Source organism: Bradyrhizobium sp. CCBAU 45394 (assembly GCF_028128655.1).
Lineage (GTDB): Bacteria > Pseudomonadota > Alphaproteobacteria > Rhizobiales > Xanthobacteraceae > Bradyrhizobium > Bradyrhizobium diazoefficiens.
Window position 1 is genome coordinate 1 of record NZ_LBIX01000154.1, and the last position, 57,671, is coordinate 57,671.

General features: G+C 61.3%; 47 protein-coding genes and 2 pseudogenes. 27 read left to right on the forward strand and 22 right to left on the reverse strand.

The window, feature by feature from the left end:
- Nucleotides 1-136: 136 nt before the first annotated feature.
- Together WN73_RS16640 and WN73_RS16645 are read left to right on the forward strand one after the other, a co-directional pair.
- A complete protein-coding gene (locus tag WN73_RS16640) occupies nt 137-1,342 on the forward strand; it encodes a sensor histidine kinase (protein WP_011089726.1) in 1,206 nt (401 codons plus the stop codon).
- 314 nt (nt 1,343-1,656) lie between these two features.
- Nucleotides 1,657-2,115, forward strand: coding sequence for a cupin domain-containing protein (locus WN73_RS16645; protein ID WP_011089725.1), 459 nt, complete (start codon nt 1,657-1,659; stop codon nt 2,113-2,115).
- A 285-nt stretch (nt 2,116-2,400) separates the two neighbouring features.
- Here the strand turns inward: WN73_RS16645 and WN73_RS16650 are convergent, their stop codons facing one another.
- Nucleotides 2,401-4,353, reverse strand: a complete 1,953-nt coding sequence (locus WN73_RS16650) for an adenylate/guanylate cyclase domain-containing protein (protein WP_271553833.1) — start codon at nt 4,351-4,353, stop codon at nt 2,401-2,403.
- 479 nt (nt 4,354-4,832) lie between these two features.
- Between WN73_RS16650 and WN73_RS16655 the strand changes: the two genes are divergently transcribed.
- Entirely contained in the window at nt 4,833-5,234 is a 402-nt protein-coding gene (locus WN73_RS16655; protein WP_028174156.1) for a hypothetical protein, read from the forward strand.
- A 120-nt stretch (nt 5,235-5,354) separates the two neighbouring features.
- On the opposite strand, the gene WN73_RS16660 is transcribed toward WN73_RS16655, so the two are convergent.
- From WN73_RS16660 to WN73_RS16670, 3 genes are all read right to left on the reverse strand, one after another.
- Entirely contained in the window at nt 5,355-5,813 is a 459-nt protein-coding gene (locus WN73_RS16660) for a hypothetical protein (protein ID WP_271553836.1), read from the reverse strand.
- Nucleotides 5,814-6,539: 726 nt separating this feature from the next.
- Entirely contained in the window at nt 6,540-8,222 is a 1,683-nt protein-coding gene (locus WN73_RS16665) for a flavin-containing monooxygenase (RefSeq protein WP_271553890.1), read from the reverse strand.
- 142 nt (nt 8,223-8,364) lie between these two features.
- Complete coding sequence (locus tag WN73_RS16670; protein WP_011089721.1) at nt 8,365-9,564, reverse strand: serine hydrolase domain-containing protein; 1,200 nt, start codon at nt 9,562-9,564, stop codon at nt 8,365-8,367.
- A gap of 862 nt (nt 9,565-10,426) precedes the next feature.
- Here WN73_RS16670 and WN73_RS16675 point away from each other — a divergent pair.
- The 4 genes from WN73_RS16675 (at nt 10,427) to WN73_RS16690 (ending at nt 14,119) form a co-directional block, all read left to right on the forward strand.
- Nucleotides 10,427-10,774 (forward strand): hypothetical protein, encoded by a 348-nt coding sequence (locus tag WN73_RS16675; protein WP_271553838.1) that lies wholly within the window; start codon nt 10,427-10,429, stop codon nt 10,772-10,774.
- Nucleotides 10,775-10,967: 193 nt separating this feature from the next.
- The gene (locus WN73_RS16680; RefSeq protein ID WP_049832513.1) at nt 10,968-12,140 is read left to right on the forward strand and encodes an efflux RND transporter periplasmic adaptor subunit; all 1,173 of its coding nucleotides are present in this window, start codon (nt 10,968-10,970) and stop codon (nt 12,138-12,140) included.
- Between the two features lie 26 nt (nt 12,141-12,166).
- Nucleotides 12,167-12,862: an ABC transporter ATP-binding protein gene (locus WN73_RS16685; RefSeq protein WP_011089719.1), complete on the forward strand. Its 696-nt coding sequence runs from the start codon at nt 12,167-12,169 to the stop codon at nt 12,860-12,862.
- Nucleotides 12,863-12,886: 24 nt separating this feature from the next.
- A complete protein-coding gene (locus WN73_RS16690; RefSeq protein WP_161533497.1) occupies nt 12,887-14,119 on the forward strand; it encodes an ABC transporter permease in 1,233 nt (410 codons plus the stop codon).
- Nucleotides 14,120-14,382: 263 nt separating this feature from the next.
- Here the strand turns inward: WN73_RS16690 and WN73_RS16695 are convergent, their stop codons facing one another.
- From WN73_RS16695 to pdxR, 4 genes and pseudogenes are all read right to left on the reverse strand, one after another.
- Entirely contained in the window at nt 14,383-14,688 is a 306-nt protein-coding gene (locus tag WN73_RS16695) for a hypothetical protein (protein ID WP_133415035.1), read from the reverse strand.
- Between the two features lie 597 nt (nt 14,689-15,285).
- Nucleotides 15,286-16,938 carry a chaperonin GroEL gene (gene groL / locus WN73_RS16700; RefSeq protein WP_271553841.1) on the reverse strand — a complete coding sequence of 551 codons (1,653 nt, stop codon included), beginning with the start codon at nt 16,936-16,938 and terminating at the stop codon, nt 15,286-15,288.
- Nucleotides 16,939-17,009: 71 nt separating this feature from the next.
- Nucleotides 17,010-17,324, reverse strand: a complete 315-nt coding sequence (locus WN73_RS16705; protein WP_271553843.1) for a co-chaperone GroES — start codon at nt 17,322-17,324, stop codon at nt 17,010-17,012.
- Between the two features lie 552 nt (nt 17,325-17,876).
- A pseudogene (pdxR, locus tag WN73_RS16710) lies at nt 17,877-19,283 on the reverse strand (MocR-like pyridoxine biosynthesis transcription factor PdxR).
- A 90-nt stretch (nt 19,284-19,373) separates the two neighbouring features.
- Between pdxR and WN73_RS16715 the strand changes: the two are divergent.
- The 5 genes from WN73_RS16715 to WN73_RS16735 all read left to right on the forward strand — a co-directional run bounded on the left by WN73_RS16715 (nt 19,374) and on the right by WN73_RS16735 (nt 23,448).
- A complete protein-coding gene (locus WN73_RS16715; RefSeq protein WP_271553891.1) occupies nt 19,374-19,790 on the forward strand; it encodes a cupin domain-containing protein in 417 nt (138 codons plus the stop codon).
- Between the two features lie 23 nt (nt 19,791-19,813).
- Complete coding sequence (locus tag WN73_RS16720; protein WP_011089713.1) at nt 19,814-20,269, forward strand: carboxymuconolactone decarboxylase family protein; 456 nt, start codon at nt 19,814-19,816, stop codon at nt 20,267-20,269.
- A 101-nt stretch (nt 20,270-20,370) separates the two neighbouring features.
- Entirely contained in the window at nt 20,371-21,246 is an 876-nt protein-coding gene (locus tag WN73_RS16725; RefSeq protein WP_011089712.1) for an alpha/beta fold hydrolase, read from the forward strand.
- A gap of 699 nt (nt 21,247-21,945) precedes the next feature.
- Nucleotides 21,946-22,530: a hypothetical protein gene (locus WN73_RS16730; RefSeq protein WP_271553846.1), complete on the forward strand. Its 585-nt coding sequence runs from the start codon at nt 21,946-21,948 to the stop codon at nt 22,528-22,530.
- 132 nt (nt 22,531-22,662) lie between these two features.
- The gene (locus tag WN73_RS16735) at nt 22,663-23,448 is read left to right on the forward strand and encodes a response regulator transcription factor (RefSeq protein WP_039183898.1); all 786 of its coding nucleotides are present in this window, start codon (nt 22,663-22,665) and stop codon (nt 23,446-23,448) included.
- A gap of 145 nt (nt 23,449-23,593) precedes the next feature.
- On the opposite strand, the gene WN73_RS16740 is transcribed toward WN73_RS16735, so the two are convergent.
- The 7 genes from WN73_RS16740 to WN73_RS16770 all read right to left on the reverse strand — a co-directional run bounded on the left by WN73_RS16740 (nt 23,594) and on the right by WN73_RS16770 (nt 33,711).
- Nucleotides 23,594-25,012: an HlyD family type I secretion periplasmic adaptor subunit gene (locus WN73_RS16740; RefSeq protein WP_271553849.1), complete on the reverse strand. Its 1,419-nt coding sequence runs from the start codon at nt 25,010-25,012 to the stop codon at nt 23,594-23,596.
- Nucleotides 25,013-25,062: 50 nt separating this feature from the next.
- Complete coding sequence (locus tag WN73_RS16745) at nt 25,063-26,799, reverse strand: type I secretion system permease/ATPase (protein ID WP_271553851.1); 1,737 nt, start codon at nt 26,797-26,799, stop codon at nt 25,063-25,065.
- Between the two features lie 146 nt (nt 26,800-26,945).
- Nucleotides 26,946-27,407 carry a hypothetical protein gene (locus WN73_RS16750; protein WP_011089707.1) on the reverse strand — a complete coding sequence of 154 codons (462 nt, stop codon included), beginning with the start codon at nt 27,405-27,407 and terminating at the stop codon, nt 26,946-26,948.
- Between the two features lie 265 nt (nt 27,408-27,672).
- Entirely contained in the window at nt 27,673-29,100 is a 1,428-nt protein-coding gene (locus WN73_RS16755) for a hypothetical protein (RefSeq protein ID WP_271553853.1), read from the reverse strand.
- A gap of 619 nt (nt 29,101-29,719) precedes the next feature.
- Nucleotides 29,720-31,378, reverse strand: coding sequence for an MFS transporter (locus WN73_RS16760; protein WP_271553854.1), 1,659 nt, complete (start codon nt 31,376-31,378; stop codon nt 29,720-29,722).
- Between the two features lie 75 nt (nt 31,379-31,453).
- Nucleotides 31,454-32,470, reverse strand: a complete 1,017-nt coding sequence (locus tag WN73_RS16765; protein ID WP_271553856.1) for an MBL fold metallo-hydrolase — start codon at nt 32,468-32,470, stop codon at nt 31,454-31,456.
- Nucleotides 32,471-32,535: 65 nt separating this feature from the next.
- On the reverse strand, nt 32,536-33,711 hold the full coding sequence (locus WN73_RS16770; protein ID WP_271553858.1) for an alpha/beta fold hydrolase: 1,176 nt from the start codon (nt 33,709-33,711) through the stop codon (nt 32,536-32,538).
- Between WN73_RS16770 and WN73_RS16775 the strand changes: the two genes are divergently transcribed.
- Nucleotides 33,702-34,625: a ring-cleaving dioxygenase gene (locus WN73_RS16775; protein WP_271553859.1), complete on the forward strand. Its 924-nt coding sequence runs from the start codon at nt 33,702-33,704 to the stop codon at nt 34,623-34,625. The two genes, WN73_RS16770 and WN73_RS16775, sit on opposite strands and share 10 nt — an antisense overlap.
- Here the strand turns inward: WN73_RS16775 and WN73_RS16780 are convergent.
- Nucleotides 34,559-35,548: a LysR substrate-binding domain-containing protein gene (locus tag WN73_RS16780; protein ID WP_271553860.1), complete on the reverse strand. Its 990-nt coding sequence runs from the start codon at nt 35,546-35,548 to the stop codon at nt 34,559-34,561. The two genes, WN73_RS16775 and WN73_RS16780, sit on opposite strands and share 67 nt — an antisense overlap.
- Before the next feature lie 248 nt (nt 35,549-35,796).
- Between WN73_RS16780 and WN73_RS16785 the strand changes: the two genes are divergently transcribed.
- Nucleotides 35,797-36,735: a helix-turn-helix domain-containing protein gene (locus tag WN73_RS16785; RefSeq protein ID WP_271553861.1), complete on the forward strand. Its 939-nt coding sequence runs from the start codon at nt 35,797-35,799 to the stop codon at nt 36,733-36,735.
- A gap of 18 nt (nt 36,736-36,753) precedes the next feature.
- Here WN73_RS16785 and WN73_RS16790 read toward each other — a convergent pair whose 3' ends face one another.
- Both WN73_RS16790 and WN73_RS16795 read right to left on the reverse strand, forming a co-directional pair.
- The gene (locus WN73_RS16790) at nt 36,754-37,386 is read right to left on the reverse strand and encodes a hydrolase (protein WP_028174177.1); all 633 of its coding nucleotides are present in this window, start codon (nt 37,384-37,386) and stop codon (nt 36,754-36,756) included.
- A gap of 13 nt (nt 37,387-37,399) precedes the next feature.
- Complete coding sequence (locus tag WN73_RS16795; protein ID WP_038965612.1) at nt 37,400-38,215, reverse strand: alpha/beta fold hydrolase; 816 nt, start codon at nt 38,213-38,215, stop codon at nt 37,400-37,402.
- Nucleotides 38,216-38,529: 314 nt separating this feature from the next.
- On the opposite strand from WN73_RS16795, the gene WN73_RS16800 reads away from it, so the two are divergent.
- The 8 genes from WN73_RS16800 to WN73_RS16835 all read left to right on the forward strand — a co-directional run bounded on the left by WN73_RS16800 (nt 38,530) and on the right by WN73_RS16835 (nt 46,362).
- The gene (locus WN73_RS16800; protein WP_011089697.1) at nt 38,530-39,180 is read left to right on the forward strand and encodes a hydrolase; all 651 of its coding nucleotides are present in this window, start codon (nt 38,530-38,532) and stop codon (nt 39,178-39,180) included.
- Between the two features lie 26 nt (nt 39,181-39,206).
- On the forward strand, nt 39,207-39,497 hold the full coding sequence (locus WN73_RS16805) for a XapX domain-containing protein (RefSeq protein WP_038965613.1): 291 nt from the start codon (nt 39,207-39,209) through the stop codon (nt 39,495-39,497).
- Nucleotides 39,494-41,380 carry an amidohydrolase gene (locus tag WN73_RS16810; protein WP_028174180.1) on the forward strand — a complete coding sequence of 629 codons (1,887 nt, stop codon included), beginning with the start codon at nt 39,494-39,496 and terminating at the stop codon, nt 41,378-41,380. Before WN73_RS16805 ends, WN73_RS16810 begins: the two co-directional genes overlap by 4 nt.
- 1 nt (nt 41,381) lies before the next feature.
- Nucleotides 41,382-41,846, forward strand: coding sequence for a DoxX family protein (locus WN73_RS16815; RefSeq protein ID WP_161533510.1), 465 nt, complete (start codon nt 41,382-41,384; stop codon nt 41,844-41,846).
- Nucleotides 41,846-42,778 carry a hypothetical protein gene (locus WN73_RS16820; protein WP_028174182.1) on the forward strand — a complete coding sequence of 311 codons (933 nt, stop codon included), beginning with the start codon at nt 41,846-41,848 and terminating at the stop codon, nt 42,776-42,778. Before WN73_RS16815 ends, WN73_RS16820 begins: the two co-directional genes overlap by 1 nt.
- 14 nt (nt 42,779-42,792) lie before the next feature.
- A complete protein-coding gene (locus WN73_RS16825; protein WP_161533512.1) occupies nt 42,793-44,208 on the forward strand; it encodes an alginate export family protein in 1,416 nt (471 codons plus the stop codon).
- Between the two features lies 1 nt (nt 44,209).
- Nucleotides 44,210-44,890 (forward strand): YoaK family protein, encoded by a 681-nt coding sequence (locus WN73_RS16830; protein ID WP_271553892.1) that lies wholly within the window; start codon nt 44,210-44,212, stop codon nt 44,888-44,890.
- Nucleotides 44,891-45,093: 203 nt separating this feature from the next.
- Complete coding sequence (locus WN73_RS16835) at nt 45,094-46,362, forward strand: adenylate/guanylate cyclase domain-containing protein (protein WP_271553863.1); 1,269 nt, start codon at nt 45,094-45,096, stop codon at nt 46,360-46,362.
- Between the two features lie 885 nt (nt 46,363-47,247).
- Here WN73_RS16835 and WN73_RS16840 read toward each other — a convergent pair.
- Nucleotides 47,248-48,084, reverse strand: coding sequence for a xanthine dehydrogenase (locus WN73_RS16840; RefSeq protein ID WP_271553864.1), 837 nt, complete (start codon nt 48,082-48,084; stop codon nt 47,248-47,250).
- 316 nt (nt 48,085-48,400) lie between these two features.
- On the opposite strand from WN73_RS16840, the gene WN73_RS16845 reads away from it, so the two are divergent.
- A complete protein-coding gene (locus WN73_RS16845) occupies nt 48,401-49,240 on the forward strand; it encodes an SDR family NAD(P)-dependent oxidoreductase (RefSeq protein ID WP_271553866.1) in 840 nt (279 codons plus the stop codon).
- Here WN73_RS16845 and WN73_RS16850 read toward each other — a convergent pair whose 3' ends face one another.
- Both WN73_RS16850 and WN73_RS16855 read right to left on the reverse strand, forming a co-directional pair.
- Nucleotides 49,241-49,402: a hypothetical protein gene (locus WN73_RS16850; protein WP_271553893.1), complete on the reverse strand. Its 162-nt coding sequence runs from the start codon at nt 49,400-49,402 to the stop codon at nt 49,241-49,243.
- A gap of 11 nt (nt 49,403-49,413) precedes the next feature.
- Nucleotides 49,414-49,566 (reverse strand): annotated as a pseudogene (locus WN73_RS16855) (molybdate ABC transporter substrate-binding protein); the annotation flags it as partial.
- Between the two features lie 235 nt (nt 49,567-49,801).
- On the opposite strand from WN73_RS16855, the gene modD reads away from it, so the two are divergent.
- From modD to WN73_RS16870, 3 genes are all read left to right on the forward strand, one after another.
- The gene (gene modD, locus WN73_RS16860; protein WP_271553867.1) at nt 49,802-50,731 is read left to right on the forward strand and encodes a ModD protein; all 930 of its coding nucleotides are present in this window, start codon (nt 49,802-49,804) and stop codon (nt 50,729-50,731) included.
- Nucleotides 50,732-51,017: 286 nt separating this feature from the next.
- Nucleotides 51,018-52,163: a HoxN/HupN/NixA family nickel/cobalt transporter gene (locus tag WN73_RS16865; protein WP_271553868.1), complete on the forward strand. Its 1,146-nt coding sequence runs from the start codon at nt 51,018-51,020 to the stop codon at nt 52,161-52,163.
- A complete protein-coding gene (locus tag WN73_RS16870; protein ID WP_271553870.1) occupies nt 52,144-54,459 on the forward strand; it encodes a TonB-dependent receptor in 2,316 nt (771 codons plus the stop codon). The genes WN73_RS16865 and WN73_RS16870 overlap by 20 nt, the downstream gene beginning before the upstream one ends.
- Here WN73_RS16870 and cybH read toward each other — a convergent pair whose 3' ends face one another.
- Nucleotides 54,460-55,185 carry a Ni/Fe-hydrogenase, b-type cytochrome subunit gene (gene cybH / locus WN73_RS16875; RefSeq protein WP_271553872.1) on the reverse strand — a complete coding sequence of 242 codons (726 nt, stop codon included), beginning with the start codon at nt 55,183-55,185 and terminating at the stop codon, nt 54,460-54,462.
- Nucleotides 55,186-55,613: 428 nt separating this feature from the next.
- Between cybH and WN73_RS16880 the strand changes: the two genes are divergently transcribed.
- Nucleotides 55,614-57,662: a methyl-accepting chemotaxis protein gene (locus tag WN73_RS16880; protein WP_271553873.1), complete on the forward strand. Its 2,049-nt coding sequence runs from the start codon at nt 55,614-55,616 to the stop codon at nt 57,660-57,662.
- The last annotated feature ends 9 nt before the right edge of the window (nt 57,663-57,671 follow it).

Here is a 57,671-nt window from a genome sequence, read left to right on the forward strand (position 1 = left end):
GCCCCTGGCCAGCTTATCGCTGGCGGGGCAGGAGCACGGCCGGACCATCCCATTAGCGGACATTGGTCGCATTCAAACGCCAGTAACGTGCTAGTCTTCCCATGGCGGGGTTAACGGGCTCGAAGGGTAGATTTCGATGACTTCCGACGTCGGGCGGGAACAATTGCTTTCCGCAACACCGCCAAGTCGAGACGAACTTTCATATCGATTGGAGCAACAATCCTTACTTGGGGATTTCGGCCGCATAGCGATGCTGACCCGCGACTTCACGCTAATACTGCAACGCGCAACGGAATTATGCGCACAGGGTCTGAGAGTTCGCTTCGCTAAGGTCTTAGAATTTCTTCCAGATGAAAAACGCCTTATGGTTCGCGCCGGCGTCGGTTGGGCGCCCGGGACCATCAATATCGTTTCGCTTAGCACGGATACCGGGTCGCCAGCAGGGTATGCATACCAGACTGGAAAGAGCGTCATATCAAACCATCTAGAAGCGGAGACGCGTTTCCGTACGCCTCAGCTCCTAGCGGATCATGGTATCAGGCGGGCAATCAACGTGCTGATAGAACGGGGGGCAGAGGGCAATCAGTCCTTCGGCGTGCTGGAAGTCGATAGTACCGACCCTGGCGAGTTCGACGAGGCGGACGCACACTTCCTTGCGGGCTTCGCCAGCCTGCTTGGCATCGCCATCGAACGCCAGCAGGCCGACGCCAAGCTTCAGAAGGCCCTCGAGCATCAGGAATTGCTGACACGAGAAATGAGCCATCGTGTCAAGAACAGCCTGACTTCGGTTGTCGGCCTCCTTCGCGTGCAAGCACGGAGTGCACAATCCGAAGAAGTCAGGAATGCGTTAGACGATGCGAGTGCGCGCGTGGAAACCATCGCCCAAGTGCATGATCACCTATGGCGTGGTTCGCAAATCGGCTTTGTCGACCTGGAAGATTTTATGACCGAGCTTTGCAAAAAATTGAAGGGGGCAACCGAGGGGCTCTCCTTGCACTGCCATGCAGACTCAATGTTGCTTTCTGCGGATCACGCAATTCCGCTAGGATTGTTGGTCAACGAGCTCGTTACCAACGCGGTGAAGTATGCTTACCCGGAAGGCAAAGGCGCGATCGAAATCTCTGCCCGCGAGATAGAGGGACAACTTCGCCTCGAAGTTTCCGACCAAGGCATCGGCCTGCCGGATGGCTTTGACATCGATCAACCGCGCACCAGTTTGGGGTTTAAGGTCGTCAAAGGCCTGGTTGGCCAGCTTCAGGGACATATAGCCGTTGTTACTGGCGCGACGAAAGGAGCGCGGTTTTTGGTAAACTTACCTATTCTTCGCAAGAAGGTGATCTGAAGGGGGCCATAACGATTCCGCCGACCTTGCTCGCTCGTGCCGACGAGGTGATCGAATAACGCCAGTCATTGCTGCCGTGCGTGAGTCTCCTGTTGGCCCGAATGCGAAGTCTAAGCAGCGTCCCCGGCCGTCGGCTCATGGGGGTAAACCGGAAGCAACAGGCCGCCCCTCCGAAGGGCGCTCATGACCCGAAGGCGACATCCGATGATAGTGGCCGGCCGTCCGCAACAACAGGTCAGAAAATCTGTTCCTGCAGAGTAGCCTGATTTGATATGCTCTCATTCCCCCATTGTCCATTTGCAGGGAGTAGCAGCATGAAAAAGCAGCTCTTTGCCGCCGCCGCTTTGATCGCGTTTGCAAGCTCTGGGATAGCGCAAGACAAGCACATCCAGGTTACGCCTGACGCACTGATCTGGAAGGATAACCCAGCATTTCCGAAGGGCGTTCAACTCGCCGCTCTGGTAGGCGACCAGACAAAGGCCGGAGACACCGTCGTCTTACGCATCAAGTTTCCCGCCAACTTCCAAATGCCCCCGCACACTCATCCTTATTCCGAGGTCGTAACGATAATCAGTGGTACTATCGGAACGAGCCAAGGTGAAAAGTTCGAGAAGAAAGGCGAACTGTTGAAACCGGGCGCATTGTGGGTGTATCCGGCAAAACACGCGCATTACGCATGGACCGGCAACGAAGAGGCGGTTCTCCAAGTTCAGTTCACCGGCCCGGGAGGTATTGACTACGTCAACCCGGCTGACGATCCGCGCAAGAAATAGCTGTCGGCGCCCAGCCTAAAGCTGGCAGATTTGTTATAGCCCGACGAGGTGATCGCTACGAGTTGGTGCCGCGCACGAGGCCGTTGCTGGCCCATGAGCGAAGTGGCGACACGTTTCATTGAGGTCCGCTTGGTGGGGTAGAGCGGACTGACTTTGCTCACTCTGAGTTCTTCGCATTTTGACCCATCTCGGACTCGTGCTGTGACGAGAGCGGTCGGAGCTGATATCCGACACACGGCGAGCGCGAGAATCAACGCGGCTCTTTGCTAGGCTCTCTCCAACCTCTCACTCCGGCAGACCCGCTTTGCGCAAACCATCGGCAATGCGCTGAAACTCGGCAAGGAAGACGGCGTTGTCGGACCATCCCTTGCCATCCTGCAACCACTCGGTGACGGTGTAGCTCGGCCTGAGCCGACGAAGCTCGGCAACTGCAGCGTAAGCTTCACGCTCATGTCCCGTTAGTGCGTGGGCGGCGGCGAGATCTGCGTAGGCAATCCAAAGAGGCTGCACCGCGATGGAGCGGCCGCACCAATCAATCGCCCCCTCATACTGCCCGAGATGGGAGTGTGCATGGCCGATGTAGAAGTACCACGTGCTTAGCAGCGGATCACGGGGGCTGAGCTGGATGGCCATTTGGAGCGGCGCAAATGCCTCCGCGGAACGGCCGACGCGGATCTTGGCGGCGCCGAGCGCGCCATGGGCCGGGGCCAGGCTGGGGTTGATCGCGATTGCCGCTTCGTACTCGCCGACCGCGGCCTCAACATTCCTACCGCTGGCCCGCTGGATCTCTCCCCTCACAAAATGTGCCATCGCATCACTGGGAAACTTTGACAAGACCTGGCCTACGGCGCTCTCAGCACGCCGTAGCTGATCTGCCGGCGCATCTGTCCAACGATAGTTGACCTCCATTGCCAGAGTCTCAGCCAGGCCCACCAACGCCTTCGGGAAGCCTGGATCGATTTGGAGCGCACGTTCGAAAAGGGCTCGCGACTGCGACAACTGCTCGCGCGAATAGGGTTGGTTGAGCACAGCCCACCCCCGCATCGTGAGATCGACCGCGTCAGGGTTGTTTGGCCGCATAACCTCCGCGTCGCGGCTTTCCTGGTTTGTCAGTTCAAGATCAAGCCGCCGCGCCAGTCGACCGGTGATGATATCCTGAAGCTGCATCGATTTGGACCAGTCACCGTCGACGCGCTCCGACCAGATCTCGGCGCCAGTCCGGGCATCAATCAGCCTGGCATTGATCCGGACCAGTGAGTCCGTTCTGCGCAGGCTGCCGTCAAGGATGTAGCGTACGCCGAGTTCGCGGCCAACGCGCTTCGGGTCAACATTCTTGTAGGCGCGGGCTGTGCTGGGCGCGATCACAAAGCTATCCTCGATCCGTGAAAGATCGGCACTCAGGTCGTCAGTAATACCTTCAGCAAAGTATTCCTGCTCGGATGCATTGCTTAGATTCGTGAATGGCAGCACGACAATCGACAGGCGATGGTTCAACGGCTGCGGCTCGCCTTGATGCAAATACCAATAAGCTACGCCGCCGCTCAGAAGAAACAGCAAGGCAATCACTAGAGCCATCCGAGCGCGCCGCGCACGAAGCGCCGGCCACAGGCGGATCGGAAAGCCACCAAACATGTTTGGAAACCAACCAATCTGCGGCGTGTCACGGTGCAGCAACGAGGCCTGTGGGCGCGTTGCTGCATTGCATGGCCGCATTCGATAGACCCGGACCGGACGGGCAATGTTTTTGAGGTTCTGCTCGCCCAGATCGCCGAACTCAACCCCGACCTTGCCTTGGACTTGATCGTAGGCAGAAGACGAGATGCAGATGCCGCCGGGCTCTGCGACGCCCTCAAGCCGCGCCGCAATATTGACGCCGTCCCCAAAAATGTCATGAGGTTCAACAATTACGTCGCCGATATTGATGCCCACACGGAAAGCAATGCGCCTGTCTTCCACATCACCGATTGTAAGTTCATGAATGCTGGTCTGGAACTGCATCGCGGCTCGAACCGCCTCGACCGCGCTCGGAAACTCGGCCAAGAACCCGTCCCCGGTGTTCTTCACGATGTGGCCACCGTGTTCAGCGATTGCCGGCTGGACAGCTTCCGTTAGCAGCGCGCTTAGCTTGGCGTGGGTAGCCTCTTCGTCATTGTGCATGAGCCGCGAATAGCCAGCCACGTCGGCGGCCAAAATCGCCGATAACCTGCGCTCGACCCGGACTGGTCGCTCTTGCACCATGGCCCGCAATCCAACCCGGCACATTTGTACGACGGATCACACGGCTGTGCCAAACGCGGGATCCTACCTAGAAGTGGATATCGGTCATCGCCATCTAGTCGACACGTCAGCCGCGTTGACCGATGTCCGCTCCGGCTTATCCGAACATTCTCGAAGACGCGACGCTATGTCGTCGAATGGCCCGAACGCGAAGCCCGGGCTGGCTTTGAAATCGTCCGGTTGTCGCGCCAGACCGGACGTGACCGGCGGCGGTCAGGACGGCGCCTGTTGACCCTGAATTGGACTTCCTCTGTTCATGGAAAATTGAGTATTTGCTGCGGCATGGGTTGACGCAATAATACGGCACTACCAAAACGTGTGATGTTGACGTCGCCGGTCAGAAACCGAATTTAGCATGATCCCTCGCTGCAAAGCCTTCTTAGCTCTACTTGCTGCTACCAGCTTATCTGTCGTGGCTTGTTCTCCCAAGGAGACCGAGTGTGGCCGCCGTTGATAAAGTCCATCGCGTCGTTCTTTTCTTCGCGGGTGCTGGGATCTTTTTTTTCGTGAACAGGCAGTCGTTGTTCCTGCTATTGTCGTGGGGCCTGAACTTAGCTTCGGCGGCATACCTGTCATCGATTTTTATCTACGGCTGCCTATTTTTCCTTTGTGATTGGATGAGTTCGCGAGAGAGGCTTAGGAAGCCGGTCTATTTCTTCCTTCGCGGTGCAAGCCTCGCTGCTCTGTACTTGGCTCCCTACCTGGTTCCTGCCGTGGCTCCAATTGGCTCTTCCACGTATATTTCGCTGCTCATTGTCGTGAGCGCGATCATCATTTTCGCCGGTCAGTTGCTAATGCGCATCATGTTCTCCGTGACCGAAGAGCGAAGCTTCTACGGCTAGCTGTCCTAGCATCCCCCACGTTGTCTGCTTAAGGGGGCAAACATGAAACGGCCGGCCCAACTGCCAAACGATGCTCGTGACCCTATTCGGAAGTCATGTGGTCGATGCGCGCAACTCCCATTATTTTTCTGGCGCAAAATTCTGGTTGGTCAGTGGAGACGCGATTGGACGCTGAATGCGTATAAACGGCTTGCTGGCTCCCGCGTGGCAGCTATTGCAGCCGCTGGTAAGCTCGTCGAAGGCGGCCGTAAATTTGGTGCTGCTCTTTGCTCTAATGGCCTTTTCAAGCTCCTCTATCCGTGGATCGATGATGGTCTTGATCATCTCAGCGACAGGGATGCCTTCATATGTTGGAAAAAGCCTTGCGGCGTCCTCTAAGCCTTCCTTGATCTCGTCGATCTCATAAGCAGCGAGGTCCCAGTTATTTTGTTCGCCAGCAAACCATAGCTTGGCGTGGCGAAGCTGCGTAGCTGTCATGAATTCGCCAAGGCCCGGTTGGTAGGGCTCTTTTGCTGGCTGCGCGGCTGCGAACACTACCGAAGCAGCAAGCGCAATGGTGGCAGTGACTATCCACTTCATTCGTGGTCTCCCGAGAGATGGCAATTGGCCAATTTCCCAGGCATAGCTCAGGCTATCCAATTCGGGAAGAAAGCACATTCATCTTTGGCTGCCTGACACTGCGAGCCCTCACTTTGATTGATGTGCGATGATGACCGCTTCTGGCCCGAATGCGAAGTTTAGGCAGCGTCCCGGGTGGTCGGCTCATGGAGGTAGACCGGAAACAACCGGCCGCCCCTTCGAACGGCGGTCATGACCCAAACGCGACATTCCGGGCTTCAAAGGCATTTGATCGGCAATAATCCGTAATTCCTGTCTCGACAGGAACGTCGGAACGTCACCAGGATGGCCGAAATTTTCCTGCCCGCCGATCTATCAGTCGCGCGAGTTTCCTGCCTCAGGCGGCTTAGCGAGCTGCGGCTCCAACCTCGCGGACATATATCGAAAGTCGGGAGTCTATGTTGGCCGCTCCGAATGGCGCGAGGCCGGCGGATATACCGGTGCTGCGACATACGGCGTTCGAACTCGTATTCAACCTGAACACAGCAAGGGTGCTTGGTCTTACGGTGCCATACCTTTGCGGCCGCCGATGAAGTGATCGAACGGCATAGTCGACGGTAACGGCGCGCGAAGCCGTAAGCTTCTTCGCACGGTACCTGAGATGCGTCCCAGAAATCGGGCGCTTCAACGACCGCAATGCCGGGAGTGACGACACTGGACGCCACTCCCGATCAAGAGCTGTCAGGCTTATTCGGCCGCGATCGGGTGCGCGGTCCAACCCTGACCGTGGCTCGAGAACGCGAAGCCCTCGTAGTCCTTTTCGGCGACCTCGGCGCACTTCCTGCGATAGCCGCCGACGCCTTCCGGGCCGAGATACGGCAAGAAGCGGTGCGCCTTGCCGTCAATGTTGGCCCCCATGTACCAGGAATTGGCGCTAGTCATCAGAGTTGCGTTCACGACCTCTGCGACGTGAGCACCCCACGCGTCCTGCGCCTCCGGCGTCGCTTCGATCGTCGTAAGCTTGTTCCTACGCATGTGGGCGATGCATTCCGCAATCCACTCGACGTGCTGCTCAATTGACACCGGCATATTCGACAGCACCGAGGGGCTTTGCGGGCCGGTGATCGTGAACAGGTTCGGATAGCCCGCTATGGCCACGCCAAGATAAGTCTGCGGGCCAGCCTCCCATTCCTGCGCCAGCATCCTGCCGCCGCGGCCCTTGATGCCAAGTGCCTTCAGCGGGCCGGTCAACGCGTCGAAGCCGGTGGCGATGACGATGATATCGAGCGGATACTCCTTGCCGCCCGCGCGAACGCCATTCGGCGTGATTTCCTCGATCGAGCCATCGGTGGCCGCATCCACCAGCAGCACGTTCTTCTTGTTAAAGGTTTCGAAGTAATTGGTGTCCAGGGGCTGCCGTTTGGTGCCGTAGGGATAGGTCTTGGGCGTCAGCTTTTCAGCAGCCACCGGATCATTGACGATCGAGCGGATCTTGCGCTTGAGGTAGTCGGCGATGATATCGTTCGCTTCCTTGGAGAAGAACATATCCTGGTAGTTGGCCAGCCAGAATGCGAAGCCGCCGGCGTCCCACATCCTGTCGAACTCCTGCTCACGCTCCTCGGGAGTGGTATCGAGGACCCCCTTTGGCAGGAAGTTGAGTTCGAACCCAAAGAACGAACCTTTGATGCGCTGGCGGATCCCATCGTAATCGGCCTTGCGCGCCCTGGTGACCTCGGGGTCGACGCGGCCGTTGCGCGCTGGCACGCAGAAGGCGGGCGTACGTTGGAACACCGTGAGGTGCTTGGCCTGCTGCGCAATCTCCGGGATTGCCTGCACCGCGGTCGCGCCGGTGCCAATGACTCCGACCCGCTTGGCGGTGAAGTCGACGCCGTCATGCGGCCATTGGCTGGTGTGGTAGCATTTGCCCTTGAACGACCCCAAACCTTTGAACGGCGGCATATTGGCGGTCGACAAAGCGCCGACTGCGGTGATGACAAAGCGGGTTGTGACTGAGTCGCCCTTGTCGGTGCGCACTGTCCAAAGCTCGCTGTTGTCGTCAAAGATGACCTCGACAACGCGTTTGCCGAATTGGATGTCAGGCTTCAAGTCAAAGCGCTCGGCGCAATGCTCGAGATAGCGCAGAATCTCATCCTGCTCCGGATAGCGCTCGGACCAGTTCCACTCCTGCAGCAGGTTCTTGTCGAACGTGTAGCAATAGATGTAGCTGTCGGAATCGCAGCGCGCGCCGGGATAGCGATTCCAGTACCAGGTGCCGCCAACCCCGTCGCCGGCCTCAAACACGGTGACGTTGAGGTCGAGCTTGTCGCGCAGCGAATGCAGCATGTACATGCCGGAGAAGCCTGCACCAATGATGACGGCATCGAAGTGGGTCTTCGCGCTTGCTCCTGGCGAACTACCTTGCGCAGTCATGATGTTCCTCCCGTTGTGAGCGCTCGTTGTCGGCACAGAGCAGCCTCTCTGTGCGCCGTCGTTTCGGTTGGGTCGTTGCGACGCCGGTCCGGCAAAAGGTCAGACCGGCATCGTCCGTGATCGAAGGCTAGGTCGGCCGCCCTTACGCGGCCACGCGCACCTCGCCGCTCTGATAGGCCGCCGTCTCGAAGTTCATGTAGCCGACAAACGAAGTCGGATCTCCGAAGGGAAGGATCTGCGTCGCCCAATAGCCACCGAACCCGTTCTTGCGGTCGATCCAGTAGAAGGTGTTAGCGAGGCCGGCCCAACCGAGCGACCCGGCCGGCCTTCCTGTCGGCGCGTCCTCGTCGTTGAGCATGAAGGTGTAGCACCAGGACTTCTTCAGACCCGGGAAGAACTCGGCATTGTTCGACAGTGTCGCAATCACGCCAGGCAGCATGACCACGGTCTGGCCCTCCCTGAGGCCGTTGCGGACGGCGGCGGCGACCGTCTCCTGCTTGAGCACGCGGCCATTTGGCCCCGCCCCATCGTTCAGCCACATGCGGATGAACTTCATGTACTCGCCGATCGAGGCGTAGAGCCCGTGGCCACCCATGTGGACTTCCGGGTCAGGCGGCAGCTGCATATCGGGAAGCGGGGTCAGCGACCCGTCGGCTCCGCGCTGGTGGATGACGGCAAGGCGCGACCGCATCGAAGGGGTCAGCGAGAAGACGATGTCCTCCATCCCAAGCGGCGCAAAAATTCGCTCCTTCATGACTTCGCCGAGGCGCTTGCCGCGGATGCTCTCGACGATCTGGCCACACCAGTCAAGGTTGCTGCCGTATTCCCATTTGTCACCGGGATCGAACAGCAGTGGTGTCATCAGCGACGCCTTCGAGCAGGTGACGACGCTCGGCTGGCCCTGCTCCTGGGCCAGGCGGAAATAGCTGGCGTTAAAGAAGTCGTAGCCGAGGCCAGCCGTATGCAGCATCAGCATTCGGGTGGTGATGTCGCGTTTCGGCGTCCGCAGCTTCGGCTTTCCGCCGGCATCGAATCCTTCGAGCACTTCGAGCTTACCGATCTCGGGAACATAGCTCTTCGCCGGGGCATCCAGGTCGAGCTTGCCTTCCTCGACGCATTGCAAGATGGCTGTGCCTGTGATGGCTTTCGTGGTCGAGAAGATGGCAAAGACGGTATCGGCCGTCATTGGCTGACCGCTGCCAAGCATACGCTCGCCGGCGACGCCCTCGTAGATGTTGGCCGACCGATCAGTGATCATCGCGACCACGCCGGGAACACGGTCTTTGCCCGTGACGACGCTTTGCAAAACTCCGTCACATGCGCTTTTCAAGTTGCTACCCATCGCGGCTCCTCCGTTGAAGTTTGCCAAATTGATCCTGTTTCTCCTCGACAGGCTGCGGGTGGTCCCAGCGGACAATCTCGACTGTTATACGTGTGGAAGTCGCGCTCCAGTCTGATTGCCCCAACACCGCCTGCGCGGACCAAAGTCGCGCCGTAGCCGTAGCAGCAATAGTGATGAGCGTGTCGGTCATGATCTGGCTCGAGGTCAGGGATTTCGACCGAGCGTTGGCAAGATTAGAGCGAATTCTTGCACGCGGCTACGCATTTCCGTTTGGCATAGAAAGCGCAGACCTTTTTTACCGAGCATGTCAACGATGCTGACTCTTGACACTTTCATCCCGGCACATCAGGCCGACATGAGATTTTAATCGAGCTGTGCGGCGACGTTACGCTCGTGGCCCATCAGCGAAGTAGCGGCGCACCTCGTTAAGGTCCGCTCAGTGAGGCACGGTGGACTAGATTTTCTTAGGTTGAGTTCTTCGCATTCTGACCCATCTCAGACAACTCTCAAAAGGATCAGTCGCGTTGGTGCGGTGCCGCCTGAGCCTCGCTGATTCAACGTCAGGTGAGAACGGTATGCCGCGCTCTATGGTAGGCGACTTGAAGGCAAGACTGCAAAGACCGGCATGGCGAGCAACCGCACTGTCACTGCAATTGCCGTGTCTTACTTAAGGGGGTGCAGTCCGGCACTGTCACCGCAATTTCGAAGGATCGTCCACTCATCTCGACGATTCTGACGTCCTTGTCAGAAATTAACTCATTCGTCATCGGACATTGAGCGCTATTCCGCGAGATATAGGAACCGCAGGAGATCCACTGCATTCAAACTTGGCTAACAGCGCAGGTGACGAGCTCGCCGCGCGTTGGCGCAGCTCATCTCAGAAGAGGAGTTGATGATGAGGAAACTCACGATCCTAGCAGCAGGCGTATCCCTGCTTGCAGGCGCCTGCCCAAGCTATGCAGCAGACCACCTGTTCACCGCCGTGGCTGCGGGCGGACTGTCGACTACGACGAGCCAACCATTCCTGAACGGAATCAACAATCCAGGTCGGCCGGGTGACGAAGTCCCGGGTCAAGGCAGCGTATTTCAGGGCGAGGACCATACCGTCCCGGCAACGGATACGACGACCGGGGTGAAGATTCTTAAGACACCTCCGCCCGCACTGACCGGGACGAAGACTGTGCCCACCGGCAGCCCTTCGGTGCCCTAATCCAGCCGACTGCGATCGTTTCGGATCGCGCCAAAAGCGGCGCGTTCACCATCAGGTCTTCTGGTCTGAACGCGCCGCGCCTGCGGCGTTGCCAAGAAGGGGGGCCACGTTCAGCATGGAGCACCGCAAGAGCTAATGCGGCGAGGCTATCATTCGCACGGATAATCAACTGAGTTTACATCGAAAACTTCTGATGCGCGCAACACTGGGAGGCGTTGCGATTGCTGTTGCGTATCCGTTGTGGGCACCGGATAGCCCGGTCTCCGCAATTGGGGATAATCATGACAATCTGCGCTACGTCAGCATCACGCGCGATAACGTTGTTCAGAACGTCACTGCTGCCGGAACGCTCGAAGCCGTCGACACCGTCGAGGTCAGCTCACAGCTGTCGGGTCAGGTCGCCAAACTCATGGCTGACCACAATTCCCGCGTACGCGCCGGCGAGCCGCTTGCGGCGCTTGACAGCGCGACCTTTGAAGTCTTGCTCAAGGAAACGGAGGCTGCGCTCGCGGTCGCGTTGGCACAACAGGAAGAGGCCAAGGCAGCCATCGAGGGCGCACAGGCACGCCACGATGACGCTTTGCGGGAGCTTCAGATCAAGGCTGCGCTCAGCAAGAACGGCAGTGTTTCCCAGCGCGACGCCGAGCGAGCACAGATGACGGCTCGGGCGTTCGCCGCGGAATTGTCCGCGGCCAAGGCGCGCGAGCAGATACGCGCGGCCGGGGTAATGGCTGCGCGCGCTTCTCTGGAACGGGCTCGACTTGACCTCGAAAGAAGCACCATCAAGTCACCGATCGACGGGGTCGTGATTCGGCGCAGCGTCGAGCTTGGCCAGACGCTGGCTGCGAGCCTGCAGGCGCCGACGATCTTCACCATCGCGCGTGATCTTTCGGACATGCGCGTAAATGCATTCGTCAGCGAGGCTGATATCGGCGCGGTGCGAACCGGGCAGCGCGTTTTCTTCGGCGTGGATTCGTATCCGGGCCGCGTATTCGAGGGGCGCGTGCGCGAGATTCGGAAGGCTGCGCGGATGGTGCAAAACGTCGTGACCTACACCGTGATGATTTCGGCGCCCAATCCAGACGCTTTTCTGCTTCCGGGAATGACGGCCGACGTCCGCATCCTGGTTCAGGAGCATCAAGACGCGATGGTGGTTCCCAACGCCGCGCTGAGTTTTCGTCCGACCCGAGACGGCGGAAACAACCCTGCACCCGGTCAGGGCGTGATCTGGGTCCGCACGAAATCGGGTCATTTGGCTGCCGCCACCGTGTCACTGGGCGCTACCGGAGATTCGCTCACTGAGATCCGGTCGCCAGATCTCAAAATGGGCGAACAGGTTGCCGTCGGTTATCGGAGCAAACGTTAGATTGGAGCCGCTTGGCCGGTTAGCGCATGCGATCGCTCGTCACCCTCGACCATATCCACAAGCAACACCGGTTCGGTGACCAAAAGGTTCGCGCATTGTCCGACGTAAGCCTGAAAATTGATCGCGGAGAGTTCGTTGCGGTCATGGGCCCATCGGGATCTGGAAAATCGACGTTGCTTTCGATCCTCGGCTGCCTTGATCATCCCTCACGCGGCCGCTATTTTTTCGATGGCGAAGATATATTCGTGCAGTCGAAGGGACGCTTGAGCGAACTGCGAAACCGGCGCATCGGGTTCATCTTTCAAAACTTCAACTTGCTACCCCGGCTGACCGCGCTCGAGAATGTCGGCTTGCCGCTATTCTATCGGCGCGAGCCGCTGCGGAATCCGATCGCGAGGGCACGCGCTGCGCTCGAGCAGGTGGGGCTGGGCGGGCGAATGCACCATGTGCCTGCCCAGCTTTCCGGAGGTGAGCAGCAACGTGTTGCCGTCGCGCGGGCGATCGTCAACGGTCCCGACCTTCTCCTGGCCGACGAACCGACTGGCGCACTGGACACCAGCACGCGCTCGTCCATTCTAGCGCTTCTTGGCGAATTGCAGCGCGCCGGCCTCACGGTCGTGCTTGTAACCCATGATCCTGAGGTCGCGGCGTATGCGTGGCGAAGGATCAAGCTACGGGACGGCGCAATTGTCGGCGACCAGGGATGTGATGCTACCTCATGAGCGTTTGACCGGCGTGAGAGTTCAATGCGATCATTCAGTTATATCTATCTCGCGTTTCGGTCTGTGCGTGTGCACATACTGCGCTCCATTCTCGCAGTGACCGGCATTGTCATCGGCATTGCGGCCGTCCTGATCGTGGTCGCGGTGGCGGAGGGAGCCCGTGCCGAGGTTTCGAGACAGATCACCTCGCTTGGATCGAATCTGCTGCTCGTGCAACCTGGCGCGCAAGTCGCGCAGGGCGTACGACAGCAGGCGGGCACCATCCTTTCGCTCACGACGGGCGATGCAATCGCTGTCGCCCGCGAAGTGCCCGATGTTGTTATCGCGGCACCGTTCGTCGGCGAGCAGAAGACGACGATATCAGGAGACCTGAACTGGTCGACACTTGTTGCCGGTGTGACGCCCGTTTTTTTTGAAGCGCGCGGGTGGAGGCTTGCGGAAGGTCAGCTTTTCAACGATGACCAAGTCGCATCGGCCGCAAAAATAGCCGTCATTGGTCGTACCGTGGCGCGTGAGCTGTTCCGGGACAGTGATCCACTTGGCCGTTTTGTCCGTATTGAACGCTCGTCCTATCTCGTGATCGGAACGCTTGCCGAGAAGGGGCAGGATTTCACGGGGCGAGATCAGGATGACGTCATGTTCATTCCGCTGTCGTCGGCGAGAATCTTCGCCATTGGACGCAGTCAGGCCAATCCCGATGCCGTGCATTCGATTTTGGTGAAAACCGAATCCGCTCAGTCAATGCCCGCGGCAGAGACCGCGATTGCGCGCGTCCTGCGGCAACGTCACAAGATCGTCGGGCGCAAGGCCGACGATTTTCGAATTCAGAACCTCATTCAGGTCGCCCAGATGCGTGACCGAGCCTATCGCCAGTTTACGTTGCTGGTGTCCACGCTTGCAGGAATCTCATTGCTAGTCGGCGGCATTGGGGTGATGAACATCATGCTCGTGTCGGTGACCGAACGGATTAATGAAATAGGCATTCGACTGGCATTCGGCGCCCGACCGCAGGACATCCGTCGACAGTTTCTGTTCGAAGCGGTGCTCCTATGCACGATCGGCGGCCTGTTGGGACTGGCCGTTGGCTACGCATGCGCGCGCGTTGTTCCCGCCGCGCTAGGTTGGCCAACTGAATTCAACGAACGGATGGCGCTGATCGCGATCGCCTGCTCCAGTCTCATCGGCATTATCTTCGGTCTGCTACCCGCTCAGCGGGCGGCGCGTTTGGACCCGGCGGCGCTACTAAGGTCCGTGTAAGCGGTAACGCTCGACGCAGCTAAACGTCCGTGGCGCACCACTCTCGGCTCGCGCACAATACATGGCGATGATCAGGTCTGCGCCATGCCAATGACGTCTGGAGTGGCTCTTCGCGTCCGTACTGGGCCGTCTGTACCTGGTCTGCTTCTAGGGGCTAAGCAGACTGATCATCTCGGATGCGGCCGAACGCGGCTGCCGTCGTCGTGAACGGTGTAGTCGTTCGGAGCGATAAGGCGCAGGGTCAGCAAGTGGTCGACGAAGGCTCAGTGCTGTGTTTGATCGAGCGCTTTGAGCAACGCGTGCAGAAATGCGCTGGCATGGTCGTAGCTCGAACTGCCGTCAGCCACCGCGTGAGCGCGCAGGCAGAGTTGTTCGCCTATAGTTTCAGGACCAGTTGCCTCGGCGCACTCTGACCATAGATCGAGAAGGTCATCAGGAATATATCGGCTGGACATGAACAGGTGGAGCAGCCGAGACGCACCGTGGTGGTTTTCGTTGTGTTGCGCCGCGAATGCAAAGAGCGCGAACAAGCCTTTAAAATCATCACGGGATACTGCTCGCCTAGCCATGGAAATACTCCGACTGGAAACAGCATTCAGCAAATCAATTGAAGAATACTAGCTGGCTTTGTGTGTCCCAACAACGCAAGGAATCCTGTCGCATCGGACCGGGAAAATATCGCAACCTAAATGCGAAAATACCCCGTGGCCTTCAACCCTAAAGGGCTGCCGGGGCGCGCCGCTTGGCAATCGCCAGATATGAAACATCGTTAGTTTGAGACGGACCCGTTGAGGCAGTCTGTCCAAGAGCGAACTTACGGCGACGTGGTTGGGAAAAGATGGCGGATCGGGGCCGGTCGCACCGGTTCACAGAGCTGAGAAGCTGCCCGTGCACGATCGCCGCGATTGGACTCTTCGCGAGGCGCGTCGTCCTGGTATGATTGGCAATCTCTTTATTTTGGGCGGCGAGCGTCGGTCGCTGTTTTCGGGATTGGAGGCTCCTCAGGATGATTCCGGGCGGTTTCCCCCTCGAACTCGTCGGCGGCGCAGGCTTCGACGCGCTCGCGCAATACGGTGCGCAAGTGTTGGACCGCGGCTGACCGCTAGGAAATCAGCAAAGGCTCGGCGTCGCTGCCGAGCCTTATTGTTGAGCTCTGAATGTCGGATTTAGAAGTCCATACCCCCCATGCCACCCATGCCGCCGCCGCCCGGAGGCATGCCGCCCGCACCGGTGTTCTTCTTCGGCACTTCCGCCACCATAGCTTCGGTGGTGATCAGGAGCGCTGCGACGGACGCCGCGTTCTGGATCGCCACTCGAACCACCTTAGTCGGATCGATGATACCCTTGGAGACCAGGTTGCCGTATTCGCCGGTCTGCGAGTCGTAGCCGTACGAGTACTGATCCTTTTCGAGGATCTTGCCGACGATGACCGAGCCGTCCTCGCCCGCGTTGATTGCGATCTGGCGGGCCGGGTAGGACAACGCCTTGCGCACGATCTCGACCCCGGTCTTCTGGTCGTCATTTTTGGTGCGAATGCCCTTGAGGTGCTCGGAGGCACGCAGTAGCGCAACGCCGCCGCCTGGCAGGATGCCTTCTTCAACCGCCGCGCGGGTCGCATGCATCGCATCGTCGACGCGATCCTTGCGCTCCTTCACCTCGACCTCAGTCGCGCCGCCGACGCGGATCACCGCGACGCCGCCCGCGAGCTTGGCAAGACGCTCCTGCAGCTTCTCACGGTCGTAGTCCGAGGTGGTCTCCTCGATCTGCGCCTTGATTTGCGCCACGCGCGCTTCGATGTCGGCCTTCTTGCCGGCGCCGTTGACGATCGTGGTGTTCTCCTTGTCGATCATCACCTTCTTGGCGCGACCGAGCATATTGAGCGTGACGTTCTCGAGCTTGATGCCGAGGTCTTCCGAGATCGCCTGGCCGCCGGTTAGGATCGCGATGTCCTGGAGCATGGCCTTGCGGCGATCGCCGAAGCCCGGAGCCTTGACGGCCGCGACCTTCAGGCCGCCGCGGAGACGGTTGACGACGAGGGTGGCGAGCGCTTCGCCTTCGACGTCTTCGGCGATAATCACAAGCGGCTTGCCGCTCTGCACCACGGCTTCCAACAAGGGAAGTAGTTCATTCAACTGAGATAGCTTTTTCTCATTAATCAGGACGTAGGCATCATCCATTTCAACGCGCATCTTATCGGCGTTGGTGACGAAGTAGGGCGAGATATAGCCGCGGTCGAACTGCATGCCCTCGACAACTTCGAGTTCGGTCTCGAGCGACTTGGCTTCCTCAACGGTGATGACACCCTCGTTGCCGACCTTCTTCATGGCGTCGGAGATGAACTTGCCGATCTCCGCATCGCCATTGGCTGAAATCGTGCCGACCTGGGCGATTTCCTCGTTCGAGGTGACCTTCTTGGAGTTTTTGACGAGGTCGGCGACCACGGCTTCCACAGCCATGTCGATACCGCGCTTCAGATCCATCGGGTTCATGCCGGCGGCAACCGACTTGGCGCCTTCACGGACGATCGCAGCGGCGAGCACGGTCGCGGTGGTGGTGCCGTCGCCAGCCGCGTCTGCGGACTTGGAGGCGACTTCGCGCACCATCTGGGCGCCCATGTTCTCGAACTTGTCCTCGAGCTCGATCTCCTTGGCGACGGTGACGCCATCCTTGGTAATACGGGGAGCGCCGAACGACTTGTCGAGGACGACGTTGCGGCCCTTCGGTCCGAGCGTCACTTTTACCGCATTGTGGAGGATGTCGACACCGCGCAGCATGCGGTCGCGGGCATCGACTCCGAATTTGACTTCTTTTGCTGACATAGTGGGTTTCCCTGAGTTTTTGACTTGGTTTCACCCTTGATGAGGCGCTCGACAGGCGCTTGAGCGGTGGACTAGGCGGCCTTCTTCTTGGAAGACACGTCGGTGAGAACGCCCATGATGTCGCTCTGCTTCATGATCAACAGCTCCTGGGTGTCGATCTTGACTTCGGTGCCGGACCACTTGCCGAACAATACGCGGTCACCGACCCGGACGTCGATCGGGATCAGCTTGCCGGCTTCGTCACGACCGCCGGGGCCAACGGCGATGACTTCACCTTGGGAGGGTTTCTCCTTGACCGTGTCGGGAATGATGATGCCGCCAGCGGTCTTCTCTTCCGCGTCGATGCGCTTGACCACGACCCGGTCGTGAAGCGGACGGAATTTCATGCTCTCCTCCTATCTTCTAGTCGCTTTTTGAAATAGCAGTCGAAGCTAGCGAGTGCTGACCGCTCCGAAAATAAGCCGGCTTGGTCGGCAAACAAGACAAAGCCGCGAAGGATTTCGAAAATCCGTCGTCCTCACCGGTCCGCGGAGGGCCCATTCAGAGCCACCTAAAGGAGCCCCTGGAATCAAGTCTGGGCTGGTCGGAGGAAGCCGCTGAGGAAACTTTAGGCGGGCTTGTACCGTCTGCCCAGGTTGTTGTTTGGCTTTGCCATCCAAATGGCTAGCCGGGCAGGGTTGCGCGCGTCTGGATTAGCCTGTTCGGGTACAATGATGCCGCGTCCAACGGCAGTCTAGACCCGCGGCGGTACGCGGAGAGGCCGGCAAATCTTGTCCCTCTCGCCTACCCAGAGCACCTGGGATGCAGCGGAAAAGGAACTTTCTTTCTAGATTCTCTCCCTTCGCCAGTCCTGCTGCCAAACCCTGCTTGACTCTTCCAGCAAGGCCACGACGTACCTTATGAGCGTTGTCCTCGCGAGCGCCCTGCCTCTGCGTTCGTCACATAAGACGATCGATGATCCCAAGGAAGCGGTCGCAAGACGCCGCGAGACGCTTGTCAGGAGCTGTCGCGATGCCTAGCAGCAAACCGGATCGTGCGGAAGCTGCCTCCGCATACCAGGGCTATAGTGGAGCAGGCGCCAATCCGAACGACAGCATTTCCCTGGCGATGGAGAGGTCTGGTGTCCCGTCCGGCAATTGCATTAGCACCGCCAATCCAGCGATCGTTATGTCCTTGGCGCGTGGGCGAAGGGTCTTTAGCAACGCGTCGCCTCGCGCTGCATAGACACGCTTCGTACGTCGAAGATGCCGCATATAGTGGCCGTCACGCATGAATTTCGCAGTCGCGAGTTGCACAGACGGCCCAGGCGCCGGCGCGAGACACGCCGCGACCTCGGCGAACTGAGACGTCAGCGACGGAGAAGCGACCAGAAAGCCCAGCCGCAGGGTGGGGGTCAGAGTCTTGCTGAAAGATCCGATGTGAATGACGCGCCCGGCGCGATCGAGCGAGGCAAGTGCCGGTGTGGCCCGACCCTTCAGTTGAAGCTCGCTCAGATAGTCATCCTCGATCACCCACGCCCCTTTCTGAGCGGCCCAGTCGAGAAGGCGCAAGCGCCTCTCCAGCGACAACGTGCACCCGAGCGGCGCCTGCTGCCCTGGAGTTACAACAACCAGCGCCGCATCGGGCTCATGGTTCAGGCCATAACTGACATCAATGCCGTCCGCATCAACCGGGATTGGGGCGAGCGACAATCCTGCGAGCTCCAGGCCATGCCGGGTGATTGGGAAGCCTGGATCCTCCATCCAGACTCTTCTCCGTTCGAGGCCGAGCACACGGAGCGCCAGTCCCAAGCCGCTGCAGTAGCCGCCGGTGATGATGATCTGAGAAGCTGTACACTCGATACCGCGCGCGATAGCAAGATACGCCGCGATCTCCCGCCGTAGTTCCAGCTCACCACGAGCGTCCGGATATATCGCCGGCCCACTCATTTCCACGCGAATAGCGGACGAACGAATCCGGGCGACGAGCTTGGCGGGGAAAGTTTCATGCGCGGGCACGCCCATCTGGAAAATCGCCGGCCCCGCAGTGAGCTCCCGATACATCTCCATGAACGAGCCGGGATCGGCTGTTTCTTCCTGTCGAGCAGCAATGGAAGGACGATCCGCGACATGCGTTCCGGCCGCGCGGGAAGCGACGATGAGTTGAGCAGCGGACAGCTTTTCGTACGCCGATCGCACCGTGCCTCGAGCGACACCGAGTTGGGCTGCCAGGTCCTGCCAGGAGGGCAGACGCGCTCCCGGAGCGAGCACGCCGTTCTCGATGGCGGCCCTGATGCCTTTGCGGATCTGTTCGGCCAGGGGCGTCTTAGCAGATCGATCAAGCTCCAACCGCAGCGGCTTGGTCATGCCCCCTTGGTACACGATTTTTGTGCGTTCTTGGTGCTTTTTTCCGGACCAGAGCAGCCGCACCTATGCGGGATAAAGGAGAACACCACCATGAAAATACGATTCATCTTTGGCGCGGCTTTCGCTGCCGTTGCCATCGCCACTGCAACGCCTGCCGTCGCCCATGGCGGCGGCGAAACGGTCACGCCGCGCTTTCAACAGATGATCCCCAACATTCCCGGCAAGTCACTGAAGGCCATGATCGTCGACTATACGCCGGGCGGGGCGTCAGCTCCGCACATCCACGCCAAGTCGGCTTTCATCTTCGGCTACGTTCTGTCGGGAGAAATCGAGTCCCAGGTGAATGACGGACCCAGGCGGGTCTACCGCGCCGGCGAAAGTTTTTACGAGACGCCAGGCTCGCGCCATTCCATCAGCCGCAATGCCAGCAAGACCAGGCCAGCAAGGCTGCTCGCCGTGTTCGTCGTTGATACCGACGACAAGGAACTGACTACCCCGATCAAATAACACTTGTCATCAAGGAGCAAAAAATGAGCAAGCGTCTCGACTACAATCAGATTGCACCGACAGGCGTGAAAGCGCTCGGCGGCGTCTACGGTTACATAATGCAGAGCAACCTTCCACCCGCGCTGGTCGACCTGGTCTACCTGCGAATTTCACAGATCAACAACTGCGCGTATTGTCTCGACTCGCACACGCGCGACCTGCTCAAGAAGGGAGTGAAGATCGAAAAGCTGGCGCTGGTACAGGCGTGGAGGGAAGCCGGTAACCTCTTCGACGAGCGCGAGCGCGCCGCCCTTGCGTGGGCCGAAACGGTGACGCGCGTCGCAGAGACCAATGTGCCGGATGAAGCCTATCAGGCTGCCCGCGCTGTGTTCGGCGAGCGAGAACTTGTGGATCTGACGATCGCAGTTGGCTTGATGAACGCCTACAATCGTATTGCAATCAGCTTTCGGAACACGCCGCAGGCCGTACTCGGACAGTAAGCCTTGGAGGTGCCGGAACTCTTCTCCGCCGAGCTTCGTTCAGCCTCCAGATCACTTCTGCCTGCACGCTGATCAGGTAACAGGACGAAAGGACACACATCATGTCACACCGGATCAACGACAGCGCGATCGACTTTTTCCAGATCAACGAAGATATCGCGCTCAGAAGGATGGTTTTGCGTAACCCGGGGCGGAAGGGGACTGTTCTCTTCCTGCACGGGTTTCCGGAGACCCTGTACGCCTGGAAGGATATTGCCGCGGCTCTCGCCGATGACTACGACGTCCACGCTTTCGACTGGCCGGGCTACGGTCTTTCATCGAGGCCAGCGGTCGACAGGTTCTCCTATTCGCCGAAGGACTACGCGCATATTCTGGATCAGTACATCGTGAAAACAGGCATCGACACCTCGAGGCTCACGATCTACGCGACCGACATCGGAGCGCTACCGGCACTCCTGCTGGCGGTGGAAAAACCTGATATCGCAAGGACAATTATCGTTGGCGACTTCGCCCCGTTTGACAGGCCCCAGTTCATGTATGAGAGCCTGCAAGGCCTGAAGGCGGGGCCTGCAATGGATCAGATCCGCGCCAACATGAACAGGAATCGCGACGAGATCCTCGCAAACACCTTCACAAGAGGCTTGCCCAAGGAAGCGCAATTCGAAGTTACGGAGGAATTCAGGGACGACATGTCCCGCGGATGGAGCCAGGGCGCCATGACGACGGTAGACGCTTTCTCCCACTATTACTCGTACTTTACGCGGGACCAGGACCGTTTCGAATCGCAACTCGCCCGGCTTAAAACGCCGGTGAAGGTAGTTTGGGGCGAGAAAGACCTCTACATCAAGAAGGAGATGGGCGCAGAATTCGCCGAAAGAGTCCACGCCGAACTCGCGATTCTTCCCGGTATTGGGCACTTTCCTCACCTCCAGGATCCGAAGCAAACCGTCGATGAGGTTCGTGCCTCATTTCGATGACTGCGCAGGGGTCTATCTCCGCGCCCTGCGCCGATGAGCTTCGATCACCAAATGTAGAGACCGCTTCCGTCGGCCGTAAAGGCAGGGTTCGTGAATGCATGTCGCATCACTCATCAGCAATCGAGCTTGCCTGACATGCTCACGAGCTGCGCGCGAACGAAAAGTGGATGTATCTGGTGCGGTTTTTGGTACGGCGGTGTCACTGCAGGCACCGAGAACGAGGTAAGCTATTGATCACGGTGGTGGGCTCGGCAGGACTCGAACCTGCAACCAGATCGTTATGAGCGGCCGAAGATTGGTCAGATCCGTTGATCTCCTGCGGTTTTGTTCGGGTCCAAGTGCTTTCGTTGCGTTTCGTTGACGCCGGTTCTGGTACGAAGCTGGTGCGTGCTCCGAAACTTGCCTGAAGGCCCTAAGTCGGCGATTGGCAGCGTTTGGTGGTGCAAACCTTCGGACGAACTCGCAAGTTGCAGAATGGTCCGAGAGCGGACCAAATCGGCCATGATTGCTTTCACGATTGGCCTTTTGCGATCATTGCGGCACGGGTCTGGAGTCCGATCTAATCCGTCCATCCAGGCATGGGCCGGACGACGGCGCGCGCTTAATGGGCGCTTAATGCTTTTGCGCAACAGATAGATCACCAGCGCGGAATTAGTCCTAGTTACGAGTGCGAGCCGAGCTCCCGAGGAGGGGAATCGGATGGGACTGCTATTTGTCGGAGTGCTGGCAGGAGTCCTGATCGGCTTTGGCTGGTTCGCGCCGTCCCGGGGGTATTTCCTCGGGTGCGCGTCACGACCCTGTTTCGACAGGGGCGCTGTCGCCCAACCCGCGCAGCCAATGCCGACTGCGTTGGCGCCAGAGCTTGCGGTTGTCAGATCGAATTCCGCAACGCAGGCAAGGCCCGGCAAGACATCAACTCCGAAGAAACGCGGATCGACCGATCTTGCCAAAGCGGCGTCCCCGCGGACGAGGATCAGCGTCCCGGCACCCGAACGGACCGCGGAAATGTCGGATCGTGCTCTGGACAAGGCGAAGGTTGCGATCGCGACGCAGATGGGGGATCTGGAGACGGTCGAACTCAGCGACGTGAAGCGCGCAATGCGAAAGAACATGCTTGGACGCCGCGTGGATACGATTTGCGGGCGCGTGAAAGGAAGAAGCGCGTCAGGCGGCGAGACTGGAGAGCGGCCGTTTCTGTATCTCGTGAAGGAGGATGAAGCATACGTCGTCGACGGTAGGTCAGGGTCGGCGGCCTCAACGGCGTATCGAAATATCTGCAATTAGGGATGCGTCGACCGCGCCACCGCGCGGTACACGCCAAAATGATTTGAGCGGAAAGAATTTCCACCCAGGTGTCAAGTGATCCCGCAGTGGATGCGGCACTAAAGCGGAAATTCGTTTCATCTCGAGGGCATCATGCACGACATAATCAACACGTCAAAGCGGCTCAATGAATCGCTTCACTTGCCGGTTCTGGTGATCATCGAGCCGCTCGTGTTGCCTCGTACATGCATTCTGCACGTCCTCAGGAGGGAGTTGGACGAACTTGAGATCCTTGACATGGCAACGGTCCAAGGCCTGGACTGCACGTCAGCCCGCGATGTTCGTCTGGTGATGCTGAGTATCGCGGACAAGCCCATCGGCGATCCCTCGGTTGAGGACGATCTCGCCTTCGTTGCGGAGTGTTGTCCCAACGCCGCCACTGTTGTCCTCTCAAACCATGACGACGAACCGACCGTGCAGGCCGCGATGCAGCGGGGCGTGCGCGGCTTTCTTTCCACCTCGCTACCGATCGAGATCGCCATAGCAGGCCTGCGCCTTGTTCTTGTCGGCGGCGCCTACAGGCCGTTGCCCGTGGCCGGGATGAACAGGATAACGGATTTCGAGCCACCGGATGCGCGCGGGCTTGTGCCCGCATATCTGATTAACGAGGGAGCCAGAGTGGCTATCGACAGGAGGAGCGTGACCGATCTCACGCCTCGTGAGCAACAGGTTCTGGCGGAACTGGAGCTCGGCCTGCCCAACAAGCTGATCGCCGCCAAATTGGGCCTCTCGGAAAGCACAGTCAAAATGCACATTCAGCATATCATGAGGAAATGTGCTGCGCACAATCGCACGGAAGCCGTCCTCCGCTGGCGCGGCCGATTGCCCGCGCAGAGTCGCGATCACGACCCCGGTGCGGCTCTAATGCCGGAGACCTAAAGCATGATCCGGACCCGGAGGGCCGCGTTAACGCAAGGTGCGCAGCGGTTCTCCCTCGCGACAAACGCGGAACGCGTTTGCGTGGAGATCATGCTCCAACAACAACCTAAAGCGCGATGACGATTCATCCCAATCTCATCGCGCTTTAGTCCTCTCTGAATGCACCACGGAAGCTGTCGAGCAGGGGCCTGAGCGCGTAGAGAGCCACGGTGCCTCGCCCGGTCGTGATGAACACTTGAACCGGCATGCCGGGGACGATCTGGATGTCGTTTGCCGCGATCTGCCCATCCTCGATCCGGATCTTTGTCGCGTAGTATGGCTGGTCGGTACGCTTGTCGAGGAGCCGGTCTGCGGATACGTGCACGACGGTTCCCTTCAGGCGAGGCACGCGACGCTGATTGTACGGTACGAGGTGAACCTCGGCACTGAGGCCGGGATGAACCACATCGATGTCCTCGGGCCTCAGGCGCGCGGTTACGATGAGACGGTCTTGCCGGGGCACTAGGTCCATGAGCGGAGCACCTGCTCCGATGACACCGCCGGCTGTATGAACCCGCAGATCGGTTATCACGCCGTCCTCGGGCGCCTTGACCTCCGTTCGCGATAGCTGATCCCTGGCCGCAAGCAACCGCTCGCGGAGCTGGAATATCTGGTTCTGTGCTTCACGAAGCGACTGTGCGATCTCGTTCTGCCTCTCGCTCTCGAGCTTGAACAATGTGGCCTGCTGTTCGCTGATGACCTGCCCGGCGCGGGCAATCTGCGCGGCGATCTCGCCGCGGCGGCCCTCGACGTCGGCCAGCTCCCGCTGCAGGTTCAGAAGCCGCGGCCGCCGTTCGAGCCCCTTGTTGACGAGGGTCGCGACCATATCCAGTTCCTCCCGAACGATGTCGACCCGCTGCCCGGTGGCGGTTTCCTGAGCCTTGAGACCTTCGATCTCCTTCTCGACTTGATGCCTTCGTTCGCGAATGACCGCAAGCTGCGACTCGTGAACTTGCATGCGTGCCTGAAAAATGAACTGCTGCGCCGACACCGCAGCGGCGGCCACTCCGTTCTGCCTGCTGTCCTGTTCCAGCGCGTCCGGGATTGCGATCCTCTCGAATCTCTGCTGCTCGGCTTGAAGCCGTGCGGCACGAGCAGCTGCATCCCAAAATTGACCTTGGAGGCTTTGCATCTCCGAGCCGGCCCGGGTGTCGTCCAGCGCGATCAGCGTTTGGCCGCTGCGCACGATATCGCCATCCGAAACCAGGATCTTCCTGATGATACCGCCTTCCAGATGCTGGATCGTCTTGCGGCTCGATTCCGATTCCAGGACGCCAGACGCGATCGCGGCGCTTTCGAGAGGCGCGAGGCTCGCCCATGTACCAAGCCCCAGCATGAAGCAGAGCACCAGCAGATTGCCCGCGACGGTGATGCCGCGAAGCCTTCCGCGCGGAGAGGTCGGCGTGGGCGTCGAGCACCATGGAAATTCCAGAGGCTCGAAATCGTCGATTGCGGTCACCACGACGCCAAATCGCCGAGCGGGTGGGTGGGGCGCCGGCGCTCGCACGAGCTGGTCCCAGATCATGGGAAGTCTCGAGACGGCGGGAAGTTTCCAGATGGTGAGAGAGTTCCAAATCATGGCGCTATCTGTGAAGTAACCTGGGGTCGGCTCAGGTGCCGTTCAAAGATGTCCTCGCTGTCGCCGAACGCGGCGACCGCACCGTCCTCCATGATGGCAATCTTGTCCGTGGCGGCGAGAAGACCCATCCGGTGAGTGATGACGACAAGGATGACGCCTGCGAGCTTCATGCGCTCGATGGCATCCAGGAGCATTCGCTCGCCCCCGTAGTCGAGGCTGGCGTTGGGTTCGTCGAGAACGATGAGGCGTGGACTGCCGAAAAAGGCGCGGGCAAGACCGAGGCGCTGCCGATACCCGCGCGAGAAGGTTGCTTCACTCTGAACCACCGTGTCGTAACCCAGCGGCAAGCGCATGATCGCCCCATGGATACCGACGAGCTTGGCCGCTTCGATGACCTTCCGCCGATCGGCATCGTCAAGGCGTGCGATGATGTCGTTGATCGTGTCGCCGAGGAGGTTGATGTCCTGGGGGAGATATCCGAGGCGGTCGCCTTTTAGGCCCTCGCGAAACAGCGAGACGTCGGTATTGTCGAGGACGACACGGCCATGCGTTGGCATCGACAGCCCGGCGATCACCTGGCCGAGCAAGGACTTGCCTGACCCGGACGGACCGATGATGCCAAGGCATTCTCCGGGCATGAGGCTGAACGAGACGCCGTTCAGGAGCAGATGGTTGGTCCCCGCAAGCCTCACGTCAACATTGTCGACGACGAGGCCGCTTCGCGCCTGCAGCGGAGAAACCTCTGGGCTCTGCTGCCGGGCGACGGGGAATGCGGCGAGAAGTGCGCCGAGCCGCTGACAAGCGCTCACGGCCGTCACGAGCGATTTCCAGCCTGCGACCGCACTTTCGACCGGCGCGAGCGCCCGGCTGAACATCAGCGTGGAAGCAAAGATGATTGCCGGACTCTTCCCGTGATCGAGGACGAGCCATGCGGCAGCCCCCATGATCAGGACCTGCGACAGCGCGCGAACCGGCTTGGCGGCCAGTGAGACGATCTCGCCTCGCCGGAGTGCCACATCGTGCTCTCTGCGGGCGTGCTGCGCGTCACGGTGGATCATGCGCGCAGCGCTATCGAGCATTCCCATGGCGCGGATCATGTGGATGTTGCTCGCTGCAGTCTGGAGGCGGCCGCAGCTTCTGGATAGCGCGGCGCCGGATCTGAGCAGAACGTCTTCCGTGACCAGCTCTCCGGCAACCGTGAGCGCGAACAGGAAGGCGACGCAGCAGGCGCCCACCACGCCGAGCAGGGGATGGATCAGAACGAGGACAAGGAGGAACAAGGGCGCCCAGAGCGCGTCAAACAGCATCGGACATGCGCCGGATTCGACGAACTGGCGCAGCACGGTGAGATCCCGATATGCGCCCGATGCTTGCGTCCAATCGCTGCGAAGCGCCGATTCGAGGCCGGCCGAAATCACGCGGGGACGAAGGCGATCGTCGAGCCAGGCGCCGAGGCGTCCCAGGACGGCGCGCCGCAATGCATCAAAGACGCCGCCGACGACCACCGTGATCGCGACAATGAGCGTGAGCAGGAGCAACGTCTCGCCGCTCCGGCTCGACAACACCCGGTCGTAGATCTGAAGAAGATAGATGGAGGGCGCAAACAGAAGCAGGTTGTAGCTGCAACTATATGCGAATACGAGACCCAGTGGTCCCACACAGGACCGGAGGGCTGCGTGCAGTGGCGTCCGGACCTGCGGCAGGATGGGCAACCGAATGGGCGGCATCAGCATGATCGTCACCGCCTGAAATCGAGGTCCGGTGCACTTGACCGATGGCCAACGTCGTCTGCCAACGGTATCGTATCGGCGGGGTATTGGCTCGAACTTCAGACCGGTGGCGGCGGCCACCGGTCCCTGCCAGTCGGACGAGCCGGTGGTCAGAAAGAAGTATCGAGATGGAAGCTCACTTCTCCGCCCAGCGCGGCGTTACCGTCTCCGCCATTGCCGCCGATGCCGGCCACGACCTCTTGGTGCTGGTCCACCGCGAGCTTGTTGATCTGGGTCGCATCCGTATTGGCGTATACCTTGGAGGTATCGTAACCGCTGTAGGATTTCTGGCTTCCGTTCGATTGGGCGTCTCCGCCATGGGCCTTCGAAAACAACGAGGCCTGCGCGTTGGCGCCGCCGGCATCCCAGTCTGCCGTCTGATTGACGTGATCGCCGGTGCTCACGTGCACGTCGGCACCTTCCGCCTTGTTGGTTGGATCGAAGTTGAGCGTCGGCTTGCTGATGATGGCTCCCTTGAAGGTGCCGTCGCCGCCATTTCCGACGTTCTGACCACCGGTGCTGATCGATTTGAATCCGATCGAGTCCGAGATGTTGATCGCTTTGGGCAACATTTGAGCCTCCTGCTTTCTGTTGGCTTTCGTGCATCATCCATCCCGATCAGGCGGACGCGCGCGGCAAGTCTGATCCGCTCAAGCGCGATGGCGATAGATGTCAAATCGGACACCATCCGGTCTGGTCGACCTACGTACGAAAGTATGACATTCGTCGCACAACATCGGAGCTCGAAACATCCGGGAGGGTCCGCAGGGCGAGCTTGCATGCGCAGAGTATCGACGCAACTCGCGATCGGGCTTGTGCGAGCGGCGCGATGTTTCGCTATCCCATCAGGTGAAGATCCGACAGAAGATGGGCGGAAAGATCGCCACCCAGCGCGAGATTGCCGTTGCCGCCGTCCCCGCCAAGCCCGGCGATCTGGACCGCACTCTGGTCGATGTGCACGTTGTTGACCTGATCGGCTAGGGCTGTCGAATGGGGACCCGCGATTGCGATATTGATGGGTGCATAGATCGCGACGCTGACATCGATCAGGCTGCCGACAAAATAGCCGTTGCCGCCATTGCCTGCGCCGTTCGAACCGGTCGCGATCGTGTCGGAGCCGCCCCACAAGCCATGGGAAAGAAGGCTTGCATGGCCGCCCGCCGCGGCGTTGCCGTTGCCGCCGTGTCCGCCAATGCCGGCGATCTGAACTATGGATTGATCCACGTAGGCGTCATTTGTCTGGACCGAATGAACGTTGGAGCCATAGCCCGCGACTGCGATGTTGATCGGGTTGTACAGTACGAAGGAAGTATGGACGAGCCCGCCGTAGAACGCGCCGTCGCCGCCATTGCCGGCCTGGCTTCCGCCCGTTTGAACGTCCCAGATGCTCCCTCCGTTGCTTGATCCCCAACTGGGGTCTAGCGTGATAACGCTGCCGCCGGCGGCCACATTGGCATTTCCGCCACTTCCGCCGACGCCCGCGATCTGAGTGGCCGATTGATCGATGTCGACCGTGTTCGATTGACTTGCATGCGCAGTGCCGCCCGAACCCGCCATCGCAATATTGATCGGATGATAGATCACCACGGGAGCGTCCACTATCGCACCCGAAAAATAACCGCTGCCCCCATTTCCGGCGCCGTTGTCGCCGCTCGCGATCACGCCGGCGCCCAACGACGTACTGACGCTCCCACCCGCTGCAATGTTGTCGTTGCCGCCATGGCCGCCGACGCCGGCCATCTGAAAAGCGGATTGATCGACATTCAAATTGTTGGATTGGTTGGCTAGAGCGACCGAGCCGTATCCCAGGCTCACGGAGATATTGATCGGTTCATAGACCAACAGGGACGCGTGAATGATCCCTCCGTAAAAGTGGCCATCCCCGCCGTTCCCGGCCGTGTTCGCCCCACTCTCGACCGAAGCAATGCTCATCCCGGGATAGGATGCGCCGGCAGCAGGCTTCGTGGACGGAGCATCCAGACCCGCCGCAGCGTGGTCGCCGGCGTGGCCGCCCGTGTCGACCCCCGATGTGGGATGTTTGGATTGAACCGGGTCGGAGTCATTATGCTGGGTATTCGCGCTCGCGGGGTGCGCTCCAGGACCTGCAAACGGGCCGGGACGATGGACTAGGGCGCCACCGCCGACCGCGTCTGCCACGAACGGGGCACTCGGCGCAGGGCTCTGTTCGTCCTCGCCATCGTACCCATCGTGGTGAAGAGAGGCGTGATGCAGCCGGATTCCATCCGACATCCGCGAAAAATCCATCGTAGCCTCCCTCATCGCAATCGCTCCGCGCGATCAGACGGGTTCTGCACTCCGGACAGAATGTCATCCTGGGAAGGTCGAATGCCCAGTCGTCAGTTCGGATATGGCGCTTCGTCTGGCACCCGTAACATCGGCTACATCCGTTCGGGTGCGGTTACAGCCTTTGCTGGCGCGGAATTCGTAACTGCGCCAGGGAGGTGGAGAAAAACTAAAGAAGTGTTCTCCCATGCTCCAGATCAGGATCTATGACGCGCAGAAGAATGCGCGCGAGGAAATCTACCGGGGTTCCGGGTACTCGACCAAGCTATGCACGAGGTGGGGCGGCAAATTGAGACGAGCGGACCGATCTAACCTTAGGAAAAGTCCTAACTGTCGGGGGTAGTCGGTGTCGTGTGCACTGGGAGATCAAGACAAATCAACGCAGAGTCAGTTTTGGGATGGTCGCGCTCGGCCGTTACGGCGTGCTCTTCAAGTTGGCGACTTGCCCGAGCTTGGGACGCAAGGATAGGCGGACGATAGCGGTCACCCGCTACCAAGGCTCAGATTTTGCGCTCCAAACTACGATTTTGTACGATTTCTAACGCTAGGTGGTAGCGCCCCAACGTCGGCAGATCAGCATCTACGGCAACGACTGTTTGCTGGGCGTGCCTAAGCCGGTTTGCCGAAAATTGGCGGCGATGAGATGGGTGACCTTGGGCTCGGCCGCGGCGCCGAATTTGCGGATGGCGTCCTGAACGGCCCTGTCGGTATTGGTCACGCGCTGGTGTTGCCGCAAGTGCTCAAGCCAAGACGCGACCATAAACGTCTCCAGAAAGCGTCCGCTCTCGGCGGCGTCTTCGAAGACGTCCCAGGAATATGCGCCATCACGCCTTCGTTGTTGCTCCAAGTCTCTGATGGAGACGAGGAAGGCTTCGCGGCGCTCCGCGGAGATGCGGTACTCGACCGTAATCAGGACTGGCCCGCGGTCAGCGTCTGCCTCGATTGCCAAGACAGGTGAGGGCCAGTGCATCGAGGGCGCAAGATCGATGCCTGCACCGGTTTGAAGCTTCCAGCGCCAGGTCAACGCGATTCCTGCGACGGCGCCCGCAGCGGCTAGGAAGTGCGCCGTAGGCAAGCCGAGTCCAGAGGCAATTTGACCCCAGAGCGCGCTGCCAGCGGTCATCGCGCCGAAGAACACGGTGACGAAGATCGCCAACCCCCGGCCGCGCACCCAGTCCGGCAGTGAGACCTGAACTGAGACATTGACCGTCGCAAGGACGCCGATCCATGAGATACCGGCGATCAGGCACGCCGCAAGTCCGATCTCCGCGTGACGCGCGATGCCCAGGAGGATCAGACTAAGCGCCGTGCCGGCGGTGCCGGCCGCAACGAGCCCGTTGGGCCCGAAGGTTGTCTTCATCCAGGGCAGTATGAACGCACCGATGACGGCACCCACGCCGATCGCTCCGAGCAAGATGCCGTAGAGTGCTGGACCGCCCGCGATCTGATTGCGCGCCACGAGGGGGAGCAGTGCCCAATAGGCGCTCGCGAAGAAGAAGAACGCCGCCGCCCTGACGAGTGTCGCACGAAGCTTCGGATTGAATCGCGCATGGCGGAAGCCGATCACCATGGCGCCAGCGAGACGTTCCGGTGGAAGCGCGCTGCCTTGCGAAGACGCCGGGCGCCACCACAGGAGCGCTCCGATCACGGCGAAATTGCTCAGAGCATTGATCCAGAAGGGGGCCGCGATGCCGAACCCGCCGATGACGGCGCCACCCAGCGCCGGCCCGATGGCTCTGCTGATGTTGACGCCTACGCCGTTGCCGGCCACGGCCGCGGCCAGGTCTTGCCTCGGGACAAGCTGAGGGACAACCGACTGCCATGCGGGCGCGGTGAACGCAGCGCCGGCGCCGAGCAGAAACGTGAACAGCAGAAGGATGGGCGGAGTGACGAGGTTAAGCCCGACGAGCACCGCACTTGCTGCCGCGATGATTGTAAGGACGATTTCACAACCAATCAGAAAACGGCGTTTGTCGACAGTATCCGCCAGCGCGCCAGCCGGCAGCGCGAACAGGAACATCGGAAGGCTGCTCGCGACCTGAACCAGGGAGACGGTGAGGGGATTGGCATCGAGGCTGGTCATCAGCCATCCGGACGCAGCGTTGTACATCCAGGTGCCGACGTTGGCGACGACGGTTGCGATCCAGACAACCGTGAACGTGGTGTGCCGAAACGCGATCCACGGGGAAGTGTCGGGCACCGTCGACGATGGATCCGGCTTTTCGTTGGATAGGGGCATTGATTCACTCAAACCATCGAACCCGCGCAAGGCTGGCGGTGTCGGATCAAAATGCTCGAGAATCCGAGCGTCACGTCAGTCGTTCGTCGGTTTCAACACGGTGGTGTAGTTCGCCGGTAGCCACTCGAACCGGCCATCGACCGAGCGGATATGTCCGATTCCAGGAAAGGCGATGTGAGCCGCCGCGATCCACGTCGACGTCCGCGCGGCCCGAGCGAAGGCTGCCGTGCGTTCCAGTTCCGCCGACAGCGGATTGCGGTCGTAAGTCACGGTCACGGCGGGATCGGGAAACTGGATCGGCGCAACATGGACGAGATCGCCCCAGACAAGCAATGTTTGCCCTCCGCTCGAGACCTCGTACGAGGTGTGTCCTGGGGTGTGCCCGGGAGTAGGAATTGCACGAATCCCCGGCGAAAGCTCCTGACCTTCCGAGAAGGGCTTCAGCCGGCCGGATTCCCTGTAGGGCTTCAACGAGGCGCGATCGCCTTCGAACATCGGCTTGAGGAATTTGGGAGCTTCACTCTCGTTCTTGGCGTCGAGCCAGTAGTCGAGGTCCTTCTGGTTGACCCTTATGGTTGCATTGGCAAACGCAGGCTTTCCTTCTGGAGCGATGCCGCCGACGTGATCGGCATGCAAGTGCGTGAGATAGATCTCGTCGATCTGCTCCGGTCTGTATCCGGACGCGCGCAGATTTTCGAGAAGGTGCCCGCAACATGCGCCATAGAGGCTGCCGGCGCCGCTGTCGATCAGAATGAGCCTGTCTCCCGTGTTGACCAAGAAGGCATTGATCGAGCCTTCCACGGGAGCTGCGAGATCGGAGGCGGCGAGCACGGCATCCCCTCTACCGGGATGGCTTTCCGCGAGCTTCACGGCTTTCCGGTCTCCGCCCGGCATCGTCTCGTTCCTGGTCATCACGTCGTGGACTGGAAACGGATGGGTCCCGTCGAGCAAGGCCGTTATCTCCATGCGCCCGAGCATGATGCGATAGAAGCCCGGCGCCTGGGTGCGTACCTGGGGAGCGCCGGCATGCACCTGGCCGTGAGACAGCAGGGATACGAATGTCAACATCGCGACGGTGCGGATCGGCTTCATCCTTGTCTCCTCATCGCCAGGTGTCCCGGTTCAGTCGACGGCATGACATGGTGCGGTTGAGGATTTCATCCGTTCCAGCCCTTCAGAAAATCGAGAAGAAGCTTGTTGACCGCTTCCGGTTGTTCTTCCTGCGGAAGATGGCCGCAACGTTCGATCGGGGCGACCGAGAGGGTTTCCGCCATCTCGCTCCAGACCGCCTTCATGTCGAAGAGACGGCCGACGGCGCCGAAGTCTTCACCCCAAAGGGACAGCACGGGACACCGGATCTTCTGCTCCGCGTCCTCGAGATCCTGCGCGATGTCTTCTGCGCTGGCGCGATAGTCGGACATCGCGCCCCGTACGGCGCCAGGCGCGCTGTAGGACTTCACGTAGGTCTCGAACGCCTCGCCGGAGATCGTCATCGGGTCGTGGCACCAGTCGGAAAAGAAGTGACGAAGCCAGATGTCCTCGCGTCCCGCGATCAGTGCCTCCGGCAGGTCGGGGATCTGGTGGAACATGAAGAACCAGTATTCGCGGGCGACTTTCGCAGTCATCTCGCGCGCGACGATGCGGGTTGGAACGTTATCCATGACGACGAGGCGATCGACCAGATCCGGGTGGTCCTTGACCAGGCGGGTCGCGACCCGCGCGCCGCGATCGTGTCCGATCAGTGCCACGCGCCCCACGCCGAGTGTCTTCAAGAGCTCGACGATGTCGTTGGCCATCGTCCTCTTGTCGTAGCCGTTCGGCGGTTTGTCGGTCTCGCCGTATCCGCGCAGGTCCGGCGCGATTACCCGGTAGTGGGGGGCAAGCGCCGGTATCTGGAAACGCCAGGCGAAGCTGGTCTCCGGGAAGCCGTGCAACAGCACGATCGGAGGACCGGCCCCAGCCTCCAGATAGAACTGGCGGATGCCGTTTGCTCGGCAGGTTGCGCGACGAATGGTGGTCACCGATGTCATGCCCGGAGTAAGAGGTTTCCGGGCACGATCCTTGGTCAAGTCGGAGGGGACTGATTGCAGGTTGTCACGGCGTTTTGCACGATTGCGTCGCTGTAGTTGCGGAAACGGTCGGTTGGGGCACCGAATTTTACCCTGGCGGCGGTTCCAAGATCGGGAAAAAGTCCAAGACGCGCGGCGATGTTCGGGATTGCATGTTCGTAACGACCAGCAACGCAAGGGAGAACGAGGATCCGCGAGGTGGACATGGTACCCCGAACGGACGGCTTCGGGATCGAGGATCAGGCAGCAACTGCGTGAACGCACGGGGACTTCATCACGTCACAGCAATCATCGGCGACGTGCGGCGCGCCGCCGGCTTCTACGCGGGTGTGCTGTCGCTCAATCGGGTCAAGAAGACCGTCTGCTATGACGACCCCGGCAGTTACCACGTCTACTACGGCGACGACGTCGGAAATCCGGGCACCGTAATGAGCACGCTGGCCTGGAATTGCGTGACGCCGGGGCTGACCGGCGCCGGCGAGGTGGTGCAGACCGCCTTCCGCGTCGCAGGGGATTCACTCGACGGGTGGGCCGATCGGCTCGCTTCTGCGGGTGTGCCCTATCGATCGGAGGTGTCGCCCTTCGGCGAGCGTACGCTCTGTTTCTCGGATCCCGATGGTACGGCCCTCTCGCTGATCGAGACATGGGAGGGACGATCGGGGCAGGCGGACCCAAACTCCAAGGCCGATCTCGCGCTGCGCGGCCTTCATGGCGTCACGCTGAATGTCCGCGAGGAGGATGAGACCATCGACATCCTCCAGAAGGTTTTCGATTTCCAGCTGGTCTCTCAGAGAAACGGCGCCATGCGCTTCGTGGCTCATGACGGTCCGGGCGGGACGATCACCTTGCGCATGATCGGAAAGTCATCGCGGGGGCGCCTCGGCGGCGGCACCATCCGGCACGTCGCCTTCCGCGCGAGCAATCTCGACGATCGATCGGAGATGGTCGAGAAACTCCAGTCGGTGTACGGCATCGTGGTGAGCGATCCCATCGAGCGGACCTACCTGAACGCGGTCGGCTTCCGCGCACCCTGCGGCGTGCTTTTCGAGATCGCGACCGACGGCCCGGGTTTTGCGGTCGACGAGGCGCCGGAGCAGCTCGGCCAGCAACTTCAGCTTCCCGCCATTCTCGAAGAGCGTCGCGCCGAACTGGCGGCGATCCTGCCTCCGCTCGCTTGAACTGCCTGTCGACCATCGCGAGCCCGACCTTCCATGAAATCGGTCAGTCGCGGGCACATGAAGTCAAGGAATGCTCTCACGCGAAAGGGCAGCCGCGGTCCACCGTGATAAAGCGCATGAATTTGTTCCTCGTCACCTGCCGTGCCCTTGAGAACCTCGACCAGGCGGCCAGCCGATATGTCGTCGCGGACGTGATAGTCGGCGAGCCTTGCAAGGCCGATGCCCGCGATTGCCATTCGCCGCAGGCTTTGAGCGTTGTTTGCGAGCAGCGAGCCGCTGATTGCCCGGTCGGCAATTCGCCCGCTCTCCTTCAGAGGCCAGACCGGGGCAGAGCGCCGGAAATTGAATCCCAGGCAGTTGTGACGTGAAAGGTCCTGAACCCTTTTTGGCTCACCTAGCCGATTTATGTAGTCTGGAGATGCGACGATCCTTCTTTTGACGACCCCGATGCGTCGGGCAACCATCGCGGAGGCTTGCAACGGCCCGACCCGGAAGGCGACATCGGTCCGGTCGAGGTACATGTCGACGATTTCGTCGGAGAGCGAGATGTCGACCACGATCTCAGGGTGTGCTTGCCAAAAGGCGGGGAGCAGAGGCTCGAGGCCGAGAATGCCGAAGGACACCGTGGTGTTGACCCGGATCGTCCCGCCGGCCGCCGCTGCACCCCGAGAAATGCCGCGTTCGATGCCATCGAGTTCGGCCAGCAGTGCAACACTCTTGTCGTGGTACATCCGACCCTCTGACGTCAGCGACAGCCGCCGCGTCGAACGCTCGAACAGTCTGACGCCGAGCCGCGCCTCGATCCTTCCGATGAGCTTGCTGACGGTTGACGGTGTCATCAACAGTCGACGGGCTGCCTCGGAATAGCTCTGGGCTTCCACCACACGGAGGAAGACCTGCATTTCCCCGATGCGATTATCCATCGTGTATCCATCTATGAAACCGTTTCACAGATAAAGTGGAATTGGAGCGGATTATCAAGTCCGCCAAATGTCACCTATGCTGGGTCATCGTTTCGTTTTGCGATCGATTTTCCTGCTGACACGCCACTGTCGGATCGGTGACTTGAACGAGGACGACTATCGCTCTAAGAGGAAAATCGGTGCGGCGGACGTGATCTGCAGGTGGTCCTTCGGACTCATGATGGCGGCATATCCAATGATGGATAGCTTTGAATACCCTGATGATGGAAGAGTCTGATAGTACGACCGGCGGCTTCTACGGTCGTCGCCTCAGCCAGCACCTGGGAATGGAGGGTGACTGCCTGCTGCGCATCAAGCGCGAAGGGCAGTTGGCACTGGCGATGACCCGGCTGACCTGCTCTCAATTCGTTCGGGAGCGGACCGCGGTCATTCCTTCCGAACCGGCCTTCAGCATCCTGCAACAGCTCGGTGACCTCGATCGGCATTCCTGTTGGCTCGCTGGACGACCGAGATATTCGGGAGCTTTCGGTGCGGGGACCGTGAGCGTCATCAATCTGATGGACAACCCTCAATGTGAGTTCAAAGGCCCGTTCGATGCCGTTCAATACTACGTGCCCCAGACGGCCCTCGACGAGTTTGCCCGTGAGCACGGGGCCAAACCGATCTCGACGCTCAAATGGAGCAGGGATCAGCGTGACCCCTTCCTGTCGACCCTGTCCAGCGTTCTGCTCAGTGCGGTGGAGCAGGATCCGACGAGCAATCAGCTCTTCGTCGATCAGATCGGGTTGAGTGTTCTGGCCCATTTCGCCCAAACCTATGGCGGAATGCGCCCACAAGGAAAAGCTGCGGGTGGAGGCCTTGCCCCCTGGCAGGAGCGTCGCGCCAAGGAAATCATGCGAGCGCGTCTCGCCAGCAATCTGACGATTGCCGACGTCGCCGCCGAATGCAAGTTGACGCCAAGCCACTTCGCCAGATCGTTCCGGCGCAGCACGGGCGTTGCCCCGCACGAATTCCTGTCCCAGCTTCGCATCGACGAGGCGAAGCGCCTCATGCAGAGCACAAAGCTTCCGCTCGCCGACATTGCACTGATCTGCGGCTTTGGCGACCAGAGCTACTTCACCCGGGTGTTTTCCCGCAACGTGGGGGCCAGCCCCGGAGCATGGCGAAGGGCCCGCTCCGAGGGCTGACGCAAGCAGGATCCTGTCTCAAGCGGGTCGGATCATGTCGCGGGCGTAGGCCAGGCCGATCCCGTATCCTCCGGCATGAGATTCGACGATGGCGCGTGCGCCATCGTAGGTTTCATGCCTCGTCCAATCGCGCTGCATCTCGAGCAGAACCTGGATCCAGGATGTGAGGCGGGCGCCTGCGGCCTGCATCCGGCCGAGAGCCAGTTCGTGACTCGCAGTCGTCAATCCTCCGCAGGCGTCGCCGACGACGTAGACTTCCAAGCCGGCTGACAGTGCAGAAAGCACCGCGAACGTCACGCATGCCTCGGTCAGCAGACCCGAAACGATCAGGCGGCTTCGACCGGTGGCCAGAACGGCCGCGCGCGCCTTGTCGTCTTCCCACATGTTCATGCTGCGCCGGTCGATCGGCTCGACGCCTGGAAGCGCCGCCTTGACCGCCGGCATCAGCGGCCCGCTGTACACTTTCGTCGCCGAGGTGGAGGCGACGACCGGCAGGCCGAACACGGTCGCGGTCTTCGCGAGCGCGACCACGCTGTTCATGAGAACCTGCCGGTCGATCGACCCCACTCCGAAAGCCAGGCCGGCCTGTTGGTCGATCAAAAGCAGGGCGCAGTCCCTGGGCTCGAGCAGATGAAGCGGATTCGGGGCCATCGACTTTCTCCGGTTAGGCCTTCAGGAACGCGAGGAGGTCTGCGTTGACCTGGTCGGCATGCGTCGTCGCCGTTGCGTGCGGAGCGCCCGGATAAATCTTCAGCTTGGCGCCCTTGATCATCTCGGCGGCCAGCTTGCCCGTGTAGGGGAACGGCACGACCTGATCGTCCTCGCCGTGAATCACCAGGGTGGGCACGTCGATTTTGGCCATGTCGGGCCGGAAGTCGGTTTCCGAGAACGCGGTCACGCAATCGATGGTCGCCTTGACCGACGCCTGAAGCGCGATCTGAAGGGTCTGCTTGAAGACGCCTTGCGACACCTTCGTGCCGTGGTTGGTGCCGTAGAAGAGGGGGCTGAAGTCGTCGAGGAATTGCGCACGGTCCTTCACCAGGCCGGCCTTGATGCCGTCGAACACCGACTTGTCGACACCGTCATGGTCCGCGGTCTTGACGAAGAGGGGCGTCACGGCGCTGAGCAGGACGAATTTGGCGACCCGCGACGTGCCGTGCCGCGCCACGTAGCGCGCGATGTCTCCGCCGCCCATGGAGAATCCGACCAGCGTCACATCCTTCAGGTTGAGATGATTAACGATGTCAGCGATGTCGTCGGCGAAGGTGTCGTAGTCGTAGCCCGTCCAGGGCTGGCTCGACCGGCCGAAGCCCCTGCGGTCGAACGCCACCGTTCGATAACCGCGCTCGGCGAAGAAAAGCATCTGCGCGTCCCACATGTCCGCGCTGAGCGGCCAGCCATGGCTGAACAGGATCGGCTTTCCGCTTCCCCAGTCCTTGTAATAAAGCTCGGTGCCGTCCCGCAATTCAAGCAAGGCCATCGTTCGCTCCTGTGACGAATTGATGAAAACCGAACGGCATTCTGCAAGGCGGTTCGGTCCTCCTGCCCGCAAGTTTGCGGATAGGGCGCGGATTGGCTTGCACGATCTGCGCGTCGTTTGGACATGCTGGCGATCTCCGACCGGCGCTGCGGACATGCGCCCGGCAATTCGCCGCACGTGAATGATCATCGCGCCGAAATCCAAGCCGCGACGAAATCGTCCAAGCGTTGGCCGGCGTTCAGGGTTCACGATACAGCCGCCCATCCATCCCCTTTCGCTCGATCGCTCATGCCGATCGCAAGGAGAACTTCTCGATGTCGAAACTCGATATGCTCACCCCCGACAACAGCGCGATCGCTCTGATCGACTACCAGCCGGCCATGTTCCAGGGCGTTCAATCGCATGACCGCCTCGTCACGGTTAACAACGTCCAGATCCTGGCAAAGGCCGCGAAGCTCTTCAAAATTCCGACCGTGCTGACCACGGTGGCGCGGGATTCCTTCTCCGGCCCCTTCATGCCGGAAGTCGCCTCGCTGTTTCCGGAGCACGACATCATCGACCGCACGTCGATGAATTCCTGGCTCGACGCGAACTTCCGCAAGGCGGTGGCTGCCACCGGTCGCAAGAAATTCGTGCTGGCCGGTCTCTGGACCGAGGCCTGCGTGATCTTTCCGACCCTGGACATGCTCAAGGAAGGTTACGAGATCTACATTGCCGCCGACGCTTGCGGCGATCTCTCGCTCGAAGCCCACAACCGCGCCATGGAGCGCGCCATCCAGGCAGGAGCGGTTCCCATCACCTCGTCGCAATACGCCTACGAGCTTCAGCAGGACTGGGCGCGCAGCGAGACCTACGAAGGAATGATGGACATCCAGCGCGCGCATTCGCCCTACGGAATCCAGATCCGCTTCTCGAAATGGGCACTCGGCGAACATGCCTCCGAAGGGGGCGCGAAAGCCGGCTGAACCTCCTCCAATTGCGGATCGCCGTGATGAAGATCTATCTGTTGTCCCTTGGCGCCGGCCTGTTGGTCGGCGTCATCTACAGCCTTCTCAACGTGCGCTCGCCCGCGCCGCCGCTGGTCGCGCTGGTCGGGCTTCTTGGCATCCTCGCCGGTGAGCAGATCGTTCCCGTGGCCCGGCAGCTGTTGTCCGGGCACGGGCTTGCGTCGGCGTGGCAGCAAGCCAAGTGCGCCCCGCACATGTTCGGCATGCTGCCCGGTCGTCAAAACGACCAATCGAAAAATGCCGCCTCGGTGGACGGCCAGGAGAAACATTCATGAGCTCCGCACCCGATATCATCCTGCATCGTGGTCTGTTCACGACGCTCGATCGCTCGAACCCGGCGGCTTCGGCGGTCGCGATCGCCGATGGCCGCTTCGTCGCGGTCGGGCACGATCATGACGTGATGAAGCTGGCGGGGCCGTCCACGAAGATCGTCGATCTCAGGGGACGGCGCGTGTTGCCGGGCCTGATCGACAACCACCTTCACATCATCCGCGGCGGTCTGAACTTCAACATGGAGCTGCGCTGGGACGGGGTACGCTCGCTCGCCACTGCGATGGATATGCTGAAGCGGCAGGTCGCCGTCACGCCACCGCCGCAGTGGGTCAGAGTGGTCGGCGGATTCACCGAACACCAATTCGCGGAGAAGCGGCTTCCGACGATCGACGAGCTCAACGCCGTCGCGCCCGACACGCCGGTCTTCCTGCTGCATCTGTACGATCGGGCCATCCTGAACGGCGCGGCGCTGCGGGCCGTCGGTTATGCGAAGGACACGCCCGAACCGCCGGGCGGCGAGATCATGCGCGATACCAAGGGCAATCCGACGGGTTTGCTGCTGGCCAAGCCCAACGCCAACATCCTCTACGCGACCCTTGCCAAGGGCCCGAAACTTCCGTTCGATTATCAGGTCAATTCGACGCGTCATTTCATGCGCGAATTGAACCGGCTCGGCGTCACCGGTGCGATCGACGCCGGCGGAGGATTCCAGAACTATCCCGACGATTACGCCGTCATCCAGAAGCTGAGCGACGAAGGCCTCCTGACGATACGACTCGCCTACAACCTTTTCACCCAGAAGCCCAAGGGCGAGAAGGCAGACTTCCTCAACTGGACGAAAACCTCGAAGTACAAGCAGGGTGACGACTATTTCCGGCACAACGGTGCCGGCGAGATGCTGGTGTTCTCGGCGGCCGACTTCGAGGATTTTCGGGTCGCCCGTCCGGACATGCCTGCGGAGATGGAAGGCGAGCTCGAGGAGGTCGTTCGGGTCCTCGTTCAGAACAAATGGCCGTGGCGTCTCCATGCCACCTACGACGAGACGATCTCACGGGCGCTGGACGTGTTCGAGCGGGTCAATCAGGACATGCCCCTGGAAGGGCTGCACTGGTTCTTCGATCACGCCGAGACGATCTCGGACCAGTCGATCGATCGCATCGCGGCGCTCGGCGGCGGCATCGCCGTGCAGCACCGGATGGCCTATCAGGGCGAATACTTCGTGGAACGGTACGGAGCGGGAGCCGCCGAGGCGACGCCGCCGGTCAAGAAGATCATCGACAAGGGCGTCAAGGTGTCGGCCGGTACGGACGCGACCCGCGTTGCGTCCTACAACCCGTGGGTCTCTCTGTCCTGGCTCGTCACCGGCCGGACCGTCGGCGGGTTGCGCATCACGCCCCAGCGCAATTGTCTGGATCGCGAGACGGCGCTGCGGATGTGGACCGAAAACGTGACGTGGTTCTCGAACGAAGAGGGTAACAAGGGTCGGATCCAGGTCGGCCAGCTCGCCGACCTCGTCGTCCCGGACCGCGACTACTTCTCGTGCAGCGAGGCCGAGATCGCCGATACGACTTCGCTGCTGACCATGGTCGGAGGCAGGATCGTCTATGGCGCGGGAGACTTCTCCAAGCTGGAGAGCGTCACACCGCCGCCCGCCATGCCGGACTGGTCGCCGGTCCGCCGCTTTGGCGGGTACGCGGCCTGGGCCGACGACACGGCAAAGACGAAGGATACCAGCCTCGCGATGAAGGCCATGCAGATGTGCGGCTGCGCCAATTCCTGCGGCGTCCACGGACACGACCATGCGGCGGCCTGGTCGAGCCGGTTGCCGGTCTCCGACCTCCGAAGCTTCTGGGGCGCGCTGGGGTGCGCCTGCTGGGCGGTCTGACATGCCTGCCGCAGCCACACCGAACCGGATCTCCGTGATCCTGCGCTGGCCGCTTCTGTGGCATGCGGCCAGGCTGGCCCTGGTATCGGCCTATCTGCTCGGCGGCTTCACCAAACTGCTCGATTTCGCGGGCGCGGTGGCCGAGCAGGAACATTTCGGCCTGTATCCGGGCTGGCTGTGGGCGACCGCCGCTATCGTGGTCGAACTCGGCGGGTCTCTGCTTGTCGTCGTGAATCGTTTCGTGTGGCTGGGGGCCGGCGGGCTCGGCATCCTGACGTTCGTCGCGATGCTCACCGCAAACGCGTTCTGGACCATGGGCGGCCATGAGAGATTCATGGCCACGAATGCCTTCTTCGAGCATCTCGGCTTGATTGCGGGCCTTGTCATCGTATCGATTCTGTCCAATGAGACTTCGCATCACCCGGACCGGGCGCCGCGATCTCAATCCGTCCAAGGAGTTTCCTGATGAAATCAACACGGATGTTCGCTGTCGTGGCGTTGGCGGCGGCTGTCGCGGTGAGCTCGCCGGTCGTCGCCAGGGAAGCAACGAAGTCGAAGGAGCAGGCTGTTGCCGTTGCCCCGCAATACGACACAACGCACGTCTACGTCGCGCCTGAGGACGTGGACAAGTTCGTATCCAGTTTTCTGGCCACGTTTGGCGGCAAGAGCACCAAGCAGGTGGTGGCAACCGTAACGCCCACGCCGAGCAGCACCACGTCGCAACTGTTGCAGACGCCTGTCGGCACCGTCTCGCTGTTCGGCTTCAAGACGCCCATCCCTTATCCTTTCGGGGCCGAACGTAACGGCTACCTCGTCGGCGACATGGACGAGGCGATCAAGGCGGCCCGCGCTGCGGGGGCTGACGTGATCGTCTCCACCTTCCCGGATCCCATCGGGCGCGATGCCGTGGTCCAGTGGCCCGGCGGCGTCAACCTCCAGCTCTACTGGCATACGACGAAACCCGACTACGCTCCCTTCGAGCGGATTCCGGAGAATCGCGTATACGTCTCGCCCGACAGGGCCGCCGCCTTCACCCGGAGTTTTCTTGCCTTCTCCCGCGGCAAGGTCGTCTCGGACGACGCGAAGGCGCCCGGCGTCGAGATCGGAAGACCCGATTTGACCTACCGGCGCATCCGGATCGAGTCCCCATTCGGGAAGATGGTCGTGTTGGTCACCGACGGTCATCTGCCCTATCCCTACGGTCGGGAGACGACGGGTTATGAAGTCGCTGACCTCGCAGCCACCCTCGGCAAGGCGAAGGACGCCGGCGCCACGGTGCTGGTCGAATCCTACACGTCGAGCAGCCGGTCTGCTGCGTTCGTCATGTTCCCCGGCGGGTACGTCGCCGAGATCCACTCCCTTGGCCCGAAGAGTGCATCGCGGGCGGACGCCAAATGAGATGACGTCCGCCGATGCTGGCACGGGGCGATATGCGCAACTTCTGGATCGTTCTGACGCTTGCGACCCTTGGCGCCGGCGTCGGGTTCGCGCGGGCCGAGGACGCTGCGGTCTCCAAGCGGCCGGCGATCCAGGCGAACCGCTGGGCAGAGGACTGGTCGGTCCTTGCCGATCCCAGGTTGCGTACCGAACCGTTTGACGGGCTCAAATACATCCCGCTTTGGGCCACCGATCCGAAAAGCTACGTCTCGCTGGGGGCGACGCTGCGCGAACGCTTCGAGACCAATAGCGCAGCGGCGTTCGGCACCGGCAACACGTCCTCGGACAGCTATCTCATACAGCGTTTGCAGGTCCACGCCGACATTCATTTCAACGAGAACTGGCGCGCCTTCGTGCAGCTCGAGGACGATCGGGCCTTCGACAAGCTCAGCATCTCCCCTGTCGACCAGGACCGTGCCGACCTTCGCCTTGCCTTCCTCGAATACGTCAACATTTTCGCGGGCGGGACCCTGAAGGCGCGCATCGGACGACAGGACTTCGCCTTCGACCTGCAGCGCTTCGTATCGTCGCGGGATGGTCCCAACGTCAGACAATCATTCGATGCGATCTGGGCCGACTGGGAAACCGGCGTCTGGCGCTTCATCGGCTTTGTCAGCCGCCCCGTCCAATATTTCGACGTTCGCCCTTTCGACGACACCTCGAACGACAACTTCCGCTTCAGCACGCTCCGGGTCGAGCGGAAGGTCATGGGTGACAACGAGCTGTCGGGCTACTACTCGCTGTACGAGCGGAAGAGCGCCAGATATCTCGATGCATTGGGCGACGAAAGCCGTCACGTTCTGGATGCGAGATTCGCGGCGAAGTCCCAACAGTTCGACTGGGATCTCGAGGCCATGGGGCAGGCGGGCCAGGTGGGAGCGAAGGATATCCGTGCCTGGGCCGTCGGCACGCGGATCGGATATACATTGACCGGTGTTCCCTGGCTGCCCCGCATCGGCCTCCAGTTCGACGCTGCATCGGGCGACCATCGCTCCGGAGACGGAACGCTGGGAACGTTCAATCCGCTGTTCCCGAATGGCTATTATTTCACGCTGGCCGGATATGCGGGATATGCGAACATCCTTCACCTCAAACCCTCTATAACCATCAGTCCCGCGGACCGGCTGAAGGTGATGGGAGCGATCGGCTTGCAGTGGCGCGAAACGACGGCCGACGCGATCTACGTCCAGCCCAGCGTGCCGATAGCGGGCACCGCCGGGATCGGCAGCAATTGGACGGGAGCCTACGGTCAGCTTCGCATCGACTACGCGTTCAACGATCATCTTACGGGCGCCATCGAGGCCGTGCATTTCGATGTCGGCGACACGATCATCCGCGCCGGCGGACACACCAGCAATTATCTGGGTGTCCAGCTTCAATATGGTTGGTGACATGCCACGCAATATACTTTTGCTTCCGCTCCTCATGAGCCTGAATGCCGGCTTCGTCGATACCGCCGGCTTTCTTGCGCTCCAGGGATTGTTCACTGCGCACGTCACCGGCAACTTCGTCACCTTCGGCGCGGCCATGGTATTGGGGACGTCCGGTGGCCTGGCGAAGCTGCTCGCTCTCCCGGTCTTCTGCTTCGTCGTGGTTGTCAGCAGAATCCTGAGCTTCTATCTCCCCGCAATGGGACTGCCGATCTTTCGCTCGATGCTGGCCATCAAGACGATACTTCTGGCGGCAGGCGGCGCGTGTGCCGTCTACTTCGGGCCATTTGTCCAAGGCGACAGCTGGCAGGCGATCTGCACCGGCATGATATTGGTTGCCGCCATGGCCATCCAGAACGCCGCGCACCGCATCCATATGGGCACCGAACCTCCCAGCACCTTGATGACGGGCACGACCACCCAGATCATGATCGACGTCGCAGACGTTTTGCGCGGCGCGCCGGCTTCGGTGCTGACCGTCGCCAGACCGCGGCTTGGCAAGATGACGGCGAGCGTGGCTGCCTTCGCACTCGGATGCGCAGCCGGCGCTTGTCTCTATGCGAAGTTCGGGACCTGGTGCTTCGTCCTGCCTCCGCTGATTGCTGTGCCGGCGGTGTTCCAGGCCACCGCCGAGCCGAAGTGACGCGGCGCGTGAGCGATCGGAATTGAAGGGCCGGAGCTGATGGCCTGGTGGGAGCACGCGATGGTCGACCTTGACCGTCGCCGTCGACGGCTGGCAGCGGGCGCATCCGCATTGTCGGCAGGAACGATGGGATCCTGCCGTCTGGACGGGATCAAGACCGGTCTGCCGTCGAGATGCGGCAGGCGATACGCGAGGGAACTGAAATGGCTTCTGAGACGTCCGATCCATCGCCTCGATCCTATCCCCGATCGGTCTCGCTCGTGCGAAGAGCCGGCCCGATCATTGTCGCCGCCGGCATCGCGGACAGTTTCACCCAGATCGAAAACTGGCTCCTGGAAGAGGCCTCCGTCGAGCGGCAGATGATTGACCTTCTCGTCAAGCTGATCCGTCGGATGAAGGCGGCAGACTCTTCGGTCGATCGACTTACCCTGCATATCGGCACGCTCCATCCCCAGTTGGTCGGATTCGCATGGGTCTGGAACGCCGACGATGGCTTCTGCGACGAGGTGCGGGTTGCTGACGCCGCGGTCGATTCCGACGCCTACAGGCTTAATCCGTTGCAGCGTATCGTCGAGACCGGCGACACGATCCGGCGACGGCCGAATGAGCAGACGGCGCAGGCGGAATTTCCCATCATGATCGAGCTCGCGGCCGCCGGCATGACCGACTACGTGGCGATCCCGTTGTCTGGTCTTGATACACGTAACGTGGTCACCATCGCGACGAAAGCGGCCCGCGGTTTCGCCGAGGTCGAGATAGAGTCCTTGACCCGCCTCTTCAAACTATTCGCCTTGCATGTGCAACGCCACAGCGAGTTGAAGATCTCCGAAAACGCGTTGGGAGCCTACCTTGGTTACGGCGCTGCCACCAGGGTGCTCGAAGGTGCAATCAAGCGCGGCGCCGGAGACTCGATCCGCGCCGTGATTTGGGTCTCGGATCTCAGAAATTTCACGAAGATGTCGGACGCCCTGGCCCCGGCCGACACGCTGCTGCTGCTCAACGCCTACTTCGAGACGATGGTGAGCGCCGTCGCCGTTCACGGCGGCGAAATCCTCAAGTTCATCGGCGACGGTATGCTCGCGGTCTTCCCGGTAACGGTCGGCGTCGCCGAAGCGTCGCGCGCGGCCGTCTCGGCGGCCAGAGAGGCGATCGCGCGGCTCGAGGTTTCCAATCGGACTATCCGTGTCGCGTCCGACGCCGAGGGTCGCCACTTGCTGCGGGCCGGCATCGTCCTTCACGAAGGTGAGGTCTTTTTCGGCAACATCGGTGCTCCGGATCGCTTGGACTTCACGGTTATCGGCGCCGCCGTCAACGAGGCCTGCCGTGTGGAAGCGCTCACCAAGACGATAGGCCGGGATCTCCTCATGACGGAAGCCGTCGCTCGACATCTCTCTCATGATGTCGAGCATCTCGGTGAGCACCAGTTACGAGGCGTTTCCGCCAGGATGTCCGTGTATGGACTGGCCGGATGAGGACTTGATCGGTCGGGCCGCTGCTCGTCAGCAGAAATGGCCCCCGGGATGGTGGTAACCTCCCGAAGCGCCCTTTGTCGCTTTCGAACCGCCCGTCGTCTTACAGGCACCCTTTATTGACGACGGCGGCCGCGTTGGCCTGCCGGTTCATCCCGGCGATTGCCGTCGACCTCTGCGGCTGTGCCAGTACTAAGTTCGCGCAGCGGCTTCTCTGCTGCCAGTCTCGGGCGTCGGATAGGCGGACGATCGGAGGACATATCGCAGATTTGCGTCGTGTGGGGAGAGGCGGTAGCGGGCTTCCGCTACCAATATTCCCGATGAATCCTTGAAAATCCCCGTCTTGCCGGTTCGCTGCGACGCGCGAGATGTCACGGGCGAAGCCGGAACCGCCATGATAGTCGATGACGGCGCTCGCTACCCGATCGACATCGTGTCCGGGCTTCTTAAGATGTGAGGCCAGCACGAGACGGGTCGCGCGCAAGTCCCTCTCAAGCGGCTTTCGAGTGTTTCAGGCCGTCTCTCCGTTTCCCCGTTTTACGTCGCAGGCGCCGGACCAGCCGCTTTCCCCGTCGATGACAATCAGGTCGAGCTTCGCCATCCTGACAACCGGCGAATCGGACTTCAGTTGGATCTTCGCCAAAGCGGCGGTGGAGTGCTGGGACGTCCGAAGCTACGATCGCGGCGTATTTTCCGAGATGTTCGAGTGTTGCATTTCCCGCGGAAAATGCTCCTCAAGGATCTGTCGCACGGAATGCGAGCAAAGCCCGCATCGTACGCTGCATCCGAGGCAACCGTAGATTTGCGCGGTTGAGCAAAGCTCTTCGTTCGTCGATACAACGACGCCCCTGATGTCGTGATCGCTGATGATGTTGCAGGAACAGACGATCATGCCGGATTCCGTTGCGTGATGCGACGTGCCGCATGGAGTCTGACGGCGGCGGCTGTCGCGTTGGCAATGGCGCGGCCGCGGTCGTCCGTTCCGGTCCATTGGGCGTCGCGCCCGCGCGGATCTATCTCCAGCAGCTTGACGCCCGCCGGAACCTCGCTGCCGTCGCGGGCGATGCCGCGTAAAATGCCGTCGCGCGGCGCAACCACGGGAACGCCGGAGAGATGGCCGAGCACGAGATCCTTGTAGACGCGGGTACCGATCTCGATCGGCGTGTGCCAGCGTCCGGCGAATTGCGAGTAGACGAAGCGTTCCGCGCCGACATCGCCCAGCGAACTCGCGACACCGTCGGCGGCGTCGGTCCAGTGCGTGTCGGTCACGAGCCCGATCCTGCCGGGCCGGGTCTCCACCGCGACATCGCAATTGAAGTCCGACGAGAAGCCGGGGCCCAGGCCGATGGCCAGCCCGGCGAGTCGTCTGAGGTCGGGCGTGATCCGGCGCTTCTGGAGGCGCGCATCGATCAGGAGGTCGATGTGACGGACCGGAAGCAGGTCGAGCAGGCCGAGCCAGGTCACCATGATCTGCGGCGCCCGGCCCAGGGCCTGATGGACCTGCACGCCGTCGTCGACGCGTTCGGCGACGACGTCCTCGAGCTGCACGGTGTCGGTGAAGAGGGCATCGTGAAAGGCCATCTTGCGCCGGATCACCGGTGGATCCGGGTCGTGCGACAGCACCACGCAATGTCCGGCGCGCACGAGCTGGATGCCGATCGCGGATGCGATCTCGTTGGTACCGAGGATGACGACAAAGAGTCGGTGGTCGTTCGGCTGGGGCATCTGAAACCACGGTTGCAGGGAAGGTGCAGCAAGGCGCGATCAAGCTTGCAACGTGAAGAGCAAGAGCCGGGCCATTTGGAACGATTGAAAAACAGCGCGCAACTGCCGGCCAACGTTCAGAAAGCGGAAACGCGTGATGACGTCGCCGCTTAGTGCGAAAGCGCACGCGCGCGTGTTGCAAACCTTCCAGCGTGTCGCGAAGCCGACATCGAGCCGCGAAAACCGCAGCGATTGGGCGACAGGGCGTGGCCCGATTCCTGCAAAGTTGCTTGCGGTTGAATCCGATGGCGCCTGTTGGACGCAGTGAGGAGTTGAGGTGACGCTCGATCTGCTGGATCGCGACGGTGCGCCGGGTGGCGCGCCGGCGCCCGATGTCGCCCTGTGTCCGTTTCACGGCGACAAGTCGCGTGCGGAAGCCGGTGAACGGAAGACGCTGGTGCTGACCGGCGCGTCCCGGGGCATCGGGCATGCGACGGGAAAGCTGTTCTCCGAAGCCGGCTGGCGGATCGTCACATGTTCCCGGCAACCGTTCGACGGTGGCCGTTGTCCCTGGGATGCGGGGGCCGACGATCATGTGCAGGTGGAATTGAGCGACCATCGCGCGCTGCCGCGCGTCGTCGCCGAGATCAAGGAGCGGCTCAACGGCGGTCCGCTGCATGCACTGATCAACAACGCCGGCATTTCGCCAAAGGCCGCTGACGGCGCGCGGTTGAATTCGCTGACGACGCCGGTCGAAACCTGGATGAGCGTGTTCCACGTCAACCTGCTCGCGCCGGTCCTGTTTGCGCAGGGCCTCGCCGACGAGCTGAAGCGGGCCGCCGGCTCGATCGTCAACGTCACGTCGATCGTGGGCTCCCGGGTGCATCCGTTTGCCGGCACCGCCTATGCGACGTCGAAGGCCGCGCTCGCGTGCCTGACCCGCGAAATGGCGCACGACTACGCGCCGTTCGGAATTCGCGTCAACGCCATTGCCCCCGGCGAGATCAAGACGGACATTCTGTCGCCGGAGACCGAGGCCAAATTGGCACCGATCATCCCCCTGCATCGCGTGGGCACGCCGGAAGAGGTTGCGAAGGTGATCTTCTTCCTGTGCTCGGATGCGGCCAGCTACGTTACGGGTGCCGAAGTACCGATCAACGGAGGGCAGCATGTATGATCAGACGGCAGCAGCTGGTCCCGGAAAAATTCTCGCGGATTTGCGCTGGATCAATGCGATGAACCCGATCTCGAGCGTGTCGCGCATTTCGATGGTGAATTCCGCGAAGTGGATGACAAAGCGTGCAGGCGCCATGGAATCTTTTTGCAGCAGTGCCGACAAGTTGGGCGCGACTCGTGTCCCGTCTTTTGCTTGAAGATGGCTGCGATCTCCTTCGCGGCTTCGGTGAAGTTGGCAGCCACGGCGACGTTAGTCTGCGCGGCTTGCGCCGGCGCGGATGCGAGCAGCAGGCCCGCAACGAAGGCGATCGAGCGAAACAGTCCCATGATGAACTCCAACGGACGGCAACCGCTTCCGCAAAGCCCGATTGCTGCGAGGCGCCGGCCATTGCAGGCTCAGCAATCGGCGTGCCGGATGCGGGGACGAAGCTTGGTGTGCGCCTTGCAGGAACGGGCGTTGAAAGAGCGGGGTTTCCGCCCAGTGCCGCGGCGGGACTGACTATCTGTGTCGGATTTCCGACAATGTGGTCGGCAAGCTGACACGATCGAAGGGAAGCACAATATGGCTACCGTTGCATCGCGTGCCGAGCTCGAACGTTTACTGGAAGACGACGTTCCATACGGTGATCTTACCACCGAGGCACTGGGGATCGGCGCAGTTGACGGCGTCATGCGTCTTTCCGCGCGCGCGCCGATGGTGCTCGCGCTCGCCGAGGATGCCGCCAAAATCATCGAGCTGTCTGGCTGCAGCGTCGACCTTTGTGCCGCATCCGGCTCGGCGCTGCAGCAGGGCGCGCCGATCCTTGAAGCGTGCGGTCCGGCCGCGGCGCTGCTCAAGAGCTGGAAGGTGGCGCAGACCTTGATCGAGATCTGGTCAGGCGTGGCCAGCGAGACCCGCGCCATCGTCGACGCGGCAAGGGCGGTCGCACCAAATATTCCGGTTGCCTGTACGCGCAAGAACGTGCCGGGTACCAAGCGCTTTGCTGTGGCGGCCGTGAAGGCCGGCGGGGCCGTGATGCACCGGCTCGGCCTCTCGGAGACGGTGCTGGTCTTTCCCGAGCACCGGGCCTTTCTTGGCCAACAGCCGCTGTTTCAGACGGTTGAGCGGTTGCGCCGGGCGGCGCCAGAGAAGAAGCTCGTGATCGAGGTGAAGACCGCTGATGCCGCACTTGCCGCAGCGGTCGCCGGCTTCGACGTGATCCAGGCCGAGAAGTTTTCGCCGGCCGAGGTCGCTGCGTTAGTCAAGCGCGTAGCCGTGATGGCGTATACGCGCGAACGTCCCATCATCGCCGCCGCCGGCGGAGTCAATGCGGCTAATGCCGCGGCCTACGCAGAGGCTGGGGCCGATATCCTGGTGACTTCATCGCCCTATCTTGCGAAACCGAAGGATGTGCAGGTGCGGATCGCGACTACCGATGACAAGGTGTCCTCTCTTCATGCGCACTGTCAGGTAAATTCAACGCCTGGTGACACAAACCGCCTGCGAGCGTGAGCATACTCTCCTCGTTCAATGGTACTTCAGGCTGGAAGGCCTCGATCTCCTTCCTCTGACGCACTCTCGTTGCGCTATGCTGCATGGGCAAGGACCGCCTTAGCGGGTGCTGCCAATCGTTCGCTATGAGTGTCAAACTATGTTTGCGCTATTGGCTACTTGGTTTCCGGGGCGCGCATTGCAGTCTTAAAACCTCAAGAATACGGCTGAGACCGTTTCTTCTTTGAAGACATTAGCTTGCGTCCAATTGCGAAGCGCGTCCGCGGAGGACCGCTGTCTGGCCCGAATGTTGCCCTTCAGTATGACGGGTTTAGAAAAAGATCATACGGGGGGAGTGCTGATCTTGGCCAATGCGCATCGACGGAGCGAACGGTCTCGGACTGCTTCCTGTGCCGGTCCCGCTGTTCTCTTCGGTGGGCTTATCACCGCCAACATCGTCGCATGGGCCTGGGCTTTCGCGCTGTTCGCCGACCGGCCTGTGGTGATGGCGACCGCGCTGCTCGCCTGGGTGTTCGGCCTGCGCCACGCTGTGGATGCCGATCACATCGCGGCCATCGACAACGTCGTGCGCAGCCTGATGCAGGCGGGCGGTACGCCGCGATCGGCCGGCCTCTATTTCGCGCTCGGCCATTCCAGCGTGGTCGTGGTCGCGACCATGCTCCTCGCGCTCGGCGTGGTGAGCCTTGGCGGTGACGGCCTGCTCAAAGAGATCGGCAGCTTCATAGGCACCTCGGTGTCGGCGCTGTTCCTGCTGGTGATTGCGGCCATTAACCTCGCCATCTTCGCCAGCCTGTGGCGGACCTTTCGCAAGGCGCGCGAGCAGGGCATTCGTGACGCCGCCGGGCTCGACGTATTGCTCGCTCATCGCGGTATCCTGGTGCGCTTGCTCGGCCCCATGTTCCGCCTGGTGACAAAACCCTGGCACATGTATCCGCTCGGCTTCCTGTTCGGGCTCGGTTTCGACACTGCAACTGAGATCGGCCTGCTCAGCATCTCCGCCTCTGAGGCCGCGCGCGGCGCTTCGCTCGCCGACGTCATGGTCTTTCCCGCGCTGTTCGCCGCCGGCATGGCACTGGTCGACACCGCGGACTCGACGCTGATGGTCAGCGCTTATCGCTGGGCCTTCGTCGATCCCATGCGAAAGCTCTGGTACAACCTCACCATTACGGGCGCTTCCGTCGCGGTCGCGCTGTTCATCGGCGGCATTGAGGCACTGGGCTTGATCGGCAACCGGCTCGATCTCTCCGGCGGTGTGTGGACGCTGGTCGACGCCCTCAACGAGTCGCTCGCCAATGTCGGCCTCGCCGTGATCGCGTTGTTCGCGATCGCCTGGCTGCTCTCGATCGTGCTCTACCGCCGCCTAATTGCGGGCAGCTCGGGCCTTGCCGACACGGAAGTCCTGGAATGCGCTGATGCGACCGAGGCGGTCTGAGTCTTGCCGACGCTGCGGTCCGCTGACGGTGCTCTCAGCCCTCTGGCTCCTCGTGGTTGACGGCAACGCCTTCGCACAGAGCGATGGCGGCCTGCGCGAACTGCCGCCGGTCCAGATTTTTGCCGGCCAGACACCGGGTCACAAGCGGCCGCCCGTGTCGCGGCACGCCGGCACATCGACACGGGCCGGTCATCGGATCTTTGTGTATCCGGCAGCAGCGCCGGCGTCGGGCACCCACAGCGTCGCCTCCGGCCCAGAGGGGCCGCCGGGCATGGCCAGCGCGCTCACCGTCTCCGGTGAAGAGCTCAACGCGCGCCCCTTCACACGGCCGGGCGAGGTGCTCGAAGCCGTGCCGGGGCTGATCTTGACCCAGCATTCCGGCGAGGGCAAAGCCAACCAGTATTTTCTGCGCGGCTATAATCTCGACCACGGCACCGATCTCGCAATCTATGTCGACGACGTCCCCGTCAACATGCGCACCCACGCGCACGGCCAGGGCTATGCCGATCTCAACTGGCTGATCCCGGAGACCATCAGCGCGATGGACGTGCGCAAGGGCCCGTACTTCGCCGACGAGAGCGATTTCGCCTCCGTCGGCAGCGTGCGCATCGGCTTGATCGACCGCACCGAGAAGGGCCTTGCACAGGTAACCGCCGGCAGTTTTGGCTATCGCCGCCTGCTCGGCACGGACTCCGCCAAGGTTGGCGACGGGACGCTGCTCGTCGCCGGCGAGATCGGCGCCTACAACGGTCCCTGGGACAATCCGGACAATGTGCGCAAGCTCAACGGTCTCGTGCGTTTTAGCCAGGGCACCGCGACGGATGGCCTGACCGTCACCGGCATGGCCTATGCGAGCAAATGGAATTCCACCGACCAGGTGCCGCAGCGCGCGATAACGAGCAGCTTTCTCGACCGGTTCGGCTCGGAAGACCCGACCGACGGCGGAAACACCAACCGCTTCGCGCTCTCGGGCCGCGTCGCGCAGAGCGACGATCTCGGCTCATGGAAGGCCAATGCCTATGTCGTGAAGAGTCAGCTCGATCTTTTCAACAACTTCACCTATTTCCTCAGCGATCCCGTGCTCGGCGACCAGTTCCACCAGCACGACGACCGCCTGATGGCCGGCGCCAACATCTCCCGCACGCTGAACGGCTCGTTTGCGGGCCTGCCGATGCAGACCACGCTCGGCCTGCAATCGCGCTATGACGCGATTGATCTGGCGCTGACCAACACGGTCCAGCGCAGCTACCTCTCCAGCGTCCGCAGCGACAAGGTCGGCGAAGGCAGCGTCGGCGTCTACGCCGAAAATACCCTGCGCTGGACCGATTGGCTTCGGACCACCGTCGGCTGGCGCGGTGACTATTATGCCGCCAACGTCATCTCGCTGTTCAATTCCAACAACTCCGGCCACGCTGATGTCTCGCTCGGCAGCCCGAAATTCCGGATGGTGCTCGGTCCCATCAACCAGACCGAATTCTTCCTCGGCGCAGGCTACGGCATGCACTCGAACGACGCCCGCGGCGCCACCACGACGGAAGACCCCAGCGATCCCGCCACAAAGCTCTCGCCGTCGCCGCTGCTGGTGCGCACCAGGGGCGCTGAGGTCGGCGTTCGCAGCAGGATCATTCCCGGCCTCGACACCTCGTTCAGCGTCTTCATCCTCGACCAGGATTCCGAGATCCTGTTCTCCGGCGATGCCGGCAACACCGAGGCGACCCGCGCCAGCCGCCGCTATGGCTTCGAGTGGACCAACCATTACCGGCCGCGATCCTGGATCGACATCGACGCCGATCTGGCGATGACCCATGCGCGCTTTCGCGGATATGACAGCGACCAGGCGGAGGTCTACGCCGCGCTCGCCGGCTATCCGGAGGTGCAGATCGGCAACGCGCCCGGCAACTACATTCCGAACGCGCCGCCGATGGTGGCGTCCGCCGGCATCACGCTCGGCGAAAAGACCGGCTGGTTCGGATCATTGCGCTGGCGCTATCTGGCGGCGAGCCCGCTGACGGAAGACAATGCGTTCCGCTCGTCAGCGACCGGCATCTTCAATGGCCGCCTCGGCTACCGCGCTGACAATGGCTGGCGCATCCAGCTCGACGTGCTCAATCTGTTCGACGCAAGAGCGAACCAGATTACCTATGCCTATGGTTCGTTGCTCAAGACCGACGCGCTGTACAATCTCTGCACCGGCGGCGTTGCGCCCGCCGCGGTCTGCCGGAACGGAGTGATGGATTACGTGCTGCATCCGGTCGAGCCGCTGTCGTTCCGCTTGACGGTCGCGGGGACGTTCTAGCTAGTCAGGTCGGGAGTCGCGAAAGGTGCGCTCGCCGGTGATGATGGCGGACAGCATGCTCTGGCGCGACATGATTTCTTCGCGCAGCGCGGCGTAGATGTGCAGGATGACGAACACCACGATGAACCACATGCCGAGATGATGGATGGTGTGGACGTCCTGGCTGTTCGGCAAGATCTTGAACACCCAGCCGAAGAAACGATACCACAGGCTGTCGATGCCAGCGCCCTCGGCATAAAGGGCAAATCCGGTCATGATCATCCCGACCATCGCGAGGATGAACAGGAACATCGCGGTATTGGCGAGTGGGTTATGGCCGACATATTTCTTCGGGTAGCGCACCAGGAAGAGATACCAGCGCAGCTCGTATAGAAAACCCCAGCGCCAGATCCGGTTGTAGAACGGCAGCGCGAAGAGTTGCCGTGCATAAGCGTTGCCGACGATCGCCCAGTAGATGCGATAGAGGAAGGCAACGGCAAGCGCCTGTCCCGACGCGAAATGAATGAAGCGGATATAGCCCATTGTGTACCAGTTGGAAGCCTCTCCCGGCATCGACGGCAGCGGCGAGGCGATCAGATAACCGGTGATCACGAGCATGGTGATGAGCGCGGCATTGAGCCAATGCCAGATCCGCACCGGCGCTTCGTACACATAGATCGATTGGCGGCTCGTTCCCGCGGCGCCGATCGCATCGAGCGTGCCGGGAATCTCGGAAATCCCAGTCATCGATTGCTCCTGCCCAAAAGCGATCCGACGCAGGAACAAACGAATCAGCTCACCCTTTCCGACAATATCGCGCGCGCTCTCTTGCAAAATCCCCGCCGCGAAAAAAATTCGTACAGCGCTTGATGCGCCGCACGATGCGTCGAAATGGAAACATGTTTTATCTCATGCTGGAAATTCGCCTTTCAGGCCTTGCTTGAAACTGCTTGCGGTTTCTTCATCGCAAGCGGCGCGGTCGTTCAATTTGCACGCGGCGCAACGCTGAGCGTCGCCGCGTTGGAGGCTTCGTTCGCTGCGGAGCAACAGTTTTCGATTTACCGATGATTAGGGGAGTGGCCGCATCGTCGCATCATTGCGAGCTTTCCGAGAACGGGTATTGCGAAATGAATCTGAGCTTCGTTGCACGCGTTTTTGCCCGGGATGGGCAGTCGATGTCAGACCTGTTTCACGGCCATGGGCGAATGAACGCCGCCGCCATGAGTCTTCCCAAGAGCGAGCCGGTCTTCGCCAACGTGTCGATCCGGGCAAAGATCATGATCGGCTTTGCGGTCGTGCTGCTGCTGTCGGCCGTCACCATGGCCGGCGCCTGGTTCGGCTATGAGAAGATCCTCGACGGCTTCGGTGTCTACCGGGTTAGCATGTCAGAGTCCGACTACGCGCGCGAGATCGACAGTTCCCTGTCCGCCTATCAGAGCAACGCGCGCTATTTCGCGATGGCTGGCACCAGGGAGGCGGAATCTGCGGCCGAGGAGGCGAGGCGAAGGCTGGAAGGAACCATTACCGCGGCCAAGACCGAGACCTCCACCTTGAGCTGGCAGCAGTCCATCAAGGAGCTGTTCGAGGCCTATCGCGCCTATACCGACGCCTTCAACAAAGTGCTGGCCTTGCGGTCGGAGATCAGCCGGTCGGGTACCGTGATGGAAGATCAGTCGCGTGCGATCAAATCCATCCTTGCGGATGCGAAGGCATCGCCCGGCGATGCTGATGAAATCGGAGGCGCGCTCAACCGCTTTGAGGTCGTTGATCTGCTCGCAACCGCCGAGCTGAAGCGCCATGATGACGCGCTGGCGCAGGCCGCCGCGCAACGCCTCGAGACGATCAAGCGCCTGGTCGATCGCGGCGCGTTGCGCTCGATGGACGCCATCGGCGAGAAGGCGCTTGCCGATCGTCTCGCCTTCTATGGCGAAAGCGTCGCACGCGTCGTGGCGTCCGCGCAGGAAATCGACCGCCTCGTGGAAAGCATGTGGAAGCTGCGCCATGGCCTGTCGGGGGCGGCGAGCTCGCTCAAGCGCGTGGCACTGGCCGAGCAGGCCGAGGCTGAAAAGAAGACGTCGGAGCAGATCGCCAGCGGCCAGTCGGTCGTAGTGGCGCTGGCGCTGGCATCGATCGCCATCGGCCTCGTGCTGTCCTTCGCTGTCGGACGCGGCATTGCGCGTCCCGTGATCGCCATGTGCGCTGCCATGACGGAGCTCGCCCGCGGCAGGCACGAGATCGTGCTGCCGGGCCTCGGCCGCCGCGACGAGGTCGGCAAAATGGCCGGCGCCGTCGAGATGTTCAAGCGCCAGGCGATCGAGCGCACCGAGCGGGAGGCGGCCGAGATCGAGGAGCGCAACAGGTCGGCAGCGGAGCTTCGCCGTTCGGAGCTGACGCGATTTGCCGGCACGTTCGAGACCGCGGTCGGCGACATCGTCAACGACATATCGAGCTCGGCCCGGCAACTGGAAGCCGCCGCCTCGACGCTGTCGCGCAATGCGGAAGCGACCGGCGACTTGACGACAGCGGTGGCTGGCGCTTCCCGGGAAGCGGTCGGCAGCATCCGTTCGGTCGCCGCCGCCGCCGAGGAACTGTCGCTTTCGATCAACGAGATTCGCTCACAGGTGCGCAACTCCAACGACATCTCGGAAAGTGCGGTGCAACAGGCGCGGGACACGGACGTGCGCATTGCCGCATTGTCCGAGGCCTCGCACCGGATCGGCGACGTCGTAAAACTGATCACGGCGGTCGCGGAGCAGACCAATCTGCTGGCGCTCAACGCCACGATCGAAGCGGCGCGTGCAGGCGATGCCGGCCGCGGTTTTGCGGTGGTGGCCTCTGAGGTGAAATCGCTCGCCAGTCAGACGGCGCGCGCCACGGAGGAGATCGGCGCGCACATCCAGGGCATGCAGCAGGCGACGGGTGAATCGATCGCGGCGATCAGGACGATCGCCGGCACGATCGGGGAGATCTCGTCGATATCAGGCTCGATCGCGACCGCCGTCGATCAGCAGACGGCGACGACGCAGGAGATCGCGCGCAGCGCCCAGCATGCGGCCTCCGGTACCGGTCAGGTCTCGACCAATCTCGAACAGGTCAATCGCGAGGCAACCGAGACCGGCGCGGCCGCCTCCGCCGTGCTGCAATCGGCCCGCGGCCCGACCGAGGCCAGCCAGCGCCTGCGCGTCGAGCTCGACGGTTTCATGGCCAATGTTGCCGCAGCCTGAGGTCGGCCT

What these genes read in the sequence shown, in the direction of transcription:
- WN73_RS16640 (WP_011089726.1), top strand. Translation starts at nt 137, where the DNA reads ATGACTTCCGACGTCGGGCGGGAACAATTGCTTTCCGCAACACCGCCA.
- WN73_RS16645 (WP_011089725.1), top strand. Translation starts at nt 1,657, where the DNA reads ATGAAAAAGCAGCTCTTTGCCGCCGCCGCTTTGATCGCGTTTGCAAGC.
- WN73_RS16650 (WP_271553833.1), bottom strand. Translation starts at nt 4,353, where the DNA reads ATGGTGCAAGAGCGACCAGTCCGGGTCGAGCGCAGGTTATCGGCGATT.
- WN73_RS16660 (WP_271553836.1), bottom strand. Translation starts at nt 5,813, where the DNA reads ATGAAGTGGATAGTCACTGCCACCATTGCGCTTGCTGCTTCGGTAGTG.
- WN73_RS16665 (WP_271553890.1), bottom strand. Translation starts at nt 8,222, where the DNA reads ATGACTGCGCAAGGTAGTTCGCCAGGAGCAAGCGCGAAGACCCACTTC.
- WN73_RS16670 (WP_011089721.1), bottom strand. Translation starts at nt 9,564, where the DNA reads ATGGGTAGCAACTTGAAAAGCGCATGTGACGGAGTTTTGCAAAGCGTC.
- WN73_RS16680 (WP_049832513.1), top strand. Translation starts at nt 10,968, where the DNA reads ATGCGCGCAACACTGGGAGGCGTTGCGATTGCTGTTGCGTATCCGTTG.
- WN73_RS16685 (WP_011089719.1), top strand. Translation starts at nt 12,167, where the DNA reads ATGCGATCGCTCGTCACCCTCGACCATATCCACAAGCAACACCGGTTC.
- WN73_RS16690 (WP_161533497.1), top strand. Translation starts at nt 12,887, where the DNA reads ATGCGATCATTCAGTTATATCTATCTCGCGTTTCGGTCTGTGCGTGTG.
- WN73_RS16695 (WP_133415035.1), bottom strand. Translation starts at nt 14,688, where the DNA reads ATGGCTAGGCGAGCAGTATCCCGTGATGATTTTAAAGGCTTGTTCGCG.
- groL (WP_271553841.1), bottom strand. Translation starts at nt 16,938, where the DNA reads ATGTCAGCAAAAGAAGTCAAATTCGGAGTCGATGCCCGCGACCGCATG.
- WN73_RS16705 (WP_271553843.1), bottom strand. Translation starts at nt 17,324, where the DNA reads ATGAAATTCCGTCCGCTTCACGACCGGGTCGTGGTCAAGCGCATCGAC.
- WN73_RS16715 (WP_271553891.1), top strand. Translation starts at nt 19,374, where the DNA reads ATGAAAATACGATTCATCTTTGGCGCGGCTTTCGCTGCCGTTGCCATC.
- WN73_RS16720 (WP_011089713.1), top strand. Translation starts at nt 19,814, where the DNA reads ATGAGCAAGCGTCTCGACTACAATCAGATTGCACCGACAGGCGTGAAA.
- WN73_RS16725 (WP_011089712.1), top strand. Translation starts at nt 20,371, where the DNA reads ATGTCACACCGGATCAACGACAGCGCGATCGACTTTTTCCAGATCAAC.
- WN73_RS16730 (WP_271553846.1), top strand. Translation starts at nt 21,946, where the DNA reads ATGGGACTGCTATTTGTCGGAGTGCTGGCAGGAGTCCTGATCGGCTTT.
- WN73_RS16735 (WP_039183898.1), top strand. Translation starts at nt 22,663, where the DNA reads ATGCACGACATAATCAACACGTCAAAGCGGCTCAATGAATCGCTTCAC.
- WN73_RS16740 (WP_271553849.1), bottom strand. Translation starts at nt 25,012, where the DNA reads ATGATCTGGGACCAGCTCGTGCGAGCGCCGGCGCCCCACCCACCCGCT.
- WN73_RS16745 (WP_271553851.1), bottom strand. Translation starts at nt 26,799, where the DNA reads ATGCTGATGCCGCCCATTCGGTTGCCCATCCTGCCGCAGGTCCGGACG.
- WN73_RS16750 (WP_011089707.1), bottom strand. Translation starts at nt 27,407, where the DNA reads ATGTTGCCCAAAGCGATCAACATCTCGGACTCGATCGGATTCAAATCG.
- WN73_RS16755 (WP_271553853.1), bottom strand. Translation starts at nt 29,100, where the DNA reads ATGGATTTTTCGCGGATGTCGGATGGAATCCGGCTGCATCACGCCTCT.
- WN73_RS16760 (WP_271553854.1), bottom strand. Translation starts at nt 31,378, where the DNA reads ATGCCCCTATCCAACGAAAAGCCGGATCCATCGTCGACGGTGCCCGAC.
- WN73_RS16765 (WP_271553856.1), bottom strand. Translation starts at nt 32,470, where the DNA reads ATGAAGCCGATCCGCACCGTCGCGATGTTGACATTCGTATCCCTGCTG.
- WN73_RS16780 (WP_271553860.1), bottom strand. Translation starts at nt 35,548, where the DNA reads ATGGATAATCGCATCGGGGAAATGCAGGTCTTCCTCCGTGTGGTGGAA.
- WN73_RS16790 (WP_028174177.1), bottom strand. Translation starts at nt 37,386, where the DNA reads ATGGCCCCGAATCCGCTTCATCTGCTCGAGCCCAGGGACTGCGCCCTG.
- WN73_RS16795 (WP_038965612.1), bottom strand. Translation starts at nt 38,215, where the DNA reads ATGGCCTTGCTTGAATTGCGGGACGGCACCGAGCTTTATTACAAGGAC.
- WN73_RS16800 (WP_011089697.1), top strand. Translation starts at nt 38,530, where the DNA reads ATGTCGAAACTCGATATGCTCACCCCCGACAACAGCGCGATCGCTCTG.
- WN73_RS16805 (WP_038965613.1), top strand. Translation starts at nt 39,207, where the DNA reads ATGAAGATCTATCTGTTGTCCCTTGGCGCCGGCCTGTTGGTCGGCGTC.
- WN73_RS16810 (WP_028174180.1), top strand. Translation starts at nt 39,494, where the DNA reads ATGAGCTCCGCACCCGATATCATCCTGCATCGTGGTCTGTTCACGACG.
- WN73_RS16815 (WP_161533510.1), top strand. Translation starts at nt 41,382, where the DNA reads ATGCCTGCCGCAGCCACACCGAACCGGATCTCCGTGATCCTGCGCTGG.
- WN73_RS16820 (WP_028174182.1), top strand. Translation starts at nt 41,846, where the DNA reads ATGAAATCAACACGGATGTTCGCTGTCGTGGCGTTGGCGGCGGCTGTC.
- WN73_RS16825 (WP_161533512.1), top strand. Translation starts at nt 42,793, where the DNA reads ATGCTGGCACGGGGCGATATGCGCAACTTCTGGATCGTTCTGACGCTT.
- WN73_RS16830 (WP_271553892.1), top strand. Translation starts at nt 44,210, where the DNA reads ATGCCACGCAATATACTTTTGCTTCCGCTCCTCATGAGCCTGAATGCC.
- WN73_RS16835 (WP_271553863.1), top strand. Translation starts at nt 45,094, where the DNA reads ATGGCTTCTGAGACGTCCGATCCATCGCCTCGATCCTATCCCCGATCG.
- WN73_RS16840 (WP_271553864.1), bottom strand. Translation starts at nt 48,084, where the DNA reads ATGCCCCAGCCGAACGACCACCGACTCTTTGTCGTCATCCTCGGTACC.
- modD (WP_271553867.1), top strand. Translation starts at nt 49,802, where the DNA reads ATGGCTACCGTTGCATCGCGTGCCGAGCTCGAACGTTTACTGGAAGAC.
- WN73_RS16865 (WP_271553868.1), top strand. Translation starts at nt 51,018, where the DNA reads ATGTTGCCCTTCAGTATGACGGGTTTAGAAAAAGATCATACGGGGGGA.
- WN73_RS16870 (WP_271553870.1), top strand. Translation starts at nt 52,144, where the DNA reads ATGCGACCGAGGCGGTCTGAGTCTTGCCGACGCTGCGGTCCGCTGACG.
- cybH (WP_271553872.1), bottom strand. Translation starts at nt 55,185, where the DNA reads ATGACTGGGATTTCCGAGATTCCCGGCACGCTCGATGCGATCGGCGCC.
- WN73_RS16880 (WP_271553873.1), top strand. Translation starts at nt 55,614, where the DNA reads ATGTCAGACCTGTTTCACGGCCATGGGCGAATGAACGCCGCCGCCATG.